Genomic DNA, 46,787 nt, shown 5'->3' on the forward strand with positions numbered 1-46,787 from the left:
GTGAACTATAAACTGGATACTCATTTCTGAAGCATATCATGAGTTAAAATCTCATTTTTTAGTTCAAATCACATGGAATTAACTATAGAATCGTTAAAAATATACAACAATTTTAAATTAGTTTAAATTTTTATTGAAGAGGTCTAGTAAATGTCTAACTTTCTTGTAGAAAACGCTCTAGAAACCATAAAAAGACTAACGGCAGGGTTTAACAATGAAGAAAAAGCTGAATTACTCAAACAACTGCCGAGTGCCTTGGGAATATCCACACCCGCAACTGAAGCTTCTAGTGGACAGCATCAGCAGCAAACCAATACCATGAGCGGCGTAAACCAGTCTGGGGGTGGTAGTAGCAGTATTAACTTTGCACCAGTTCAAGCGGGAAGAGATGCTACGTCATCCACAACCTTTACGCAACCTACCACTCAAAATAAAACTCCTGAATTGCAGGAAGCATTGAGACTTCTAGTTCAATTAAAGCAAGAGATTGACCAAAATTCCGAACTCAATCCTTTACTGAAACCTGGGGCAAAACAAGAAATCGATAAACTACAGCAGGAATTACAAAAAGATGAGCCAGATAAAAGTTTAGTTAAACATACCATTGAAATTTTAAAACAAGGGCTAGAGGGAGTTATCACTTTAGCTAAACCTGTTACCGATGTTGCTGTTCTAGTTGGTAAAGTTTGGGGAACATTAATTCTGTAAAATAACCTATGTCTGATAATCAATTCCAAGACCAAGACAGCGTTTTACAGAACGTTCAGCAATATGGCGAACATAGTGTTATCAATTTTGCTCCCACACAGATTGGCACGAATATTGAAACCCAGATTCTCTATATCTCTGCTCAAATCGTAACCCAGGGCAAACTCGAAAAGCTTTCGCCCTATAAAAGCCTGAAACGTTTCAATTTCAAGGATAGAGACTATTTCTTTGGTCGAGATCCTCTAATTGCCAGATTATTAAAAGCGGTCAATAAGAATAGTTTTAGTCTAGTCTTAGGGGCTTCAGGAAGCGGAAAATCGTCCTTGGTTCGGGCTGGTTTGATTCCTGAATTGCAAAAATCATTGTCCTCAGAAAAATTTTACGACTTTATATTCACACCCAACCTAGACCCTTTTGAATCTTTCTATCGATGTTTATTGAACGAAGAGAAAGATTATAAATTTAGTGAGTCTCAAGTTGTGTTCGTTAAAAAAGGGCTAGCGGATACGTTTTCTAAAGTCATTAGTACCTTAAAGAAAGACGGACAAAAATGGCTAATTTTTGTCGATCAATTTGAGCAACTGTTTACCCGTAGCTACGATGCCGACATACGCAGAAACTTTATTGAAAGTTTAGTCAAAGTTGCCCTCTCTGGCGATAAAACTGTCAGAATTGTCTTGGCGATGCGTTCTGACTTTTTAGAGCAGTTTAGTTTCTACCCCAGTTTAGGTGCAATCGCTAACGATAATATTCACCTCGTCACCCAAATGTACCCTGAACAACTGCAACAGGCAATTGAACAGCCAGCTGCAAAGCATGGGGTTGTGTTTCAAGAGGGGTTAGTTAAACAGATTATCAAAGATGTTGAAGGGCAAAGTGGCTATCTTCCCTTATTGCAATACACCCTAGATTTATTATGGGAATACGAATGTAAAACTTTAGGAACTGATAGTAAACCCAGAATTGAAAACCGTCGCTTAAACACCTCTAGTTACAATGCTCTAGAAGGTGTTCGAGGCGCACTGCAAAAACGAGTTAATGATATCTATTCTCGCCTGAAGCAAGACGAACAAACTGCTAGTAAGCAAATCTTTCTAAAATTAGTCAATATTGTTGAGACAGAATCAGGAAGCAAAGCCGTTAGCAGACGCGCCTATCGTAACGAGTTTGTTGGTAAGTCGGTAGAAGAGACGCTTAAGAAGTTTGTTGATGAAAATTTATTAGTCAGTGGTTATGAGTACATTAGCGAAGATCAACTAAAAGTTAGTGGAACTCAAGAGCGCCTGCAATGCGCCACAATTGAACTTTCCCATGAAATTATCCTCTCATCCTGGGATGATTTGAAACGCTGGCTTGTTGAAGAAAAAGAAGCGATTATCCTCAAAAACTGGTTAGCTGGCGAAACTATGCGTTGGCTTAAAATTCTAGCCAAAGATAAAAATAAGGCTAAAGAAGAACTCCTTAAAGGTATTCGCTTGGAGCAAATTATAGATTTAAAAGCTAAAAATGCCTTTACTAAATTAGGAGGGTTAACTAAATATGAGGTTAACTTTATCGATGCAAGCATATATCAGGAACAGAGAGAGCGTCAAGCTAAAAGGTTAACTAAAGCAATTATATTTTTGGGTCTTTTTATAACAGGAATTGCACTTTTTAGTGGGAGTCAGTGGCAAAAAGCACAAATCAATGAAATTCTTGCTCTTCAAGCTAATGCTGAAACTCTTCTGCTGTCAAACCAAGACCTTGATGCTTTAATACAAGGTTTATCCGCTGGTAAAAAGCTTAAAAAAACTTTTCTCTTAAAACAAGATACTAGAAACAATCTTGAAAATAAAATTACAAAAACTTTACTCAAAATTCTCTACTCCATCAAAGAACGTAACCGATGGCAAGCTAATGAAAGAAAAATAAAAGAGCTATATTTTAGTTCAGATGGGAAACTAATAAAAACAGTTGGACAAGGTAAATTTATCGACTTCGATAGTGGAGGGATGGGTAATATAGAACCCTTGGATGAAAATGATATAGTAAAAAATTGGGACTTATCTGGAAAATTAGTTCAAAATAATGCTGAAAATGTCAATTTTAGTTGTCATAAAAGGGTAAAAATAAAACCAGATACAACTATTAGCATTGAATCTTTAACTGGAACCATAAACGCATTACTACCAAATGGCAATCTAATAAAAGATGCTTACTTTGATTCTAACAAGAATACACTAATCACATCGGGAGAACAAAGTTTAAGTTTATGGGGTTTATCTCCGATATTTATGAATGAAAATATGAGGTTTAGAAAAATAAAAGAATTAAAAACAACAAGCGAAGTGAATGATATTTGTTTTAGTCCTAACGATGAATTGGCAGTCACCGGAGAAGGTAATGGTCAAGTTAGTTTATGGGATTTGTCTAGTAAGCAAATCAAATCATTCACCGAACTAAACTTTGTTCCTAGCTTCAAAGTTACTGTTAGCCCTAATAGAAAGTTAATTGCTGCTGCTGATACCAATGGAATAATCCGTCTATCGAACCTTTCAGGAAAGATACAAAAAGAATTTTTTACTTCTAAAGGACTTGTATTTAATATAACTTTTAACTCTGAAAGCAACCAAGCTGCTATTTCTACAAGTCAGGGTACAACTATATGGAATTTATCTGGAGAAAAATTAGCTGAATTTCCAAGAGAAAATAGTTTAGTATGCCGTGTTATTTTTAGCCCAGATAATACGAAATTTGTTACTATTGGTATCGATGGGAGTGTGGTTTTATATAAAAATAATCCTCAAAAAATTGATAAAATAAAAATACTATCTACTCGTAGTAAAGGACATGTTGATAAATGTACTACTTCATCAGTTGCTGCTTTTAGTCCCATAGATAAAATAATAGCTACTGGCTCTTCCGATTCAACTATAACTTTATGGGATTATGAAGGAAATCAGAAAAATAAATTGAAAGGAATATATAGTGTAACAGCAATAGCTTTTAGTAATAACGGAAAAAAAATAGCAGCTTCTGGTTCTTATGGCTCTACTTTAGTCTGGGATTTATCAAATAATAGTGTAGATGCAATAGCAAAATTACCTGGACAGCCGACGTTAAGAGCCAAAAAAATAATATTTAGTCCGGATAGTAATTTAATCGCTACTGTTGGAGTAAACGGAAATGCAAGTTTATGGGATTTAAATGGCAATGAAATTGCAAAACTATCTAATTTGTATACTTACACAGGAGATGGAATAGAAATTCTTAAATTTAGTCCAGACGGCAATTTAATAGCAACTATTGAAAGCATAAGCGGTCTGATCGTTCTTTGGGATATATCAGGAAATAAATTAACTGAATTAACTTATCCTACAGGCGGAGTTATTCAATCAAACTTAGAATTGGAGTTTAGCCAAGATAGTAAACAGTTATTTACCTTTGGGAAATCTGCTGACTTGTGGCAAGTCCAAGGATTTGATGAATTAATAGCGAAAGGGTGCAATTGGGTAATAGATTACCTTAATAATCCTCAGGCTAATCTTAGTAATCAAGAACGGCAAATTTGTCAGAATATCAAAAACCCTAAATGAACAAAGTATTTAGCTGTTGCGCCTTGCAAGCCGTAACACGTAGAGAAACACCTCCCGGCATTCACTCAGGCTCAATTTAAATTCGCGGTTATTGCAACGGGTGGTAATGTGGTAGCAATACTCCGGTTTAATTTCACGAGGTTGACGAGGCATCAGAGATTTATTTTCAGGATGAGTGGAAAACGCAGATATTGAAATTTTAGAGGAGCGATTAGTATTGCAGGCTCTTACATTTACAGGCAGATGCCCCCGGTGCAATGCTGAGTTTGATCGGGACTGGACGGCGCGGGTGCATTGGGATTGCGAGTGTGGTTGGATGGATGATACCGTGTGAGCGATCGCAATTTAATCATAATTTCGCTTTTTCTCAGTAATTGTATTACTAATTAAGTCCCTAAAAGGGTGTCAAGAGAAATGATACAAAACATTTCCCTCTTCATTTACTTCAAAAGCAGCATTAAGTTCCTTGGCTTTATCATCTAAATATTGTTTAGCTAACTGGGTTGATATTTCAGCATTTTTCGCCAGTTGCAATACCGTTATTCTGCCAGCATTTTGCTCAATTAATTCTAAGAACACTAACTGAAGACGCTTTTGTTCTGATTCCATAAGTAATGCTTTTTCCTTTCGGTTCTGCTGCACTAAAGACCAACTCAACCAACCTCCTAGAATGGTTGACGGAATAGTAAGAATAGTTAAAGCAGCAACATCATTTTCTTTTTCTTGAGCGGGAGTTTTGGGATTCATAATTTCTAGAATCATCACAGCAGAAAAGGGAATCCCAAATAATAGAAAACAGATTGCTAAAACTTTCTTAATTAGTTTCATATAACTTTTTCCCTTACTAGAGTTGGCTGGAGGCTGGAGGAAATTCAAAAATAATGGCTCTATTATATAAAGTATAATAAAATACCTGCTACACCAATATTTTGCACAGTGTATGAGGCGATGCCTCCGGCGGGCTGTGACGCTCCTGCGTCGCTAACGCTACGCTATCGGTGAGGCTTGTAAATCTGCCAAGCAGCGTTTGCCTCGGTTAATAAATGCGGCTTACGGGTGTGGTGGATGCACGGCGAGGTGGATAGTATTTTATGTGCGATGATCAGTTCATTGCTATCAAAATTGATATCAAATGGCTGACGACAAGACCCCACCCAGCGAAATGATTCGCGTTCCTACTGCCCTAATTCCAGTAGTCAGAGAACTATCGCGGCTGCATCGCCAAGGGCATACAATTGCCTTGCTGCAAGGCTTAGAGGAATTGATCTTTAGGTTTGATAGCAATACTGATATCGATATTGCGCCTAGCACTAAATCGGTTTTGCATCTGGAGAAGAAGCTGGAAACCAAACTAGAGGTTATTTCCAAGCATCTGGAAAAATTGGAACGGGCTATTTCATCAAATAGATACAGCAGTCAAGCTAGACCTCGAAAACAAGCGCACCCATACCAACAGCCCCAAGTTGAACTGCAAGCATTGCCGGATGAAAACCTAGCACCGCGACTAGGTTTAACACCGTCGAGCCTCGCAACTGAGCGAGAAAACAAGAGTAGTAAAGAATTTATCAGTTGGACTCGTAATCGTGACCCAAGGGGCATAGGTTGGGAATGGAATGCAAAAGATAGGCTGTATCACCCCATAAAATAAATGCTAATTCCCAAATCGGGAAAATATTACTGCAAATTATTACTGCATTTTCTACTGTATTTTATCTGGAGTTAGAGTTGATGCAGGAAATTTTGCAGCGATCGCTCTTATTTTTGGAGAGGTTTCGGAGCGCCTGGGGAAAGAGAGCCGCCTTTGTTTAATGACTCCAATTTCCGACTCTAATTTTCTTTCCTCTCGGTTAGGTCAGCAATAACTAACTGTATCTAACTGAGTAATCCACTGCGTAATTTGTCCGCGCCTCTCAGCACTTACCAGATCAATTGCGGCTTTAATCGCTGGTTTTTTATAGATGTTCCATAAATCAGAAATCATCTCAATGTCTTCACAGATTTCCAGATCACCCGCTATTGCTACCAGATTTTCTTCGGTCAACCATTCCTTCATTTCGTTTTCATACTGTGCTTTCATTTGGTTGAGTCTGTCTTTTTCTAAACCAGACAAACTACTCCAAATAACTTTCTTCACATTGTCTGGACGAAGAGACATAATTCGGGTTACATTTTCCCATTCAGGAGCGTTGCGAACACGGGAGACTAAACATTTTATGCTGTACTCAAATGCCCATTCTGAACATTCAAGTAGTTGAATAGCGTAAATTAGCTCCGAGAGAGTTAGTTCTTGGCAATTTAAAAACCAGTTTTTGATTGTGTCATTATAGAATAATAGCTTTTTTTCTTGGCTTCTAAACTTGCGCTTTTTGGCTTCAATAATTGGGAGCAGCAAAACAGGACGGACTTCAGCAGGAACTTCTTTAAATTCAATCTCGTTGCTAGAAACAATCACTGGTACTCCACTATTTTCTATTCCAGAATCCTCTGACAATATCCACTTAAAAGATTCGCCGCAGTTGGGACAATCCGCCTCATATTGAGTCACAAACTCTACTTTGGTGGAATTAAAGTATTCTTTAGTCCGAATTAGGGCTGGCATTGGTTTGAAAACATGGTGACAGTGTGGGCAGCATCTCACCCCAAGGCTATCCGGGTCGCAGGATATCGGATCAAGGCTCCATTCCCTGTTGTCACAGGGACGACCAAGCCGAAACCAGTTATCAGTCATGTCTAGGACAGTTGCATATTCCTTAAGCGGTGCAGGGCGTAATATTCTGCCAATCATTTGCAACCAGAGAGTAACACTACTGGTGGGACGAGCAATCACCGCAGCCCCGGAGTCAGGACAATCAAATCCCTCAGTCAGAATTGCACAATTGCTAATCACCTGCGTCTGACCATTACGAAATCTATCTAAAATTGATTTGCGCTCAGAGTGTGGTGTATCTCCATCAAGATGCTCACAGGTGATGCCATCTGTACAAAATACTGCTGCGATCTCTTGAGAGTGCTTCACGTTGACCGCAAAAATAATTGTCTTTTGACCAGCACAAAATTTTTTCCATTGCTTTAACACCTCAGACGGTTTGTAATCAGAAGCAACTTCTTCTAACTCTTTTCTGGTGAAGTCACGTTTTTTAGGGACTTTGTGTTTGTTATATTTAAAGCCAGCTATTAACTTATAATTTGTCAAATATCCAAGGGCTATTAATTCTTTGGTCTTAATTGAGCAAATCAGGTGGTCGAAAATATCTCGCAGTCCGTAACCATCTTCACGTCTTGGTGTAGCTGTCAATCCCAAAATAAGTGCATCTGGATAAGCATCCAACAATTTGCGGTAACTGTTAGCTGAAGAATGGTGAGCTTCGTCGATAATGACAAGCTTCGCTATTGGGTAAGTTTGGCGACGAAAAAGAGTTTGGATACTGGCTACTTGAATTAAGGAATAGGAAGGCTTGTATCCTGCTTTGATGATTCCTGGTTCCACTCTTGTGGCTGCCGTCAGTTTCTCGCTGGCCTGGAGAATTAATTCTTCCCTGTGCGCGACTACCAACACACCTTCGCCTTGGGCTATAAATTCAGATGCGATTGCAGCAAAGATAATAGTCTTGCCGCCACCCGTACTCAGTTGCAATAATACTTTTCTAATTCCACAAGACCAAGCAGTAAAAGTTTTTGAAACTAAATCTTGTTGGTAATCGCGCAGAATCAACATAATGGTTTGTATGTCGCTCCTTGTTCAAATTGCAATTTGCTTTATTTCCTGCTTTCTTTATAACCTTCCTTTTCACCTGAGTTCATAAGATTTCCTTGAATAGATCGGATGATGAAGGCGAAGATGGCGCAAACAGAAACGCTATGCGCGATCGCGCATAAGTTAATTATCGAAAAATAAGTTTTTTGCATATAGAACAAACGTACTATACAATGGTTGCATATCTCAAAAATTAAGGACTAAATATGACAAAACCTCGTAAGAAGAAACGCAAACATAAGTATGGATTTGACCCGAAACTCATGACACCAGAACAAAAAACTCTCAACCGCAAAATCATCCAACGGTACAACCTTGTTGCAGAACAAGAGGCAGTTTCAATGGGATTTATACCCGGCACGGGAACTGAATGCCTTTGGGGTGTTCTTATGGACACTAAAATTGGACGTAGTGACGAAGATAGTTTTCAATGGTTTGAGAAAATGGTCAACAAGTACGAACGCGACCCCGAAGATTTAGCCAAGTTGTACGAATCGATTCACTCACAACTGGCTATCTACGATCAATTAATGGATAGCGAATGCAAACGTTTAGGAATTTAAATGGTAGATTGCATTCCCATTTAGTCAAACTATAATTAGTTCAAAATAAATCTGTAAAGCTAATTCATCCTCTGTTAATACTTGCACTCAACTGAGGATGAATTAGATTTTTATGATGCCCTGGATTTAATTGATAGTTCTGTGCAAGCATTAGGGGATAAAACACTCCAAGCGATCGCTCGTGACTTAGTAGAGACAATCCGCCGTAATGTCACGATTGATTGGACTGTAAAAGAAAGTGTCAAAGCGAATCTGCGAAGGTTAGTCAAGCACCTGCTGCGGAAATATGGCTATCCTCCAGACAAGCAGGAGAAGGCGATGGTAACGGTATTGCAACAGGCAGAACTACTGTGTTGAGATTGGGCTGCGTGAGGTTTGATGGCGATCGCGCTTGCTACCAAATTGACTCATAATTTTACTCCCAGTTCACGCAGATATTCATTCATTTCATTCTCCGCTTCAGTACGTGCAGCCTCTAATTGACGCAGCTTAATAATTTCTGCCTCAATATCAATTTTGTCCTTTTCGGTTTTGGGAGTTAGCACATAGCGGTTGATGTTAAGGATATAGTCATTGTCTTCTATCTCTTCAAGAGACGCGACCTTAGCAAACCCTTCTTCATCTGAAAAAGCTTGATAGCTCGTGACTATACAGGTGATATCTTCTGATTGTAAATAATTTTGCTTCCCAATCTTTTGATATTTGCTACTAGCATCAATGAATAAAACTTTATTTTTACGTTTTTCTGATTTATTTGGATTAAAAATTAAGATAGCAACCGGAATGCTAGTGTTATATAATAAATTGGGTGCAAGGCTAATAACTCCTTCAATTAAATCGTATTTAAGAATTCTTTGGCGAATTAAACCTTCTTTTCCTCCACGAAATAATATCCCACTTGCTACTATTACTGCGGCTTTACCAGTGTCTTTTAATGTAGCTAATATGTGCTGAATAAAAGCAAAATCTCCACTGCTTTTTGGCGGTTCTCCATATTGAAACCGATGATAAAACTCAAAGCCATCTTTCTCATAACCCCAATTATTAAGATTAAACGGTGGGGCAGCAATCACCCTATCAAAAAGCATTAATTTGTTGTCCTGTAATAGCTGAGGATTGCGGATTGTGTCTCCTAATCGGATATCAAAATCAAAGATGCCATGCGATAGCAAATTTATTTTTGCAATGACCCAAGTTTCTAAGTTTTTTTCTTGTCCATAGAAGGATACATCTTTTATATTTAATCCCACCTGTTTTATATAATTAACAGATGCGACCAGAAATCCACCAACTCCGCAGACAGGATCACAAATTTTCATTCCCCTTTCTACTCCCAACAGATTAACCAACAATTCTGCTATCTTATTTGGGGTATAAAACTCTCCACCGCGTTTTCCAGAATTAACTGCAAATTTTTCAATAAGGAATTCACAGGCTTTTCCCAATATATCTGGTTCCGCAAGGTTGCTGTACGCAAGATTGAGATGCGAGAAATGCTCAATTAAGTGACGTAGTATCTTGTCATTCTCTCTAGAAGCAAAATAATTATGTTTATTTTCAAACTCAATACTAGTAAAAAGGCTCTCCAGATATGGGTTTTCATGTTCGATATTTTGAAATGCTATATTAAGTGCATTACCAATATTTCCCTCAAAATGCTGCAAGTAACTCCAACGAGAACGCTCAGGCACAAATACATGGAAGTATTGTTTTGGTATGCTCCCTGTTACATCTCGATTACCTTTTTTCCGTTCAATTGCTTCAAGCTCTTCCTCAAAAACATCAGAGAAATGCTTCAGAAGCAAGAGCCTAAATAGATATTTGTTATAATCACTTGCACTAAAATGACCGCGTAGAATATCGGCGGCTCTCCAAAGTTCTCTCTCCAACTCATTTAAAGTTATCATTGCTCTCCTTCTAAGATTTGAGTAAAAGTTAATTGAGTCAAGCTATTCCGTACTTCTAGTATCTCTAACGTTTTTTGGGTATAACGTTCAGCAGCTAAAAAGAGTTGGACTAATTTATTTTGTGTAATTAGATTAGGTAATGGTATTTCCAGGTCGCGCAATTGGGAAATTTTTAACAGCTGAGTTCCGATAGATTGACTGTATAAGGTGACAAGATGCTGTTCCAACCATTTTGAACGCATCAACACAGCTAAAAACACTGGATCAAGATTTTCTACTTTTGGACGTAAAATTGCTAAGTTTTGATTTGGTAAGAACCCTTGTACTTCATCTGTTACGACTGATGCCTTAAGGGGGGTTCCTCGAATTGTAATAACTACGTCACCAGTGTGCAATCTGTGCTGAGAGAGACTGGATGCGTTAATTTGAACCGTGCTTAATTCACCGCCAATATATATTTGCTCAAGATTCCGCGAGTTGATAATGCGTTCTTGTGAACCCTGATCGTCTTGATAACGGTTAAGCGTAACTCCTTGATATATTTGCACCAACTCTTTGAGATGCAAAACAGGATTAGACATAGATTTGAATTATACTGCAATATAACTATACTGCAATTGCTGAAATATGACTATGCTTCATTGACATCTTTGAGAAGGGTTGCTACCATATCTCAAGCTAGACTGCAAAACAATAAAAAAACGCCACCTGGAGTACTAGTCCAGATAGCGTCTTTTTAGAATTTTCAAAATTTTCTAGCTTGGTTAGCTATCAACGGTCTGTCTCACTGACTTTAGACCGTCAATCAACATAACGAGAAAAAAAATTATGACTCTTAGTCTAAACAATGGTAACTCAAGTAAGCATCAGTTGCAACCAGATATCCTGCCATTGCTGTCCAGGTTGCTTGCCTTAGAAGGCTTAATTGCAACTATGTATAAGGAGGTAATCCAGCTTAGTCCCCAGATCCAAAAAGAAAAGGCAGAAGCAGAGTCCCGCCAAGCAAAGGCTGAACGTGCGGAGAAAGGTTGTAACCGTCTCATTGCCATCATTCTAGAATATGCTAAGAGTCAGGGAGTTAAGTCTTATGACTTGCCCTATCTCAAGCACAAAAGTTATGACCAGCTTTGTGAATATATTCAGAAAAATTGGCCGGAACTAATTTCTCAGATATAACAGCTTCTAATTTTAACTATGGAATACCAAAGCCTCTCATGGATGATAGCTTGGTATTCTGTAGCAGTAAGCAACAGCTACCTTTTCCCGTTTTGAGCTAGATAATAAGTAATTGAGTTAAGTAATTGAGTAACTTATTATTCTAACTCAATTTACTCAAATGCTTGCTCTATAAGGATTTTGGAATTTCAGCTTTTTTCCTCTCAGTGCGATTAGCCAGATTAGTGAGTTAATGATTTACTTAATTACTTAACTTATTTTAGTGAAAAAGCAAATTAATGCATATTAGCCCAACACCCAAGCTAGCAACTGGGAAAAATCGGGTGGCTCGAATGCCTTGGGCAAGTTCCAGATTATGGTTCAGTACAATAATACTGTTGTAATGCCACTAGTTTTAAAGTTGTGGTAGAGCAGAGTATACATACTTCTAAATTCATCTATGTCTGATGCAACACCAGCTTATCGTGGCTATCGACTCCAAACCTTATACACTCTTGCTAGTATCCTTGAAGCTAATGAGAGAACAAATTTAATATTTCAACCTGAAGGTGTAGAAGATATTGCTATTTGGGATACAAATAATCATTTACTGGAAACTGTTCAAGTTAAGGCGTATAGTGCTAATTTAAGCCTCTCATTGCTTTCTCCAGACAAGATTGATTCTTTTCTCTACAGAGCGAACAGCTTGCTCGATACTTATCCTGAGATAAAAATTAAAATAGCAACTTTTGGGGACATTGGAACTGAATTGCTCCAAGCTACGCAGGAAGAAGGACGAGAAAGACAGAGAGTCGCGCAGAAAATATCTGAGTATAAGTTTTTATCCGAAGCAGATGCTCGAAGGTTGCTCAATCAATTGCAGATCATTCCAGTTGTAGAGTCAGAACTAAAAGAGAGAGTCTTTACTACTCTCCAATATTTGTGTACTGGGATAGATCCAATTCCTGCATTTGAGATGCTCAATTTCTGGTTATATCTCTGTGCAGAGAACAAATGCAAAATCACTCAGAATGACGTTATTCAACGGATCAATGATGTTGGACGATTTATTGCTGAACGAAATGCCCATCATGGTGAGTGGTTTAGATCAATTGTTCCAATCGAAAATGATGAGGTAGACGCTCAGACTAGGGAAAAATTGTCGGATGAGTTCTATCGTGGAATTTCAGCACGATATGATCATATCCTTGCGGGTGTTGATAAACCTCGTACTAGCAAACTCAATGAGATTGCCCAAAAGTTTAAGGAGAACCAGGTTGTTATTGTTCATGGGGCTTCTGGGCAAGGGAAAACAACCATTGCATATCGGTATTTGCATGATTTCTTTCCAGAACAATGGCGTTTTCAGGTGCGACTTATTGAGAACCGTCAACAAGCTATAAACATAGCCACCGCACTTTCGGGACAAGCAAAGGCAATTGGAGTACCGCTAGCTGTCTACTTAGATGTTTCACCAAGCGATATAGGTTGGGACGAGCTTGTTAAACAACTAGTATCAAACAAAAATATCCAAATTTTAGTCACAGTTCGGGAAGAAGACTTCCGTCGAGCTAGTATATCTGGCGCAGAAATTCAGTTCGCTGAGGTCGAACTACAGTTTGATCGACCAGAAGCAGAAGAAATTTACCAATTTCTGGTCGAAACAGAGACACCAGATCAGTTTCTAGATTTTGATGATGCCTGGAGTCGGTTTGGTGGTAGAGGCCCATTAATGGAATTTGTCTACCTCGTAACTCAAGGAAATTCTCTAAGGGAACGATTGCAGCAACAAATCAGACGAATTCAAGATGAAGTAAGAGCCGGACAATGTTCTGATGCTGAACTTGAATTACTTAGACTTGTTTCGGTAGCTTCAGCATTTGAAGCTCGTTTAAAGCTTAGAGAATTGGTGCGTTTTCTCCAGTTGCCTTCACCTCAGCGAACTTTAGAACTGCTAGAGGAAGAATACTTGTTGAGAACCAGTGAAAATGGAACTTTAGTAGGAGGTTTGCACCCCATTCGCTCAACAATTTTGGCTGATCTTCTCACAGATTCAACGTTTTATCCTTGGGCTGACAGTGCAAGTAGCTGTTTGTCCTTTATCTTTGAACAAGATGTAGGCAGTTTCCTACTTTATGCTTTTTCACGTCATCGGCTTGAACTAGAATATCTGTTGTCTACCCTTGATAGCTATCAACCTAGACAATGGATTGCGATCGCTGGTGTTACACGCGCCTTAATTTGGCTTGGTGTTAAAGAATATGTTGAAGCCAATGGGCAATTAATTTTAGACGCATACGCAAAGGTTAATCATGGATGGGCAATAGTACTTAATTTTGATATCGCGGATGCTAGTCCAGGTGTAGCTGATAAATGGGTATCGAATTTATCTGATTTGCTACCTGAAGATGGACTAGCACATATAGCCTCTCTCCGAAGTCGTCAAATAGATAAAAGCCAGATATTTACTCGTGTTATCGCATGGTTTTCGCACCTATATTATGAACCTATGCCTCCTCAGTTTGAGTTGGATTGGACGGGGATGGCGGAAGTTTTGTTCTGGGTCGGACGATTGCAAATACCTTTGCCCATTTCCGATTGGCTGATTCCCGTTGATCTTGATGCTGCCGTCGAGACTTTACCTCTAGAAATTCTGGCAGATGTAGCAGTGGGATTGTTCTACGGTGATGAGGCAGCTTATCGCTCTTGGCTGAATACAAATTACGCAAAGTTGCTTAGTCGATTCCGGCAGGAAACTCGAACAGTCGCATGGGAAGATGATGGGAAAAATCTTCGGGCGCACTTTGTCGTTGAACTGTTTCAACCTAATGTTTCCCTTTCTGAAGCTCAGGCTAATCAAAAAGATATCCAAAGAGAATTTTTGAATGCCTCAATGGAGCGACTGGGGTTGCTCAGACGTTTTTTCCCAGATCGTGAACGATATGGTAGTCGAGGGTACGGACATTTGATTTGGATTAATGCCGAATTGCACGATGAAACTGAGAGGAATATTCCCATATCTAATTTTCCACTCCAGTGGCTTGTTTCAGTTAACTCCATGTTTAAGGCATTGGGAGAGCAGGATTTACGACCTGACACATGGGAAGCTTATGTTCAAACTGTCGTAGAGTTGCGTCGAATAAACTTGCAAATCTTACAACAACTGAGTCGAGGATTAGAAATTTACTTTAAAAACCAACAGATGACCCTAATCCTCGGTAAGTCTGTAAAATCTGATTTATGGGAGCAAGGTAAGAGGCTTCTTCAATTCTCTCCTTGGTTGCCTCGCTGTGCCTTTGACGAGTGGGGTTTTATTACTGAGAATATTGAGCGTACTGCTGAATCAAATCAGAACAATCATTATCAAAGCCAAAATTTAGCCCTCGAAAAATATAACACTTACATCAAAGCATTTAATGAATATATTCGTACATTATCTAATTTCTTCGGGCAAGCTGAATCGGTGTTAAATTTTCATCCTTATTTCAAAAATGGTGAAAATGCTAAAGTTCAAGAAATTGCTCAGATTGCTAATATAGATTTAAGGCAACAGGCGCATCTCTCTGTGTTGAATTTAGCGGCTGCTTGGAAATCCCTCCCCAAGTTACAAGAAGAGTTTAGAAGACTCCTATCTCAGTTTTTTGATAGCGATGAGCTAAATAAGCTAGAGTGTCTGGAGCGAGAAACATTCAATTCAATATGGTATTTGTGGTATTTCTTTGCCTTTTATCCAAATCGACGGTTTCAGAATGCCAGCCAGGACTGTATGCAACAGTTCAATAACAAAGTGAGGGAAATCAGAAAAAGTATTAGGAGGGAACTCCAAGCAATTTCCTCAGACAGTGTACAAGTTAGTATCCTCTCGGAGAATGTGCAATGGGAAGAAGAGCAATCGCTCTGGCTAAAGATTGATGGAGAGAATACCTTTGAGGTTTATGGAAATGTTGAAGCTGTAGTGATTGCAATTCAACGGGCGATTAATTCAGTTCACAATAATGAGCTACGACGTTACGCTATTGATTTCACATGGTCAAACATTGTGATTGTGCCTTTAGTCAGGGGTAAATCTCTAGATGCAACAGCTTGGCGATTCTCCTCAATCCTGTTTTCAGTAGATCCAAATCGGGAGTTTAATCAGTGGAATTTTGTAACAATTGCTATTCCATCTGATGCTTTTTCTCAATTGGCGCTTTCTACCTGGAATCATCCACGATTAATAGTTGCACAAAAGCTGATGGGGCTAATTTTTCAATTGTCACTTATGGCTTCGCATATACAAGATTTTGAAAGATTCCTGGAACTAGATGAACAGGGACGTGATCTGCTTCAGCAGTACATTCAACAATGCACAATGCTACTAGGTGAAACTTTTCAGGCAGTGTTAGATGTGGAAGCTGAAATTAGCAGTTATTTTAATGAGCTATCGTCTCTGGAACAAACCAACCGAACACATTTGATTGCAGCAATGCAGGTATTCGTAGAATTACATGAACAGATTTTGCCAAGGGCTGATTGTAGTAGAGATGGAAGGATCGAAGTAGTCATGACTCTAAGGGAAATATCTGAGTGGGCAAGTCGCTTAAATGTAGTTCAACAACAGGTTTCCTCCATGTATTTGTTTTGGGTATCAGATGTGTTGGAGGAAGCACATATTATTTGTAACTGAGATTCATGAGTTTCATAGATGCGGTAAAATGGGTAGTTCATGAAGACTTGCGCTTGCCCACCTATTGAGCCAACTTGCTGCTAAGTTCCGCGCTTGTCTTATCGAAGAAGTGTCCCGATTGCAGCAGCAATTTCAATAGAGCTTCCTAATTAGCAACCAAAATTTACTACCTGGGCGTACCTTTATATAAAGCGTGAGTAGCATGACTGTGGCTAAACCAGTGCGCTGAAACATTCATGGCATTCTCGAATTCTGCTGCCGCCACCGTCCGCTTCACCAATAGTCTAGCAACCGATTCAGTCCAACCCATCCATCAATAACTCAGACATCTCCAGTTGATCGCGATTGCGGTTATCGTCGTAAATTTGGAGCGTATTTAATTTAGCGTGTCTACTGAGTTTCTGGGCTTTCCGCACATTGCCATCAGTCTTTTCAAGTACAGCAGTGATGGCACTGTGGCGGCAACGATGCGGACTCATGTGCTTTTCAACACCAGCCCGTTTAAACAAGCGTTTAACTATTTTATAAATGCCATCCCCGGTTAACCTGTTACCATAATTTTGGAAATCCACCGAGGTAAATAACGGACGCGATGAAGACATATCCCCACCACGGGCAATCAGCCAGTCAGTAATCGCAATGACCGTGACTTTTGGCAGGTTAATTATTATTCGTACTTGCTTGCCCTTACCCAAAATTGATAGCGTCCCCTTAGAACATACAAAATGTCTCAAGTCCAAGGTGCTAATCTCATTTCGCCTCAAAGCATTGCCCCACAGTAGCAGCAGCAAAGCATAGTCCCGCTTACCTGCTAAAGTCGAGCGATCGCACTGCCGGATCACGCTCAAAAATTCCTGCTCAGTTACACCGCTAGTGTCGCGGTAGGACTGCACTGGAATACTGTCAACATCCACAGCATAGTTGCACACACCCAGCTTTCGGCCAAAAGCAACTAGAGATTTAATTGCAGCCAGTCGGCGGTTAATCGTGTTAGGTGCTAGTCCAGCTTCATTGAGTATGGCTCTATATTTAGTAACTACCAGGGTAGCCTTGTGACCTGACAGGTGTAAAAACTCCAAGATAGAATCACGCCCTGGTGCAAGCCCAGTCATGCGCGTAAAAAAATCATTGATATCTTTGCGGTAAGCTTTACGGGTTCCCTCACTGTTTTTAGATTTCAGCAATTCCTCTAATACGTCGGGGTCAGAGTCAATGGAGCCAGCAAAGTATGCCTCAATCTTCGCACTGAGAGAACTTTCTAATTTTTTGACTATAACTAAGTCAACGGATTCTGTATCTTTGCTCATGACCCCACCAAGGATTGCGGTATCGAGAATGGCGGTTTCCAATACCAACAACATTATCCAGCTGCATGGGCCTAGATGATTTTTAAATTAGGTTCTACCCTTCAGTTACTTGTTTTGGACGATCGCTCTTGTTTGGGGAGAGGTTTCGTAGCGCCTGGAAGAAGAGTGCCGCATTTTTGCAGAGTGCTAAGGGGTGCTATATCGGCGTAAGCTTTGTTTCGGCAAGGAATGAGCCTATACCAAGGCACGCTTTTCCCGAAACGGGAAAGAGATCGCAGTTCTTGGCTTCTAGTAACTAAAGCAGGAAGAAGCATCTTTATCTTTGTTTAGGTTTAAGACAAGTTACAGGGGTGAATAAGGGACTATGGAGATTCACAGTTGGTGTTTGAGCAACCAGAAACACATTGCGATTGGCATCCACTACCCACCCCTGGGCTTCCACAATTTGAGTAGGGGGATTGACAGGATTGACCTTTTGTAAAAAATTATTTCCAGTGTTTGTTTGCGACTCTGCTCTTTTGTTATGAGTATTGTCAGCCCGATTTTCATCCTTTGTCTCAAGCGTTATCCAATTAATTATTATCGCATCACCAATTAAAGGTTCGGTGGGACTGGGTGGTATTCCGCCACGCCCTGTGATGATGAGTAAAGGGAAACCAGAACACCCCTGATCGAGTACGAACCACGCTGTTCTATCTATAAACTTCCAAGGATTGTCAAATTGTAATAACGGATAGACTCTAAATATATTAGGTTTATTGATTTCTCGTCTGAAGCTAGAATTGGTACGAGCTTTCGCGTCTTCTAAATTAACTTCTTGAGCAAGGATAGAGATAGGCGTCAACGTACTATTCATCAAAATCGCTAACCCGAAAAACCAGCACCAGCAACCATTGATCTTGGACATTGTATTCTTCTACCTGAAGCTCTAGTTCCTGAACAATAGTTATTCTGTACCAGTTATCAGTAAATTAGATTACTAGAAATCAAAATAACCCTGCCTAGTGGTCAGTTGAAACGCATGAGTTTTACGCAAAACCTGTCATTTATTTACAAAAATACATGAATAAAAGCAGAATTCTGTCGGCTGGTATTTTGGTTTAAAATTACACCTGATTATTAAGGTTCAGGGTGAAATAATCGCCTTCAAATTGACAGCACCCAATGCCATCGCCATCCCTGTCAAAACCATGAGGGTCATTGCCAACAACTCTAAGGAATGCGGTAGGGGATTTCTCCACAGTCAAGGTCTGGCACACCTGGGGTAATGCAGAAATGTCCGGTTAATCAAGTTCATTTAGAGGAAAGGATGTTCAGTATTCTTCAAAACTCATGAACTTGGATCAGCCGACTATACAGCAACACCAAGCGGTTTAGCCTCATTGGGCTTTTTCCCAAAAACGAAAGTGAATATGTTGTAAAACATCTAATTGAGTTTCACACCACTGATCAAAATATGATTCAGCATCTATTCTTTTATCTCCACCCACTGGACTTCGGCCCCAACTGCATTTCCCATATTGAAGTGGACTATTCTTTAGAGCAGACCTTAATATACATGCAGGTAAGTGTCCTTTTGGCGCTGTGATATCTGTAATGTCATAAGAGATTGTAAAATAAAAGCTTCCTTGAGAGGCATAATAACGAGGTTCTACACCTACCCATCCAACTGTCACGCAAAACATATTTAGGCTTTGGTTGTACAAACTTTTTTGCACGCTAAAACCAAAGTTACCATTGCTGTAATTTACCCATAGCTGATCAATTGCCTTTAGGTCTGATTCAGATATTTTCTGAATATGTTCTACATCTAGCTTATAGCAGTTTTCGAGACCTGCTAGTTTAAACAAAATGAAGAAAGTTTGATTGTCCGCTTCTGCCCAATTACCAGCCTCCAACAATTCCTGTAGCTTGGAGTAATCAACAGAAGTAACAGAAATTGAGCTATTGGTGTCAAGCATTTTTTAGCTTTGCAAGTCCATAGGTTTATTATTCCCAAGAATGGGACGACATACTCTAGCTGATCTTAGGAATAAAAGATATTACTACTGCGGGATGGCTTTGTCCGATGTCAAGTCAAAGTTACGAGAATTAGGTATTGGTAGAGATGAGCCAAGTCATGACTCGTGATAATTGCATAAATTCCCAAATTGGGAATAACGGGCATTAATTCTTTAAACTGGATATGAATTATTTCATGCTATTAGAGATTTTTGGCTCTGTGCGGTGGGTATTGGCTTATTCGTCAATTCTTGCAATTTCCCAATATTGTCAACTCTGCGGTACATTCACGCTAACCCAAAAACCACAGGAATGCAGCAGGGATTTTTCTATGATTTTAGTAATTATAGGACTTACGATCGGCTAACTGATGATGGACTAACTCAATGGCATCCAGCATTTTTATCTTTGGGTAAATCGTTGTCAGAATGCGCGGCTAAATATCGGGGTTTTTGCAAGAGGTACAAGCCTCAACCTAAACCAGATAAAAGCTATCACTGGGGAAGTAAATTGCTGCCCAAAGTTGTTAAGCATAAAAGTAAAAAGACATCGCCAGGGCAGATGCGATTACCTTGGGTGGAATGGGAAATTCAAGATTCGCCTGTCTGTGAAGTGGCTGAACAGTTTGTGGTGGCTAATTGTTATGACCCGAAGATAGCGATGCGGTTGTTTGACGACGGTGCCAGGTATTGGAATTACTGAAATGCCTATGAATTAGTAGAAAATACTTTAAATAATAAATGTTTAGAAAAGGCTGAACCTTTTATGTGTTATGGTTGACATTGAATGCGAAAGAAAATTGCATTTACAATATCTATACATTGGGCTTTTTCTATCTCCATTAAAATATCAAATGTATCGGGATAAAATATATCCTCTTCTTTTTTCTTTCCTCTTTCTTTTTCCCTTTCTTCACAAAAAAATATTTTTAAGATATACTTGATAAGATATTTTTGAGGTAAGTGACCGATTGTCGCGCGGAGGTCATAGATCGGTTGTTCGCCACGACCACTCCCGGTTATCCATTCCACACGTTCGGCAAACTCCCAAAGTTTTTCGCCAGTTTTGTCAGTAAAGGCTCTTTGGTCATTTTTATAAATGTCTAAATAAATTTGTTTTTGAACACTTAATCCAAACTTACCACCACTGCTTGCTAACCAAAGTTGGTCGATGGTATGCAAGTCACGACAAGGGAATTTTAAGATATCCCTTTTTTCTAAGCTACCTTTGGTTTCTTTTCTAGCAGCCCATAACATTATTCTAAAAGTTTCTTCGTCAGCTTCCTTAAATTTCTTGGTTGACAACAAGTCGCGTAATGTAGTGTAATCTGCGTCTACTTCTGATGCCTCAAAACCAGTAACAGGAATGTCTGATAATGATTTACTTTGTTTACTTCCTAACTTTATAGATGGTGCAGACTCTAATTGCTCTTCAATTTCATTTAACCTATCTTCAAGCTCTCTTAGCGTCTTTTCCTCTTCTTGAATCTGCTTTTCATACTTAAATTTAGTTGACGGGTCAGTTTCAATAGCCAGGGCTGTGCGTATTTGCGTCAATTTTTGACTTGTGGTATCCCACGCTTTTTGAAGTGAGTTTTTTTCTTCTGACAATCTACGCCGTTGCTCATCAGATAGCATATAAGTACTTACAAGAATAAAGTTTTATAGTTGCACCTATAACAAAGCTGTGCCGTTGGAATTGGCAGTAGCTATCGACTCATCTTTTCAATTTGGTAGATGTAAGAGCATCGTTAGCTGTTAACCATTGCTCGATTAGCTCTGCCACAACTTGGCTCATCTTCAACCCTCGCAAAGCGCAAGCTGCATGAAATCGTTTCTTGAGTCCGTCTGCAATACTAATGTGCATAGCTTTGACAGTTTTGTTTATTTTCAGGATTGTATACTTAACCGCGCTTAAACAAAAGCACAAATGTACAAAAGGTATTAGACGACTGTCACAGCATCCCTGCGGCGATTACCCATTCCCGACCTGCGAATGAAATTTTGAGCTTACTTGCATTGGGAATTTTCACAAAGGGATATGCGATTTTTGGTGCTATATCAGGAAATTTGGCTAGTCTTCATACCGAAGAATTGTTTATCAATTCCCTTAGTTGCGATCTGGGAAAAGGCGTAAGCCCCAATAAAAAAATCCTAATTATCGAGAGTAGTGGAGGCACTATTTTTACCGATTTAATAAATTGTTACTCTTCTTTATATATTGTCTAAATACTGAGGGATGGTCGAAGGTAAGAGTTTGCACTACTCAGATTTAATTGAGAAACTCTGAACACAGATTGACTAAGATAATACAGCTATCTGTAATAAATCAGTAGCAAGCTTGAAATTGGCAGACTAAAGTTAAACAAAAAATTATCAGAGGCAGTAAATGAAAATCGGCATTCCCAAAGAACAAGAGTTTTGAGTAAGTTAAAGTCCTTCGAGTGCGCGGGTATTGATAAAAAAGATCATACTCTTTTGTCCAGACACAGGCTGGTATTGGTGCTGGATTCACTGATGATAACTACATCAATTCTGGGGAGTGTGAATAAAAACTTAGCACACATAGAGCCGCTAAACGGCGCGTGTGGCGGAAGTTGCATCAATGAAAAGCTGCCTGAAAAACCAAGCAGCAACAAATAATCCTACCCCATTCTACTACCATGACCTTCATCAAAGAAATTGCCATTCAAGTCGATACGAATATTCAGACACTTTTTAACCTTAAGTTCAACCAAAACTCTGAGTTCAAAGCTGAGTATGAGCGTTTTGAAAGATTACTCAATGTTGATGACCGTTATTTAAATGGTCTCAGCGTTGGAGATATCCGACATTACCGATTTAAGAATGGTGATGCCATCGTTTATTCCTTATTGGCTGAAACATTGAACAAAGGCATGAAAAATTATCTCATTGAGGTTCAACAGTATGTAAGAAAAGACGTTTTGGAAGCTTTAATAACCAAAGACGTTTTGGAACATCCAAAGCAACTCCAAGAGGAGCAAGGACTATTTAAAAAGTGTCGGCGTATTCTCCAAGGTGGGGTTGATCGTGCTGCCAGTTTTGATTTCTACATACAGATTGCTATAGCAATTGGCATTGTATCAATTCTATTTGCATCGAAGATTGTTTCAAGTGATGTGCCAAAGATAAATAATCCGTCTGTATCTGAACACCAAGCACCGAAGTTGCCAGAGAACAAACAAAATCAGCCTTAAGTGTTTAAGGGGCATTAAATGCCCCTTATTCTTTTCCTCACGTAGTCCAATCTCCATAAACAACAATTCCCCACACCAGAGCATAAGAAATTTCAGAGAAGAGATGCGTGAATTTTGGCTCTATGTAAGGTTTATTGGCTAATCATCAGTTTTAGAATTGTTCATCAACAGCCATAAAAATTAGACATCGCTATCACCAAGAACAGCATCGTTTTTAACCCAACACTTTTCCCGAAAACGGGAATGCTGACTACCCAGAATAAAACACCACTTAACTTCTAAGCTTGCTAAACATTTATCCCTGTGGGTTGCTTTTACTGATAGCCTGAGTGATTGCCTCTAAAGAACTCCGAATTTCGTTCCTCAACGCCTTAGCCGAATCCCGAATCCCGTCAGTATTTTTCTCCATATTAGTTAGGTTAGTGTTGATTTTAGTGACATTGTTCAGCGACAATTGGATTCGTTCCACTTGAGCTTCTATCGCCGCACTGTCAATGGGTGAACTGAAGGTTTTCTGACTATTTAGTTGTTGCCGGAGTATCAAGAACTGAATAGCTATATTCATGAGATCGAGATGAGTTGCAACCCAAAATCCATATTGACATTCTCCCTGCCCAAAATCGCCAATATCTTTTCCCAAACCCCGATTACTGTGGCTCAGAAATATGGCACAATTAGCTTCGTATCTAGCCATCGCAGATTCTAAATGTCTAGAAATTTTGGTACGACCCCAGCGTTGCGATTCACGATTCCTTGCTTCCAGAATTATGGTAATATCTATGCCGACAACTGAGTTGGAAGTAAGTTTTATGAGGATGTCGCCAGGGCGATTTTCATCACCGACATAAGAGATTTCGGCTCCACAAGTTTTTGCCCATTTCTGTAATTCGGCTAAGACTAATTCTTCAAAAGTATTGCCTTTGGCAATACTTTGTTGAAGTACAGACTCCACCAACTCTTGTTCCCTAATTTGTTGAGATAATTTTTCAACCTCGTCCGCCAGTGGTTTCATCGCCTCCTCAACAACGGACTTCACTGATTTAGCTAGAACACCGCTTTCTGTCGTTACATTTTTCAAAGACTCTATAAAGACACCTTGTATCGAATCTATACGAGCAGGATCTAATAGATTCTGAATTTTATTCATCACTGCGCCAAGGCTTGATGTATCTTGTGAAATATCAATTTCCTGCTGAAATAGATTTTTTACTGACTCCAATTGTTCCGTTATGACTGCTCTAGTCAAGTTGATCTGGGACTGCATAGGGGCCAAAATCTGCCCATTTTCGATGCCAATCTTACTAGCTAGATTTTTCTCCAAGGCTTGAGGAATTACTGCAACTGCTTTTTGTAATTCCGCAAGTAAATAATCAAACTCTCGTTTGACGAACTCAACATCATCAAAATGATGAACACGCTGGAGGCAGAAGAAACCAATTTCAAAAGCGCTAATGCAAGCAGCCTTCTGTTCATTTTCGGGGATTTGTTGAAGAAAGTAAACTGCATCTAAAAGGCGAATTTCTAAGTTTTGGATAATGATAGAGTCGTCTAAAACTTCTATTTGGTGGGGAATTTTCGACATTGTAGCTCCAGAATTAATGCTTGGAATTTTGTTGCGAAATAGGGAACGTTCCCAATTGTTATATTCAGTGGTTCCGGCTGTGGTTAGAGGAGATTTTATTATCAATAAACAGCCATGCAATCGAGAATCGGTTAATCCTCAAAATTTAATGGTCTATCTTTGAAATGCTGGTGAATTTTGAAAGCCTCAAACCAAGCTGGTAGGGTATGCTCAACATCTTCTAGTTTGTTTCCTTTCGCATCTACTAAACCATGCTTGATGACTATCCTAGACAATGGCTTTTCACCATCGGCAGTAAATTTCTCGATTAAAATAGAACCAGCTTTTCTCATTGCGGCTGTGCCCTCTCCAAAAGCTTCATTAGTGCCAAGATGAGTAACCCCGACAAATCTCTCCTTAGCCTTCCTAGTATCCGAAAAGGTTGATTTGATAAAGCGCTTAATAGTATCTTCGTCTATGTCTTTTAAATGGGTAAATTCATCAAGTAAAAATTGTTCAGATTGTTTATCGTCTAAATCTTGCCCAATCCTCTCTAATCTTCGCTCGTAGGTATCTTGAAGAGCTTCAATGATTGCTGAGTCGTTGTCCGCCTTTAATTGGGGTTCTAGCAATGCCCAAACTTTGCTATTAGCCCCGTTTAAGTGTCGGTCAGCAATTCTAAAAACTGGGATGCCTAAACAGTATTTGCGAATTAAACCAATGGCTACGGAAGTATTAGTCTTGCCCGTGCCTTGCTCTCCAATAATCCATAATGGCTTGGATGCTTTAAGAACAGTCCATAACCAACCATCTTCGTGAGATTTGAGCGCATCGACCAAGCTAGTTTTTAATGCCTCATCTGTAGGTGTTTGAGTAGTTTTAGAATCCTGCTTGCTGTTTTGAACCTTATTTAACTCTTTTGTCGCTTTCGCAATGGTCAGCCGATTATCTACAATTTGTTTATCCAACTCGGATAAATTTAACTCATGACTTTTAAGTGCAACTTCACCCTGCAACCTTCCGTTAATTTCATCTAAGGCTAATTCATTGGGTGATTTCATAGCGTCTATCGTCTCTCCCGCGTTACGTGCGATCGCGTTTTTGGTGACTGAGTTCTGTTGCTCCTTTGAAAATTTAGTTAAATCCAAATGGTTCTCAACTATCAAATCGTTCTCAAGTGCCTTAATTTTCAGCAATGAAAACTGACTATGAATAGCTGATTCTTGGCTATCTGTAAGTGTTTTAGAGGCACCATAAGCAGTTAAGAGGGCGATTGTACCAGCTAAACCATATAGAGGTGCGTTAGGGGATTCAGCAGGTAATGTGCGTAATGTTTTTACGTTCTCATCGAAGCTAAAGTTTCTCCTTTCCTGCTCTATCATCCAAGAAATACCACGCTTAATTTGCTCACCTTTGCAAGGTTGGTTATTTGTTGAGAAACAGAACAATGTTTCGCTGTACTTAGTGGCATCATTCCAGAGTGGCAACGTTAAACTCAGTCCCCCAATCAATAAAATACCAATGCCAACTGTGGCAATCTTACGCTCTGTTTTGAATCGCTCGTTAAAAGCTTCTATCTCTTGCATAGAATTATAAGTAGGAATCCTAAAAAAATAATCACTGGGAAGTAAGCATTAAGCAGGAGTAGCACGTATTGGATGAATGAGAGTATTTGAACATCTAAACCAGCCCGTTTCCCCCAATAACCAAGCTGCTTAAGGTTTTGAGCAGTGTTTAGAATGTCCGTAAATAAGTTATTTATGGCAAATACCCCAAGGATAACTCCACCTAAAATTGTTAAAAAATTCCTCTCTCTATACATTTGTTTTTCTTCTTAAAGGAATTGTTATGACCCAGATTGCGATTAATCCCAAGACAAATATCACTGGCATTAATATCCCTTCTTGGATTGTGAAATTATTCGTATTTTGCGCTGATTTAATTTCTGAGTAAGTCTGTTGGATCTGAATCTCGGTTGACTTAACTTCTTGAACTATCTTCTGTGTAGAGTTCCACCCAATTACTCCACCGATTGCGAGTTTACCCAGTGCTACCAATGGTTTAGCATGACTCAATGACCAACGTTCGCTAGATAACTCGAAGTGAAAACTCTCACCGCAATCAATCAGCCCTGGCAGTAGTGCCAGTATCATAGACATTGCAAGGATAATACTGATTGATATTTGCAACGAGAATAACAGCCAAGCTAATGACGCTGATCCAACTTGGCAGGATAAAAATAGCAAGCCACTATCTATACGTTTCCTAGTCTCAATATCAGCATACAGTTTGGATTCAATATGCTGTAAATACCGCGCTGTATCTTGGTTAACCCCCACACTGTTATCGTGATCCAATAGGTTATCTAGTTCATCATTATTGGGTGGTAACATGAGAATACTAAACTTGATTGTGAGGAATATCTGAGCAGTTTACTGTTACTCAAATATTTGTTTTTGATTTAGAATCCTAACGCTGATTTAATGGCTGTGAACTTCTCAGCTAACACCCCGCGCACTGTGTTAGGTTGATAGTTTTTCTGAGTTATCAAATCAAATCGGGCATCATCACCACGGTTTAAAGCTTCGTTAACTACCTTAGTTTTGTACGCCTCATCAGCCGATAGTTGCTTAATTCCTGGCCTGTTTGTTTGGTCAATTAAATTAGCTTGATTGTCAACCCCAACAAGATAAGCATCTATATACCCTTTAATCTGGGTGTAGTTCATTTGGTAGTTATGACGCTGATTTTCAGTGTTCCGAGCATTTACGAATTCAGCTGCAAGCTCACTTCGTTTGTGACCATATTGAGCATTTGCAAGCGTGGCGTTCATCACTGCCTTGTCAATCTCGATCGCACTCTTCCCAGCATTTATCAGTACCTCGGAGATGGCTTTATTCTGAGCAGTCGTACCATTAATTATTTGGTGATAAGCTTCAGCAAGCTTAGGGGCGAACTCTGCTGAAAGCCTACCTTGTCGCGCTAATTCCCCAATCTTCTGAGCGCTGCTAACGTCGCCCATCATTGCGTTTGTAAAATCATCCAGACTTACACCAAATTTAGTCTTGAGAACTTGGCTAATTCTCCTTGCTTTGGGTGTGACATGATTTTTCAGTTTCAGTTGAGAATTATCTTTCACCATTTTGGTAATTCCTTGGGTATTTCCAAATATCGATTAGGATCAGCAAAATCTCTATGTTCCATCTGCCTAACCCTGCCTTGTGAAAATCTCCAGTCATCGTAGGCTTGCAGGGTAAATAGTAGGCTTGCAATGGTTAAGATGATTATTCCTACTCTCTTAGGGTTAAAGCTGATTGTGTAACATTTACCCTGTCTTACTGGGTAATGCGAATCTTGATAAGATATTGGCTTTTGAACTTTTGATATTTTGGCGGATACCTCCTATATCCGCTTTGACATTAGTTGAGAAGTTTTCTACTTTCTGATTTAACCTAGCCGCCCTATCTGCTATGTGCGAACGCACAACATCAGCATTGGTATCTAAGGTGCTCTCCGCCTCATTAAATCGATGATCTACATAGCCTTTAATGGCAGTCGTTACGCTGGTTAAAAAACTTGCATAATCATTGAAAACATCATCGAGATTATCGGCAACTAGCAAACACTCTTGTTCACTCAGTTCAAAACCCAGTGCTAGGGATTGAGTAGATACTAATGCTTGTTTGTCAGCATTGGTTACAGCTAGGGAATGACTAACTTCGGTGAGTTCTAGAGGTGCAATCACGTTTACTTCGTCCTCGTCATCGTCCTCTATTTCCTTATCCTCTAGTTCTTCCTCTGTAAAGGTTTCAGACTCTTGAAGCTTGGTTAGTTCTTGGACGGGAGGTTCATTTACTATCGGAGTGATCGCACTTACTGTTTGACTTAACTTATAGTTATTGGTGACAGACTTAATTACTTCTGCGCGAACATCACTATTCCACTCAGTCTGATGATTTGGGTATAGCTCTAAAATTTTAGACTCGATAACTGTTGCTGAAACTTCCAAACTATTATTTTTTAGAGTACGGCGGATAGAGTCTACTTTATTCTTCAGGTCTTTACTCATGGCTATTTATTCCTTGTGATTGCAGCGAAAAAGACAACTTTGGAAGCTTCAGCTAATGTGTATGCGTTTTGTCTGCCAAAATGCAATTCAGCTTTGTAGAAGAAATTGGCTAGCATCCGATCACCTACTTTTGGCTTTATCCTTCTGAGGATGACCAATAATTCTTCTCCGCTAAATTCATCTGTCGAGTCATGATTATCTTGAAATTCCTCAACTATCTTGATTGCTTTTTTTGTTAAAACAGTTCGCGGATATTGGGTTTTCAGCACTGCATAGCTTTGCACAGATTTAAGATTAAGTACTAATCCGGAGCGTTCTAACTCGCTCCTAACTTGCTTCCATCTTCTATTGTTCAAAGTCCCTGAAATCGTCTCAAAAGCATTTCTGTAATAATCTGGTTGACTTGATTCCTTCATAAGCAACGAAAACGTGATTTGCAATTCAACCCAAAATTACTGTACACTATCCGTAGACATAGGGCAACTGTTCGTAGACAAATAAAATATGATGATGTTGAGGAAATATATGGATCTATTAATTTTCGTGCAAGTGAAGCGAGTAGTTGAAATGGTTCGGGAGTTCCCAGGATTGGGCGACCGCATCAGAAAAGCGCGAGAGGGCGATGGTCGGTCATTGCTCCAAATATGCCGTGAATCAGGAGTCTCCAGGACTTACTGGTATCAACTGGAGAATGAGCAGATTTATGCAAGCGTAAGCGAGGAAGTAATCCGAAAAATCGAAGCCGCTCTTGGTATTGACTTGGGGGTAAATTTTGAATGAACTATCAGCTATGAACTATATATGCAAATTTTTTATGAATCCTAAGTTGCAAAATAGCGACAACGACAACGAAAAATCAATACTTCCAGCCCTGCGATCGCGCTTGGGCGCTTCATTTTCGGTGTCACCTATAGCAATTTTTGCGAATGTTAACTGTTCTGCGACACCTGCGACCTTTGCTGTGCTTGCATTACAGGCTGTGAAATATATCTGCAAGGCTATTTTTCAATTAAAAATCTTGGAATTCTAACAGTTTTAGTTTTGAAGTTACAAAACAAAATTAAACCCGGTCGTGCTGTCGTTACCAGCCACCGGGAGTACATCTACAAGGGTAAAATGCACAAAAATCATTCAACTGCTAGTCTAACATCTGAAAACATATCATTGTCACCCCCAAATGATATACCAGAAAAAAATTCACAATCCGACCATCATCAAACAACCAACCAGCAAGCAAAAAATTGGAAGTTAATTTTTACACCTCCATTAGCACAAGCAATGAGGGAGCTAAAAATTCGCCATCCCGGAGAAGCGACAATCTTCATAAATCAGTTAGCGTTTTGGATGCAGACCAGCTGCGGTCAGACCACCAGAGATGGGCGTAAGTGGATTTATAACTCGTATGAAAATTGGACAAAAACACAGTTCACATCGCTTAGTGTGTCGCAATTTGGCAAAATGATTCGGGATTTGGAGACACTAAAAATAATCGAAAAGGGTAACTACGCAAGTCTGAGAAGCTACCTTATAAGCAAAATCCCAGGTACTTGGCATCCCGATCAAACGCAATCATGGATAACGCTCAACTTAGAACGCCTAATCGAGCTAACGGGATATAATCCATTTGATGAAACCTGGAAACCCTTATCCAGTGCCGAAATTCCAAATGAAACGACGGGTGATTCTAATCAGAATAAGGCGGAGTTCCGATCGCAATTACCTACTATATATAAAGAAGACTCTATTTCTACTCAAAAAGAAAAATTTGAGAAAAAGAGAGTTGAGGATATAAACCAAGAAAACCAAGAGATTGACCAGTGGCTTGATTTTGACCCCTGGAGCGATGAATCACCCATAGACACGCACTACGTTGAAAATCTTGAACAAAAGCCACTCAATGACCACATAGATACCTCTGAGGGCGAATGTTCCGCCGCGCCGGACTTTGAAAATTTAGTTACTGAGCCTAAATATGACTCCGTGCCAGGAGTGGGTTTTAAAAAGAAATCTGATTCACCACCCCATGTTAAAGACCAAACGCAGCAAGTTTGGGAAATTGCCCCCAAGCGCCCTTACCCAGTGTTCTTGAATTGGTGGGCAGATAAGAAGTATAAACCCCAAGGTGGTAAATGGGAGAGTGCTGCTGTGTCAAATGCTTACTCTGAGTTTTACAAAGATTGCGATCGCACAACTGTAGCGATATTCCCTGAATTTTTGGAATATATGCAGCAGGTCGCGCAGAACTGCAATCAGCAGGTAGCTAGTGGTATCAAAGCAATTCTGCCCAGTTGCTTCGTAAGTATGCCAGAAGCTAATCTTGAAAATGTAAAACAGGTGATGGTTAATATCCAGGAGCTAGTCGATAAAGGAGTGCAGGTCGCATTACCAAGTAATTCTGTAACTCCATCTTGCACCCAGAGCATGAGTTTTGATGCAGCTGCGAATGCGGGGATTATTCAGCCATTGCAAGAGTTTATCGCTATTGCTGGCACTGAACCTGAACCGGAAATAAGTGCCCAAGAGGAACTATTAAGAGTATTGAAAATTAAACAAACTACCTGGGTAAATGCTCCGGCGCTGCGCGATCGCATTAAACGATGGGTTGAAAAAACTCAAGGCGTTGTGATGGGTCAGAATGGGCCACAGTTGCAGTTAGAGGAGTGAGTAAACTTTCCCGTAACGGGAATATTTGACGAACTTCAATGCTGGCGAAATGGCTTGCATCCAGGTTTGCTACAGTTACCTCTCATCACCCACGGATCGTGATTTCTACAGCTTCGGGACTGACCCCGAACGTTGTGGCGAGAGCTTTCTTTGCTTCGGCGATTGTCAGCATTGTCGTAGGCTTACTAATAGCAGACTGCTCCGAGTGCAAAGGTGCTTTACTTTGTTGTGGAATTGGCTGAAACTCCATTCCATCGATACTAATACCCAATTTCTCTAGGGATGTGTAGCGCACAGGGTTGCGCCAACCACCCCACACCTCGTGAACGTTGATTAGCACAAACTCGCTAATGGCGATCAACCATCGGTTGCGATTATCGTCGCCCTCTTCCTGTGACTTAGATACTGCTGAAATCTTCCCCAACAAGAAGCCAGAGCCATGCGGTTCTGTTGCACCCGAAAACTCATGGTCTGGGTTGCGCCGATTCTGGGTGCAAACCAGCCAAGTGCATAGCTTCGCGCGGGCAGGGTTCAGAATCCACGACTGCGAACCGCCCTCTTTGATGATGCGTTCCGGGCTACGGGCAGTGAACACGACGATTGCATCTTCTGTGTCATTCATTGAGGTTTTTTTTGAATATTAAAGTAATCAAGCTAATCATATACTTTTGGCAACATATTGCCAATACGTTGCTAAAAGTATAGACTAAGTAAATCGTGCGACTTGCTATGTGTTCTAGTAAGTTGGGGGAAGTCTACCCTTGGCTTGAAAGGAGAAAACCTTATACAGCAAGCATTGATTCTGCGTATAGAAGCCGTGTAATTAGCAGTGGAAGAGATTACAAGCTAGGAAGATATTGATGGGAGTTAAACAAAAAACATCAATAAAAATTTTTTAAATGTATGTTCAGAAATACTTTTATATACTTTTTCTTAGTTTATTGATATGTTCGGGTTCTAGCTATTTTTGAGCATTTCGCGTATTCCCCTTATTTCGTAAGGGTTTAGGCTTATTTCTCACTCAGAAATGTTTAAGAACACGTAGGAAGGATGTTGAAGACAGGTCATCAACTCTTTAGCGTAAGTTTCGGAATGGATGCTCATTTCACTCCGAAAACACAAATCGGCGTTGTGAACTCTGGTGCAAGTCAAATTGATCGCATCAAGCTTTGCTGTAGTCACTGTTAGTTATTGGAACTGTGGTTCTCATAAGCAATATTCTCATAAGTAAAAAAATGGTTACTGCTACTCTCTCTAATCAAGTGCGATGGCTAGGGCAGTAAAGAGAGCAGAGCTAGAGAGAGGACGGTCACACAACTGGTTGACATTGCAAGAGGGCATCAGCAAACACTAAAAATCAGTCAGCAAAACTTTGACCGCATCTTGAAGTACTTACTCCGATAAGGTTGTAATTGAAACACGTCAGCTACCAACTAACGATCTAAACTTTACAAATTGTTATCTTTTTTTCACGGGGACGAGGGCAAATATATCAATTTTGTGAGACAGATCGGATGCACAAAATCGTAAATTTTGACAACCGTTGTTTCCTTTAATAGCAACGAATAATCAACTTATTGAGATATCGATAAGTTGAATTTAATCAATTGGTTGAGGTTAAATTAATACTTTTACCGGAAATGATGCTGCGATGTTTTTGATTTTTACATCGGCAAACTACCCAAAATTGAATTATTATCTTTAGGTAGTACAAAAAAACTATGGAACAACAAAAAACATATCCGTTAGAAGAAACCCCTAGTTCAATTAGGAGGAGGCGATTGCATTGGGGAGAAGCAAAAATGCAGCTTTCCTCATTGATAACGCCCTCTGGCCACGATCTGCTTCGAGACAAAGCAAGACAACTGCAACTCTCCAAAAGTGACTTAATTGAATATTTGTCACGTTGCCTGGATGACCCAGCAGTTGAGCAAGCTATCACGAGGCAGATAAAAGCTTAATCTCTTTTACGCAAAAAAAAGACGGAGGATGTAAAGCCCCATAGAGGTTCAACAACTACCCGCCCAAAAAATCAAAATAGTATTACTATTTTGAACAAAAAACTTAATTAGCTTTATCTTACCCTTGGTTCCCGGCATAGAGATAGAGCTACTGTTGAAAAATTTACCTTCTGTCTCCAGGAACGCGGGTTTTTTAGAAACTAAATATAGCGCTCGGCATCCTCCTCTGGCAAGCATCACAGTCAATAGGAGAAAAAATGAAAATAATAGAAATACTCCAAGAAATCGGCTCTCCCATAGCTTTCTATCCTGATTTAGTACCAATAGTAGGTTCCCATGAGGCGGCGATCTTTATATGTCAGCTTACCTATTGGACGGGCAAGCAACATAACAGAGATGGCTGGATTTATAAAACACAAGAAGAATGGTTTTTCGAGACTCTCCTAACAGAAAAGCAACAACAAACCGCTAGAACCTTGCTGGTCGAGCGTGGTTACATCGAGGAGCGTCTTAGAGGCATCCCAGCCAGGTTGGAGTATCGGCTAGTAGAGAAAGCCTTAAACGCCATTTGGGAGACTTGGATGATTGCATCCCGAATCAAAAAGCAGTTCCAAACCCTAATCGGAATGTATGGTGTGCTTTTAAGCCGGGGTCTTCAAAATGAAGAAATCCAACGCCAAGTGGAGAAGTTTAGAGAGACTGTACGGAGTTGCCACATTGTAACAAATGAGTTTTTTAAGAAGTGCCGAGAGCTAGAAATTTCCCCTTTGAACATGATCGACTCTTTGCGCCAAAACCTATCTAAGCTGGCTGGAACCCTTGGTAAATTCAGTTTCTCCCAACAGGAGAAACAGGCATCTCCCAACCAGAGATACAAGGATAGCCCATACGGAGAAACAAGCATCCCTGAACCGGAGATACTTGCATCCCCCAATGGGAGATCCGCACCCCCCTCAAGCCCATTCACAGCAGGCGCTCCAGCCCCCTCAAAGAGTACTGCAAAGACTACTTCAGATATTTCTCATGTGAGTACTCATTCCGGCGCGGAAAACACACACATTGAAACCCAACCTTTAAATTTTTCCCAAGAAGAAAAAAATAAAGAGGTTGACCAGGGATTGGTAAAAAAAGTAGAGGTAGAAGTATTACAAGATACTCAGCAAGAACCCAAGGAGACGCTCGTTCGCGTAGCGTGTCGTACACAAGACTTGCTAGCGCTAGGCTATCAAAATTTGAATTCTCAAGGCCAGGATTGTATTTTCATGGAGAGTTATATTCCGGGCGGCGGCGGCGAAAATAAGAAAATTGAAAAAACGCCAGATTGGGTGCAGGAGTATGAAGACAAAGTGCGCTCAGGGAACACTCTGCCGCGCTCAGAACTACTGAAACTGGCAGAATATAGGTTGGGGGACTTGGCGAGTGTTTACCGGGACTCTGGGCGGGTTCTGGATGCAAGCCCGAATGACATTAAGCCGGAGTTTTTACAGTTTTTGCAGTGGTATGCGTTCAATCGACACCCTGATATTAGTTATGTCCGGGCTACCGTCATCAAGAGAGAACGCAGTCCTGAAGAGTGGGGTGTATTCCTGAGTTGGATAGAGACATTCCAGCAGGTGCAAGACGATCCGAGTGTGTTGGAAACCATGCTTGCGGCGAAGGTTAGTAGTGGGGGGAGAAATGGGAACAAGCAGGATTTAGCACTTAATAATCGGCTGGTTTTACAGAATCTATTTAAAACAGAAGGATGATCATGATCGAACAAAGCCTTTTTCTTGAACGCTTTGAAGAAATTGCGGTGCATTTTGGCTATAAAGTAACCGCACCTGTTGCCAAAATCTACTATGAGCATTTGAGTGAAAACCTGACAACTGAAGAGTTCATCCAGGCCGCACAAAGGTCAATGGTTGAGTTCCCTGTACGCCGACAACTACCATCGCCCAAAGAAATCGTGGAATTAATCTTGGGTACTCGTGAATCCAAAGCCCTCCAAGAATGGCAGATGATTCTCCAAGCCGCATCCCGCAATGACTCTGAATCTTTAGTTTACTTGAGTAATCGTGGTCATATTGCCCTATCTGCGATCGGTGGCTTAAATGTTGTGGCTTACCACGAAGGTAGTTTGCAGTGGATTCAGAAAGATTTCATCCAGGTTTATTGTCAGTGTTCTGATAGGGATGTAAAAGTACTCAAGCAAGCACCTGCATCAAATCCCCGTCCCAAGCCGGTTGCTGATGAGGATTTGATTACAACCGAGCAATGGCGGGAACTAAAGAGGAAGATGAAGAACCAAGGTTGAATGCCACGAATAAAACGTGAAACTATTGTTATGACTGGGTGTAGGAGTTTAGGGGTGTGAGGAAAGAGCGTTGTTTTTCTCGTATGTAGCTATGATTTTAATTCTTTTCCTACGCCCCTACATCCTCACACCCTTACATTCAAAAGTTAGCCAGATTAGGGATTTGCGCTTTGCTGCCCGGAGGAGATTATTGGGATGATTCTCTGTTTGAAGAATCTGGCTGAATTAACGTCAACTCTAGGGGAGTAAAAAACGGCAGGAGCGCGTGTGAGTAGCATTGGAATAAAGTTGGTTAGGGTTGCTTGGGGTTGGATTATTTCCAGCAATCATCACAACCTTTTTCTTCATACTCGAATTACTATAAAAATTATTATATGCATCACTATGCTCCCCTGCCATGCTTAAGCTTTCACTAATATCAGCTGCTATTATCTGCACGCAATTACATGGTGCTGTATTTGCCCAAAGTAACCCACGTTCTGGTTTTCAGGTAATTAAGGTGCAAGAATTTATCTCTTCTAACCGTATTAGAGTTACTATCCCAAAAGCTGTGGCTGTACAATTATTTAGCAATTTAGAAGAACAAGAAGGAAGAAAGTCTGAGGAGATTTCAATTGCCTATCCTACACAAAACACATCTACAATCGTACATACCACAGTAGGTTTGGCTGATGATTCAGTCAGTGGGATACGAAATCGCATCGAATTGAGACGCAACAAAAATAAATGGGAAGTTGTCTGGGTAGGTCGGCAATACAAGTGTCAACCAAATCGAGGACATCAAGATTGGTCTGGCAGTCTTTGCTCATGATCGGGTTAAATGAGCAGTGATTCCGAAAGTTACGCACAAGGAATTAAGGGCAAGGTTATCTATACGGGGAGATATAGCATAACGATGAAAAAGACCTCTGAACTTCCCTTAACCTTCAGAGATATAATTCCCCACATTCACATTGGGCAATGCTATTACAACGCCTTCCTTGTGGCTGACGTTTATCCTCTAATTGAATATGTGGAAGGTCGGGTATTTAACGGCGAGGAGTGGATACAACACGCATGCAATCGGCTCAATAGTGAAGAGTTTGATTTAACATATCAAATCCATCTGCCCCATCTTCTTTACTGCGATCGCCGCATTGAATTAGCCGGAAAGCTCGAAGATTTAGAACCGACATTCCGCAGGTTGCTCAAGAAAGTAGATAATATTTCTGACAAGCAGAACCAAGAAACTGTAGTATGAACATGCAAAGCTTTGAAAATTCATATAAAAATTTATTGTTTGCTCAGTTTTATGACTTCATTATTGAGCGGTTAGGTAGAGCGAGTATAGATTCGCAAGCTGTGGAGTTTTGTGCGAAAAATTTTGGAGATCCAATTTTAGAGATAGGTTGTGGAACTGGGCTTAAACTCCTTCCTCTCGCAGAGATGGGCTATTCAACCGTAGGTCTAGATAATTCTCCTCAAATGTTGAGTATTCTTCTGCAAAAACTTGAAAAGTCTGAACGAGGATTAAAGGAACGCGTTCAAACTATAGTTGGTGAGATGACTCAACCGCCAATAGAGCATAAGAATTTTCGCTTGATTTTCTTTACTGGTAGTCAATTTTTGCACCTTAGTACTGACGAACAGCGACTTACTTGTTTGAAAAGTATTTATGGGTTACTAGCTGATAATGGCGTTGTCTACATAGCTAATTCAAAACTGGAAGACAAACCCGAATATGATTGGGTAGAGCAACCAGTACAACCCGATGATGAGTGGGTATTACAAGCTCAACGCAAATGGAATAATGGTGCGTATCAAGAAGATTTAAAAATTATTTCCAAATTGCAGACACAGCAAGAGTATTTGTTTTGCTGGCGTCTATATCCTGTTGAAGATACACATATGACAAATTTGATATATCAAGCTGGTTTGCAATGTATTTCTCCCCCATCGGATCTGCCAACTAGATTAGCTTCTAATGTTTATCTGTGTAAGAAAAGTGCTTAAAGGGTGTAGACAAATTTCAGGAATAAGGAACTTTCAAATAAAAAATATCCCATCCCTTTTAGGGTAGGCAGCAGGGGGAAGAAAAGTCGTTTTGATTCCAAAAATTGGATAATTTCTTTTTTGGATTTCCCTAATCAGAATATATTTGCTTTAATCCATCTCTCAGGGACTGCAAGTTATACACCCACATTGATTAAATCAACATCAGCAAGCCATATTGTTCTGCTTTGGGCAAACCCAACTTCAGCTAAAATTGGGGAGCGCCACTCTACCCCATAAAGCCAATTACCTTTGAGACTGAAAATTCCTTGAATAATACGGTGTGTCGGCTGTTCGCCGAAATCAACCTGAACTAGGCATCAACTATATCCCCCAATTTAAAAGCCGGAGTCGAAACAGTATCGTTTTCTAGTACATTCGTTGGATGAAATTTTTGCTCAGGTAAGTAGAGAGTTTCACTCTGGCAAACAATTAGAAGTGAATGGCTATTCATTATTTGTAATATTTCAACTAGTGAACATATAACTGGCAATGTACATAACATTCCTAGTGGGCAGATATGTTGTTCCCACAATCGCATAGTAGGGGAGCCAATTGGCTTAACTTTGATGTTTCAGCAAAATGTCCAGCTAAATTAATTGCCTGTTCTTGGCAGTGCGAATTTTCCCAAGCTTGGGAATATCACTAGATATGAAACTGTAAGGTGGGTTCTTAGTATCAGTTATCTCAAGGTAATCCCTGTTTCCGAATCAAAAAAAACTGCAAATTTTTACTGCATTTTTATACTGTATTTTATCTTAAGCTAGAGTAGATGCAGTAAATTTTGCAGTACCATTAGCAGTAAAATGACCGTTATTTGTTTTGCGAATCTTAAGGGCGGTGTGGGAAAATCTAGCACTGCCGCGCATTTTATTTACTGGTTGGTGGCTATCAAAAAGAAGAAAGTAATAGTTGTCGATGCCGATGGTCAGGGCAGTACATCAACATGGTTAGAATCCTTGGAGTTAGATATTCCCGTCCACCGGATTATCGACCCTGACACGCTGGCCGAAGAAATTCCTCAACTTGAAAATCGATCAGATTTTCTGATAGTGGACAATGCTGGCAATCTAGGTGATGCCACCAGATGCACACTGCTTACTGCAAAAATTGCAGTAATTCCGATTACCCCTAGCGGACTGGATTTGATGTCAGCAGCATCTGCGGTAAAGATGGTGCGGCAAATTCAAAATGCTAGGCAGGGGTTGCCCAAGGCTGGGATTTTCGTCAACAGAGCAATTAAAAATACTAAATTGCTTCGGGAAGCCCAAGAAGTCATCACTCAACTGGGTATCACTGGATTTAAACAAGTAATTTATCAGCGCCAAGCGATCGCTGATTGCTTCCTCCAAAAAACCACTGTTTGGGGAATGAAGGGGTCACAAGAAGCTCAAGAGGATTACCATAAATTATTTTTGGAAATTCTGAGGTTAGCTAAATGAATAAAAAATCTCGGAATTCTCTAACAGATTTGCTATCGGAAATTAATTTGCAGCAGATGGAACCAGAGCCTACTGCAAAACTAAAACCAGAACGGCAGGTAAAACAACCCCAGAAGTCTTCTCAAAAATCAACCCCTAATTTACTAGACAAAATTAAGGAGCAGCAGCCAGCAAAGACAACCCGGATTACGGTTGACCTAGATGAAGAAAGCTATGAGCAGTTAGAACAGCTTACCGAATATACAGGGCTGACGAAAGCCAAGCTACTCAGGGCTTTGATTAAAGAAACAGCAAATCTACTGCAAAAAAGCAGTAGATAATGCAGTATTAATTACAGTATTTTTCTCCAATGTGGAATTTTTGCAGTAAAAAATTACTGCTGATTTAGAACCAAAAACTTATAAACAGCTTGCAGCTTGCATTTATCATGACAAACAATAAACCAGAACTCCCACAACCCAGGCTTGAACCTGCTAGTATTACTTTTGACCAATACATCGAATTTACCCCAGAGAAGTTGGAACTGAGCGATGGATACCTTGGCTATGGTGGACAAGACCAAGTTGGTTTTCAATTGGCTGTCTTAACGAATATGGGGTTATTAGCCGCAATCCGTCGCACTGGTATGTCATTGTGGGTAGAAGCTCTAGAACGTGATGTACGGGAAAAGTTAGCAACTGTTAACGCCGAACCAGAAGTAGCAGAAGCGATGTTAAATCGGCTTAACAGGGCAATATCCGATTTAGCAGCGATCGCTGATTATTTAAAGGAGTAGTATTTTAGTGGCGCGTGGTCAGAAAAAAACCGAGCCGAAAAACGGCAACGGAGCGAAATTAAGTTTTGAGCAAACCCTGTGGGCTGCTGCGGATAAATTGCGGGGTCATTTGGATGCAGCCGAGTATAAGCACGTCGTCCTGGGGCTGATTTTTCTGAAATATATTTCCGATGCCTTCAGTGAACTTTACAACATATACTCAGAGCAACCCCACGTTGATCCAGAAGACCGCGACGAGTACACGGCTGAAAATGTGTTCTGGGTTCCCAAAGAGGCACGATGGTCATTTCTGCAAGCTAACGCTAAACAACCTACGATCGGTAAATTCTTAGATGACGCGATGGATGCGATTGAGAAAGAAAATCCATCCCTTAAAGGCGTATTACCCAAAGATTACAACAAACCAGCCCTGGATAAACAACTGCTGGGAGAAATCATTGACCTAATTGCCAAGATTGGTTTAGGAGATGCAGAAAGCCGTTCAAAAGATATTTTGGGTGGAGTTTACGAATACTTTTTGGGGCAGTTTGCTAGTGCAGAAGGTAAAAGAGGTGGACAATTTTATACACCGCGTTGTGTGGTGCAGCTATTAGTTGAAATGATTGAACCCTACAAAGGGCGGATTTATGACCCTTGTTGTGGTTCCGGTGGAATGTTTGTGCAGTCAGAAAAATTCGTGGAAGCGCACGGCGGGAAGGTTGGCGATATTTCTATTTATGGGCAAGAGTCAAATCCCACAACTTGGAAGCTGTGCAAGATGAATTTGGCACTGCGCGGGATTGAAGGGAATATGGGCGATCGCAATGCTGATACTTTCCACAACGATTTGCACAAAGATTTGAAAGCTGATTTTATCCTAGCGAATCCCCCTTTTAATATGAGCGATTGGGGCGGAGATCGGTTGCGAGAAGACACCCGTTGGAAGTATGGCACTCCACCCATGAGCAATGCTAACTATGCTTGGGTAATGCACAAGATACATCACCTTGCGCCAAATGGTATCGCTGGTTTTGTGTTGGCGAATGGTTCCATGAGTTCTAACCAGTCGGGAGAGGGTGATATTCGCCAATCAATTATTGATGCGGATTTAGTGGATTGTATGGTGGCGTTGCCGGGACAATTATTTTACAACACCCAAATTCCCGCTTGTTTGTGGTTTTTGGCACGGAATAAGAAAAATGGCTTGTTCCGCGATCGCACTGGGGAAACATTATTTATCGATGCGCGGAAGATGGGGGTTTTACTTGACCGAGTACACCGGGAATTGACGGTTGAAGACATAAAGCGCATTGCCCAAATTTACCATGCTTGGCGGGGTGGGAAGGAAGCGGGTAACTATGAGGATATCCCTGGTTTTTGTAAAAGTGCCAAGTTAGAAGAGATTGTCTCACATGGCTATGTTCTCACACCAGGGCGATATGTGGGGGCAGAGGAACTTGAGGATGATGATGAGGCGTTTGAGGAGAAGATGTTGCATTTGACGAAGAAGTTAGAGCAGCAGTTTGAGGAGTCGGCAAGGTTGGAGCAGGTGATTAGGGAAAGTTTGCGGGGGTTGGGGTATGGTGGTTGAGTCCCTTTTTAGTTCTTTAATTGCTTCTTGGGAAGTGACTACTCTGGGTGAAGCTTGTATAAGAAGTGGCGGAAATATCCAAACTGGCCCCTTTGGGAGTCAATTACACGCCTCTGATTATGTACCTTTTGGTATTCCATCCATAATGCCCCAAAACATTGGTGATAACCGTGTTTTCACAGAAGGAATTGCACGTATTACCCCAGAGGATGCTGCTAGACTCAGCCGTTACTTAGTACAAACAGGAGATATTGTTTATAGCAGGCGTGGTGATGTTGAACGTCGAGCTTTAATTCGTGCAGAAGAAGATGGTTGGCTTTGCGGTACTGGTTGTCTTCGGGTTAGATTTGGAAACAGTGAAGTTGACCCTTTCTATGCGTCTTACTATTTAGGTCATCCTAGCGTTCGTGGGTGGATAGTTCGCCATGCTGTTGGTGCTACCATGCCGAACTTAAACACATCAATTTTATCAGCACTCCCTTTTGTAATTCCTCCCCTCCCCGAACAGAAAGCGATCGCCCACATCCTCGGCACACTCGATGATAAAATCGAACTGAACCGGGAGATGAACCAGACGCTGGAAGCAATGGCACGGGCAATCTTCAAATCCTGGTTTGTGGACTTTGATCCAGTTCGCGCCAAGATGGAAGGACGACAACCCGCAGGGATGGATGCTGCAACTGCTGAACTGTTCCCTGATGAGTTTGAGGAGTCGGCATTGGGGATAATTCCGAAGGGGTGGAAACAAGTAAGTTTAGGTGACGTTTTAAAGATTTACGATTCAAAGCGCATTCCTTTGTCCAGTCGTGAACGCGCACAAAGACAGGGTAATTATCCTTACTATGGCGCAGCATCAGTCATGGATTATGTAGATGATTATCTATTTGAGGGTGTTTATGTACTAATGGGAGAGGATGGTTCAGTAATTGATGACGATGATCATCCAATCCTCCAGTATGTTTGGGGAAAGTTTTGGGTAAATAACCACGCTCATGTATTACAAGGAGCTAATGATATTAGTAGTGAACATCTCATGCTTTTCTTGAAACAAACTAATATTCGCCCTTATGTTACTGGAGCAGTTCAACCTAAGTTAAATCAAGGAAATCTATTTCGCATACCGTTTCTATTACCTTCTAGTCAAATTAGCGTTGTGTTTGGATCTGAATTGTCTCGTTTTTACGCACTCTTTCGCTCTAACTGTGAACAATCCCGCAGCCTCGCATCTATCCGCGACACCCTACTACCCAAACTCCTATCAGGCGAAATCCGCGTCAAAGAAGCTGAGAAAATAGCAGCAAAGGCAATGTAAACTCAAAATTGCATCCAAAATAAACCCAATTATTAGTGGACATCAACCAACAGAAAGAACAATTTAGCAACGCCTATCTCCAAGCCATTACCAGTGTTGCAGGTTATTCTCTCTACAAACCAGCCGTAGACGACGACAGCGTAGACTGGGGAATAGCAGCCACAGGTATTATGGGACGCATCCGTGCGCCTCGCTTGGAATTACAGCTAAAATCAACATCAAGGGATGTCCTCAACGATAACGCTATCCGCTACCCTCTCAAACTGAAAAACTACAATGATTTACGAATGGTTGACTTTGCCGTTCCTAGAATCTTAATTGTAGTTTTACTTCCCGACAACTTAGGCGACTGGGTGCAACAATCAGAACAAGAACTTTGTATGAGGTATTGCGGCTATTGGTTCTCCCTGCGAGGAATGCCCGAAACACAAAACACATCGACTGTAACTGTCACCATGTCAATAAATAATCAATTTACAGTTCCTGCTCTCCAGTCAATTATGCAAGGTATCGGTCAAGGAGTACAACCATGAAAGTTACAGTGCAAGATGCGGAAATTATCAAAAATATAGAACCACAACAACTGAGAGAGTATTTGCAATCTCACGGTTGGCAAGAAGACCGACCCTTTCTTGATAATGCCACAATCTGGCACAAGCAAGCAGCAGAAAAAGGAGAATTTGAAATATTGCTACCCAGTACAAAAGATTTAGGAGATTATCTTCCTAGAGTTCGTGAAGTTATCGAAACACTAGCAACTTCCGAAAATATTTCTAATATCGAAATTTTAAGCAAATTTGTTAATGACTATCCTAATTTAAAAATTCAAGGCTTTATCACGCAACTTGCAACTCCCAACGAAGATAAATTAAGTGGAGATGTTACCATTGTTTGTCCAGTATTTGATAAATTACGCAAAATCACAGCCGAATTTATCGACCATGATTATATTTTGGCAATAAAAGCTTATCAAGAACGCTTACCTGTAAGATGTACAGGTGATTTGGTTAAAGAAAATAATATTTTTATTTTGAAAAATCCGCGAAAATTTCAAATCGAGAATATTTGAAAATTACAATAACTCTTATTGACTTTGTATCATCAACCAATTGGTGGAAAAACATTATTGGTTTAATGTGCTTTTGAGGTCGCCCTTCCGGGTGTACATTGATAAAAAATATACTTATAATGAGGAATACACGGGATTCAATTTAAAATATACCGATGGCAAAACTCACCGAAGGCGATGTGGAAGCCGCTACTCTCGAATGGTTTGAACAATTAAACTACTCCACTCTCCATGCCTCGGAAATTGCCCCCGACGAACCTAACGCCGAACGCCAAGACTACGCTGATGTAGTTCTTCTTCCCCGTTTGCGTTCCGCCCTAGAAATAATTAACTCCCAAATTCCCAGCGATGCTATTGAAGAAGCCATTCGCAAAATTACCCGTAGCGAAACCCTTAATGTATTTGAAAATAACCGTCGCTTCCATAAATTCCTCACAAATGGCGTAAATGTTGAGTACCAGACACCAGAAAGGGTTGTTTATGACCAAGTTAAATTAATTGATTTTACTAACCCGGATAATAACGACTGGCTAGTAGTTAATCAATTTACCGTTATCGAAAATAAAAAAGACCGCCGTCCTGATGTCGTAGTATTTATCAACGGCTTACCTTTGGGTGTAATTGAACTGAAAAATCCAGGCGATGAAAACGCTACAATTAAAGGTGCATTTAAGCAACTCCAAACTTATAAACAGGATATTCCTAGTTTATTTCCCTTCAACGAGATTCTTGTAGTCTCAGACGGCACAGAAGCCAGAGTGGGAACCCTCACCGGCGATTGGGAATGGTTCATGCCTTGGCGCACTATCGAAGGTGATGAAATTGCCCCTAAAAAGACCGCAGAATTAGAAGTATTAATTAAAGGTATTTTTGAAAAACACCGCTTCCTCGACTTACTAAAACACTTCATTGTTTTTGAAGTTGACGGTAGCGACATTATTAAAAAAATGGCTGGCTACCACCAATTCCATGCTGTGAATAAAGCCATTAAACGGACTGTCACAGCCACATCACCATCAGGCGATAAAAAAGTGGGCGTGGTGTGGCACACTCAAGGCAGTGGTAAGAGTTTAACAATGGCATTCTACGCTGGAAAAATTATTCAGCATCCAGAAATGGCAAACCCAACTCTGGTTGTTCTCACAGATCGCAACGATTTAGATGAGCAATTATTTACTACTTTTGCTGACTGTTCTGACTTGCTGCGACAAAACCCAGTCCAAGCCGAAGGCCGAGAACATTTAACAGAACTTTTGCAAGTGCCATCTGGTGGCGTTGTCTTTACCACTATTCAAAAATTCGCACCAGAACCAAAACAAAAATACCCGAAATTATCTGACCGTCGCAATATTGTTTTCATCGCGGATGAAGCCCACCGCAGCCAATATGGACTGGAAGCGCGTGTTGTCCAAAACAGGAATGAAAGCGACACTTATATTGCTTACGGCTTTGCTAAACATTTAAGAGATGCTTTACCAAATGCCTCATTTATTGGCTTTACTGGCACTCCTATAGAATCAACTGATATCAACACACCAAAGATATTTGGTGAATATATCGATATTTATGATATTCAAAGAGCCGTTGAGGATGAAGCCACCGTCCGCATTTACTATGAAGGACGCATGGCGAAACTGGAATTAACAGAATCAGAACGCCCCAAAATTGACCCCGAATTTGAAGATGTCACAGAATCGGAGGAACAGTCAACTAAAGAAAAATTAAAAACTAAATGGGCAACTTTGAAGGCTTTGGTAGGTGCAGAAAAACGCATTGCTTTAGTCGCTCAAGATATTGTAGAACACTTTGAACGTCGCCAAGAAATCATTGATGGGAAAGCAATGATTGTCTGTATGAGTCGTCAAATTTGTGTAGATTTATATAATGCCATTATTCAACTCCGCCCCGATTGGCATGATCCTGACGATAACAAAGGCGTTCTCAAAGTTGTTATGACCGGTTCAGCCGCCGATGGCCCCCAATGGCAACAACATATTCGCACCAAGTCAAGACGCAAAGAATTAGCTAAACGGTTTAAAAAAGAACACGACTCTATGAAATTGGCGATTGTGCGGGATATGTGGCTAACAGGATTTGATGCCCCATGTCTGCACAGTATATATATAGATAAACCGATGCGTGGTCATGGTTTAATGCAAGCCATAGCCAGAGTTAACCGCGTATTTAAAGACAAGCCCGGTGGTTTAGTTGTGGATTACTTGGGCATTGCTGACCAACTCAAAGCAGCCTTGAGAGAATATACTGCTCTTGATAAAGGTCAAACTGGCATTCCTCAAGAAGAAGCCATCGCTGTAATGTTGGCGAAGTATGAAACCGTGACAGCACTGTTAGATGGTTTCGATTATCAGTTGTTCTTTACAGGTACAGCAACAGTGCGTGTCTCCATCATCCCCGCTGCGATGGATCATATTCTGGGATTAGAAGATGGACAGCAGCAGTTTATTAAAGCTGTGAACGAATTAGCCAAAGCTTTTGCATTGTGCAGTTCCAGTGATGAAGCGATCGCAATTCGGGATGAAGTTGGTTTATTCCAAGCTATTCGCGCCGCATTTGTTAAACACACCACAGCCGGGGGTAACAGTCCAGAAGATTTAGATAGTGCGATTCGGCAGATTGTTTCTAACGCTGTTGCAACAGATCAGATGGTGGATATTTTCGCAGCTGCTGGGCTGCAAAATCCTGATATTTCCATCCTTTCGGATGAATTTTTAGCAGACGTGCGCCTACTCCCCCAGAGACATTTGGCTTTGGAATTGCTACGGAAATTAATTAATGACGAGATTAAAACCCGTTCGCGCCGTAACTTGATACAATCCCGTTCCTTTGCTCAAATGCTAGAGCAGACAATTCAACGCTACCAGAACCGTGCTATTGAAACCGCCCAGGTAATGCAAGAATTAATTGAACTCGCAAGAGAAATTCGGGAAGCCTATAAACGCGGTGAGGATTTGGGATTAACTGAGGATGAATTAGCTTTTTATGATGCCTTAGATTTAAATGATACTTCTGTGCAGGCATTAGGGGATAAAATCCTCCAAGCGATCGCTCGTGACTTAGTAGAGACAATCCGCCGTAATGTCACGATTGACTGGACTGTAAAAGAGAGTGTCAAAGCGAATCTGCGGAGATTAGTCAAGCGCCTGCTGCGGAAATATGGCTATCC

At 40.5% G+C, this 46,787-nt stretch carries 49 protein-coding genes; 28 read left to right on the forward strand and 21 right to left on the reverse strand.

What is annotated here, in order from left to right; genetic code table 11:
* The first annotated feature begins 150 nt into the window (after positions 1–150).
* On the forward strand, positions 151–708 hold the full coding sequence (locus tag RRG12_RS28775) for a hypothetical protein (protein WP_420761532.1): 558 nt from the start codon (positions 151–153) through the stop codon (positions 706–708).
* 8 nt (positions 709–716) lie between these two features.
* A complete protein-coding gene (locus tag RRG12_RS28780; RefSeq protein ID WP_420761533.1) occupies positions 717–4,283 on the forward strand; it encodes an NACHT and WD repeat domain-containing protein in 3,567 nt (1,188 codons plus the stop codon).
* Between the two features lie 9 nt (positions 4,284–4,292).
* Here the strand turns inward: RRG12_RS28780 and RRG12_RS28785 are convergent, their stop codons facing one another.
* Complete coding sequence (locus RRG12_RS28785) at positions 4,293–4,436, reverse strand: hypothetical protein (RefSeq protein ID WP_420761534.1); 144 nt, start codon at positions 4,434–4,436, stop codon at positions 4,293–4,295.
* Between the two features lie 22 nt (positions 4,437–4,458).
* Here RRG12_RS28785 and RRG12_RS28790 point away from each other — a divergent pair, with 22 nt between their 5' ends.
* Entirely contained in the window at positions 4,459–4,617 is a 159-nt protein-coding gene (locus RRG12_RS28790) for a hypothetical protein (RefSeq protein WP_420761535.1), read from the forward strand.
* 71 nt (positions 4,618–4,688) lie between these two features.
* Here the strand turns inward: RRG12_RS28790 and RRG12_RS28795 are convergent, their stop codons facing one another.
* Positions 4,689–5,111 carry a hypothetical protein gene (locus tag RRG12_RS28795; RefSeq protein ID WP_420761536.1) on the reverse strand — a complete coding sequence of 141 codons (423 nt, stop codon included), beginning with the start codon at positions 5,109–5,111 and terminating at the stop codon, positions 4,689–4,691.
* Positions 5,112–5,415: 304 nt separating this feature from the next.
* Here RRG12_RS28795 and RRG12_RS28800 point away from each other — a divergent pair, with 304 nt between their 5' ends.
* Positions 5,416–5,931 (forward strand): hypothetical protein, encoded by a 516-nt coding sequence (locus tag RRG12_RS28800; protein WP_420761537.1) that lies wholly within the window; start codon positions 5,416–5,418, stop codon positions 5,929–5,931.
* A gap of 204 nt (positions 5,932–6,135) precedes the next feature.
* Here RRG12_RS28800 and RRG12_RS28805 read toward each other — a convergent pair whose 3' ends face one another.
* Entirely contained in the window at positions 6,136–7,998 is a 1,863-nt protein-coding gene (locus RRG12_RS28805; protein WP_420761538.1) for a DEAD/DEAH box helicase, read from the reverse strand.
* Between the two features lie 245 nt (positions 7,999–8,243).
* On the opposite strand from RRG12_RS28805, the gene RRG12_RS28810 reads away from it, so the two are divergent.
* Together RRG12_RS28810 and RRG12_RS28815 are read left to right on the forward strand one after the other, a co-directional pair.
* A complete protein-coding gene (locus RRG12_RS28810) occupies positions 8,244–8,600 on the forward strand; it encodes a hypothetical protein (protein ID WP_420761539.1) in 357 nt (118 codons plus the stop codon).
* A gap of 81 nt (positions 8,601–8,681) precedes the next feature.
* Complete coding sequence (locus RRG12_RS28815; protein ID WP_420761540.1) at positions 8,682–8,957, forward strand: type I restriction enzyme endonuclease domain-containing protein; 276 nt, start codon at positions 8,682–8,684, stop codon at positions 8,955–8,957.
* A 50-nt stretch (positions 8,958–9,007) separates the two neighbouring features.
* Here RRG12_RS28815 and RRG12_RS28820 read toward each other — a convergent pair whose 3' ends face one another.
* Both RRG12_RS28820 and RRG12_RS28825 read right to left on the reverse strand, forming a co-directional pair.
* Positions 9,008–10,507: an N-6 DNA methylase gene (locus tag RRG12_RS28820; protein WP_420761541.1), complete on the reverse strand. Its 1,500-nt coding sequence runs from the start codon at positions 10,505–10,507 to the stop codon at positions 9,008–9,010.
* Positions 10,504–11,088 carry a restriction endonuclease subunit S gene (locus RRG12_RS28825; RefSeq protein WP_420761542.1) on the reverse strand — a complete coding sequence of 195 codons (585 nt, stop codon included), beginning with the start codon at positions 11,086–11,088 and terminating at the stop codon, positions 10,504–10,506. The genes RRG12_RS28820 and RRG12_RS28825 overlap by 4 nt, the downstream gene beginning before the upstream one ends.
* Before the next feature lie 247 nt (positions 11,089–11,335).
* Here RRG12_RS28825 and RRG12_RS28830 point away from each other — a divergent pair, with 247 nt between their 5' ends.
* Together RRG12_RS28830 and RRG12_RS28835 are read left to right on the forward strand one after the other, a co-directional pair.
* Positions 11,336–11,683 carry a hypothetical protein gene (locus tag RRG12_RS28830; protein ID WP_420761543.1) on the forward strand — a complete coding sequence of 116 codons (348 nt, stop codon included), beginning with the start codon at positions 11,336–11,338 and terminating at the stop codon, positions 11,681–11,683.
* Positions 11,684–12,122: 439 nt separating this feature from the next.
* Positions 12,123–16,328: a hypothetical protein gene (locus tag RRG12_RS28835; RefSeq protein ID WP_420761544.1), complete on the forward strand. Its 4,206-nt coding sequence runs from the start codon at positions 12,123–12,125 to the stop codon at positions 16,326–16,328.
* Positions 16,329–16,494: 166 nt separating this feature from the next.
* On the opposite strand, the gene RRG12_RS28840 is transcribed toward RRG12_RS28835, so the two are convergent.
* From RRG12_RS28840 to RRG12_RS28850, 3 genes are all read right to left on the reverse strand, one after another.
* Positions 16,495–16,638: a hypothetical protein gene (locus RRG12_RS28840; RefSeq protein WP_420761545.1), complete on the reverse strand. Its 144-nt coding sequence runs from the start codon at positions 16,636–16,638 to the stop codon at positions 16,495–16,497.
* Positions 16,625–17,689, reverse strand: coding sequence for a tyrosine-type recombinase/integrase (locus tag RRG12_RS28845; RefSeq protein WP_420761546.1), 1,065 nt, complete (start codon positions 17,687–17,689; stop codon positions 16,625–16,627). Before RRG12_RS28845 ends, RRG12_RS28840 begins: the two co-directional genes overlap by 14 nt.
* Before the next feature lie 262 nt (positions 17,690–17,951).
* Complete coding sequence (locus RRG12_RS28850) at positions 17,952–18,542, reverse strand: hypothetical protein (RefSeq protein WP_420761547.1); 591 nt, start codon at positions 18,540–18,542, stop codon at positions 17,952–17,954.
* A 211-nt stretch (positions 18,543–18,753) separates the two neighbouring features.
* Between RRG12_RS28850 and RRG12_RS28855 the strand changes: the two genes are divergently transcribed.
* The gene (locus tag RRG12_RS28855) at positions 18,754–18,903 is read left to right on the forward strand and encodes a hypothetical protein (protein WP_420761578.1); all 150 of its coding nucleotides are present in this window, start codon (positions 18,754–18,756) and stop codon (positions 18,901–18,903) included.
* Positions 18,904–19,014: 111 nt separating this feature from the next.
* Here the strand turns inward: RRG12_RS28855 and RRG12_RS28860 are convergent, their stop codons facing one another.
* Positions 19,015–19,596 carry a GUN4 domain-containing protein gene (locus RRG12_RS28860; RefSeq protein WP_420761548.1) on the reverse strand — a complete coding sequence of 194 codons (582 nt, stop codon included), beginning with the start codon at positions 19,594–19,596 and terminating at the stop codon, positions 19,015–19,017.
* Positions 19,597–19,903: 307 nt separating this feature from the next.
* Between RRG12_RS28860 and RRG12_RS28865 the strand changes: the two genes are divergently transcribed.
* Positions 19,904–20,338, forward strand: coding sequence for a hypothetical protein (locus RRG12_RS28865; RefSeq protein WP_420761549.1), 435 nt, complete (start codon positions 19,904–19,906; stop codon positions 20,336–20,338).
* 68 nt (positions 20,339–20,406) lie between these two features.
* Here the strand turns inward: RRG12_RS28865 and RRG12_RS28870 are convergent, their stop codons facing one another.
* Positions 20,407–21,273: a GUN4 domain-containing protein gene (locus RRG12_RS28870; RefSeq protein WP_420761550.1), complete on the reverse strand. Its 867-nt coding sequence runs from the start codon at positions 21,271–21,273 to the stop codon at positions 20,407–20,409.
* A gap of 79 nt (positions 21,274–21,352) precedes the next feature.
* Positions 21,353–21,502, reverse strand: coding sequence for a plasmid partition protein ParG (locus tag RRG12_RS28875; RefSeq protein WP_420761551.1), 150 nt, complete (start codon positions 21,500–21,502; stop codon positions 21,353–21,355).
* A 796-nt stretch (positions 21,503–22,298) separates the two neighbouring features.
* Here RRG12_RS28875 and RRG12_RS28880 point away from each other — a divergent pair.
* A complete protein-coding gene (locus RRG12_RS28880; RefSeq protein WP_420761552.1) occupies positions 22,299–22,853 on the forward strand; it encodes a hypothetical protein in 555 nt (184 codons plus the stop codon).
* Positions 22,854–23,148: 295 nt separating this feature from the next.
* On the opposite strand, the gene RRG12_RS28885 is transcribed toward RRG12_RS28880, so the two are convergent.
* The 6 genes from RRG12_RS28885 to RRG12_RS28910 all read right to left on the reverse strand — a co-directional run bounded on the left by RRG12_RS28885 (position 23,149) and on the right by RRG12_RS28910 (position 28,899).
* Positions 23,149–24,435: a hypothetical protein gene (locus tag RRG12_RS28885; protein WP_420761553.1), complete on the reverse strand. Its 1,287-nt coding sequence runs from the start codon at positions 24,433–24,435 to the stop codon at positions 23,149–23,151.
* A 131-nt stretch (positions 24,436–24,566) separates the two neighbouring features.
* Positions 24,567–26,000, reverse strand: coding sequence for an ATP-binding protein (locus RRG12_RS28890; RefSeq protein ID WP_420761554.1), 1,434 nt, complete (start codon positions 25,998–26,000; stop codon positions 24,567–24,569).
* Positions 26,001–26,228: 228 nt separating this feature from the next.
* Complete coding sequence (locus RRG12_RS28895) at positions 26,229–26,807, reverse strand: hypothetical protein (RefSeq protein ID WP_420761555.1); 579 nt, start codon at positions 26,805–26,807, stop codon at positions 26,229–26,231.
* Positions 26,808–26,875: 68 nt separating this feature from the next.
* On the reverse strand, positions 26,876–27,556 hold the full coding sequence (locus RRG12_RS28900; RefSeq protein ID WP_420761556.1) for a hypothetical protein: 681 nt from the start codon (positions 27,554–27,556) through the stop codon (positions 26,876–26,878).
* A gap of 183 nt (positions 27,557–27,739) precedes the next feature.
* Positions 27,740–28,483 (reverse strand): hypothetical protein, encoded by a 744-nt coding sequence (locus tag RRG12_RS28905; protein WP_420761557.1) that lies wholly within the window; start codon positions 28,481–28,483, stop codon positions 27,740–27,742.
* Between the two features lie 2 nt (positions 28,484–28,485).
* Positions 28,486–28,899: a hypothetical protein gene (locus RRG12_RS28910; protein WP_420761558.1), complete on the reverse strand. Its 414-nt coding sequence runs from the start codon at positions 28,897–28,899 to the stop codon at positions 28,486–28,488.
* Between the two features lie 109 nt (positions 28,900–29,008).
* Between RRG12_RS28910 and RRG12_RS28915 the strand changes: the two genes are divergently transcribed.
* Genes RRG12_RS28915 through RRG12_RS28925 form a run of 3 tightly spaced genes read left to right on the forward strand, consistent with a single transcriptional unit; the run spans position 29,009 to position 31,147 of the window.
* A complete protein-coding gene (locus RRG12_RS28915; protein ID WP_292788834.1) occupies positions 29,009–29,263 on the forward strand; it encodes a helix-turn-helix domain-containing protein in 255 nt (84 codons plus the stop codon).
* Positions 29,264–29,297: 34 nt separating this feature from the next.
* Positions 29,298–29,513, forward strand: a complete 216-nt coding sequence (locus tag RRG12_RS28920; RefSeq protein ID WP_420761559.1) for a hypothetical protein — start codon at positions 29,298–29,300, stop codon at positions 29,511–29,513.
* A gap of 11 nt (positions 29,514–29,524) precedes the next feature.
* On the forward strand, positions 29,525–31,147 hold the full coding sequence (locus RRG12_RS28925; RefSeq protein ID WP_420761560.1) for a hypothetical protein: 1,623 nt from the start codon (positions 29,525–29,527) through the stop codon (positions 31,145–31,147).
* Between the two features lie 85 nt (positions 31,148–31,232).
* Here RRG12_RS28925 and RRG12_RS28930 read toward each other — a convergent pair whose 3' ends face one another.
* Positions 31,233–31,742, reverse strand: coding sequence for a hypothetical protein (locus RRG12_RS28930; protein WP_420761561.1), 510 nt, complete (start codon positions 31,740–31,742; stop codon positions 31,233–31,235).
* A 422-nt stretch (positions 31,743–32,164) separates the two neighbouring features.
* Entirely contained in the window at positions 32,165–32,329 is a 165-nt protein-coding gene (locus tag RRG12_RS28935) for a hypothetical protein (protein ID WP_420761562.1), read from the reverse strand.
* 539 nt (positions 32,330–32,868) lie between these two features.
* Between RRG12_RS28935 and RRG12_RS28940 the strand changes: the two genes are divergently transcribed.
* The 6 genes from RRG12_RS28940 to RRG12_RS28965 all read left to right on the forward strand — a co-directional run bounded on the left by RRG12_RS28940 (position 32,869) and on the right by RRG12_RS28965 (position 37,396).
* On the forward strand, positions 32,869–33,108 hold the full coding sequence (locus tag RRG12_RS28940) for a hypothetical protein (RefSeq protein WP_420761563.1): 240 nt from the start codon (positions 32,869–32,871) through the stop codon (positions 33,106–33,108).
* Between the two features lie 257 nt (positions 33,109–33,365).
* On the forward strand, positions 33,366–34,856 hold the full coding sequence (locus tag RRG12_RS28945; protein ID WP_420761564.1) for a hypothetical protein: 1,491 nt from the start codon (positions 33,366–33,368) through the stop codon (positions 34,854–34,856).
* Between the two features lie 2 nt (positions 34,857–34,858).
* Positions 34,859–35,404, forward strand: a complete 546-nt coding sequence (locus tag RRG12_RS28950; protein ID WP_420761565.1) for a hypothetical protein — start codon at positions 34,859–34,861, stop codon at positions 35,402–35,404.
* Positions 35,405–35,801: 397 nt separating this feature from the next.
* The gene (locus RRG12_RS28955; protein ID WP_420761566.1) at positions 35,802–36,215 is read left to right on the forward strand and encodes a hypothetical protein; all 414 of its coding nucleotides are present in this window, start codon (positions 35,802–35,804) and stop codon (positions 36,213–36,215) included.
* An 84-nt stretch (positions 36,216–36,299) separates the two neighbouring features.
* Positions 36,300–36,644: a hypothetical protein gene (locus RRG12_RS28960; protein ID WP_420761567.1), complete on the forward strand. Its 345-nt coding sequence runs from the start codon at positions 36,300–36,302 to the stop codon at positions 36,642–36,644.
* Positions 36,641–37,396: a class I SAM-dependent methyltransferase gene (locus tag RRG12_RS28965; RefSeq protein WP_420761568.1), complete on the forward strand. Its 756-nt coding sequence runs from the start codon at positions 36,641–36,643 to the stop codon at positions 37,394–37,396. The genes RRG12_RS28960 and RRG12_RS28965 overlap by 4 nt, the downstream gene beginning before the upstream one ends.
* A gap of 176 nt (positions 37,397–37,572) precedes the next feature.
* On the opposite strand, the gene RRG12_RS28970 is transcribed toward RRG12_RS28965, so the two are convergent.
* Both RRG12_RS28970 and RRG12_RS28975 read right to left on the reverse strand, forming a co-directional pair.
* The gene (locus tag RRG12_RS28970; RefSeq protein ID WP_420761579.1) at positions 37,573–37,713 is read right to left on the reverse strand and encodes a DUF1392 family protein; all 141 of its coding nucleotides are present in this window, start codon (positions 37,711–37,713) and stop codon (positions 37,573–37,575) included.
* Positions 37,714–37,748: 35 nt separating this feature from the next.
* Positions 37,749–37,976 carry a DUF1392 family protein gene (locus tag RRG12_RS28975; protein ID WP_420761569.1) on the reverse strand — a complete coding sequence of 76 codons (228 nt, stop codon included), beginning with the start codon at positions 37,974–37,976 and terminating at the stop codon, positions 37,749–37,751.
* 265 nt (positions 37,977–38,241) lie between these two features.
* Between RRG12_RS28975 and RRG12_RS28980 the strand changes: the two genes are divergently transcribed.
* The 8 genes from RRG12_RS28980 to RRG12_RS29015 all read left to right on the forward strand — a co-directional run.
* Positions 38,242–38,877 carry an AAA family ATPase gene (locus tag RRG12_RS28980; protein ID WP_420761570.1) on the forward strand — a complete coding sequence of 212 codons (636 nt, stop codon included), beginning with the start codon at positions 38,242–38,244 and terminating at the stop codon, positions 38,875–38,877.
* The gene (locus RRG12_RS28985) at positions 38,874–39,197 is read left to right on the forward strand and encodes a ribbon-helix-helix protein, CopG family (RefSeq protein ID WP_420761571.1); all 324 of its coding nucleotides are present in this window, start codon (positions 38,874–38,876) and stop codon (positions 39,195–39,197) included. Before RRG12_RS28980 ends, RRG12_RS28985 begins: the two co-directional genes overlap by 4 nt.
* Positions 39,198–39,304: 107 nt before the next feature.
* Positions 39,305–39,652, forward strand: coding sequence for a hypothetical protein (locus RRG12_RS28990; protein ID WP_420761572.1), 348 nt, complete (start codon positions 39,305–39,307; stop codon positions 39,650–39,652).
* Positions 39,653–39,659: 7 nt separating this feature from the next.
* Positions 39,660–41,222: a type I restriction-modification system subunit M gene (locus tag RRG12_RS28995; RefSeq protein ID WP_420761573.1), complete on the forward strand. Its 1,563-nt coding sequence runs from the start codon at positions 39,660–39,662 to the stop codon at positions 41,220–41,222.
* On the forward strand, positions 41,212–42,534 hold the full coding sequence (locus tag RRG12_RS29000) for a restriction endonuclease subunit S (protein WP_420761574.1): 1,323 nt from the start codon (positions 41,212–41,214) through the stop codon (positions 42,532–42,534). The genes RRG12_RS28995 and RRG12_RS29000 overlap by 11 nt, the downstream gene beginning before the upstream one ends.
* 35 nt (positions 42,535–42,569) lie before the next feature.
* On the forward strand, positions 42,570–43,067 hold the full coding sequence (locus tag RRG12_RS29005) for a DUF4365 domain-containing protein (RefSeq protein WP_420761575.1): 498 nt from the start codon (positions 42,570–42,572) through the stop codon (positions 43,065–43,067).
* Complete coding sequence (locus RRG12_RS29010) at positions 43,064–43,603, forward strand: hypothetical protein (RefSeq protein ID WP_420761576.1); 540 nt, start codon at positions 43,064–43,066, stop codon at positions 43,601–43,603. Before RRG12_RS29005 ends, RRG12_RS29010 begins: the two co-directional genes overlap by 4 nt.
* A gap of 155 nt (positions 43,604–43,758) precedes the next feature.
* Positions 43,759–46,787, forward strand: a 3,029-nt coding sequence (locus tag RRG12_RS29015) for a type I restriction endonuclease subunit R (protein ID WP_420761577.1), incomplete at its 3' end; no start/stop codon positions are given.

This window comes from Nostoc sp. CALU 546, from assembly GCF_048836525.1.

Excerpts from the sequence above, each read along its gene's own strand:
- RRG12_RS28775 (WP_420761532.1), top strand. The coding sequence starts at position 151 with ATGTCTAACTTTCTTGTAGAAAACGCTCTAGAAACCATAAAAAGACTA.
- RRG12_RS28780 (WP_420761533.1), top strand. The coding sequence starts at position 717 with ATGTCTGATAATCAATTCCAAGACCAAGACAGCGTTTTACAGAACGTT.
- RRG12_RS28785 (WP_420761534.1), bottom strand. The coding sequence starts at position 4,436 with ATGCCTCGTCAACCTCGTGAAATTAAACCGGAGTATTGCTACCACATT.
- RRG12_RS28795 (WP_420761536.1), bottom strand. The coding sequence starts at position 5,111 with ATGAAACTAATTAAGAAAGTTTTAGCAATCTGTTTTCTATTATTTGGG.
- RRG12_RS28800 (WP_420761537.1), top strand. The coding sequence starts at position 5,416 with ATGGCTGACGACAAGACCCCACCCAGCGAAATGATTCGCGTTCCTACT.
- RRG12_RS28805 (WP_420761538.1), bottom strand. The coding sequence starts at position 7,998 with ATGTTGATTCTGCGCGATTACCAACAAGATTTAGTTTCAAAAACTTTT.
- RRG12_RS28810 (WP_420761539.1), top strand. The coding sequence starts at position 8,244 with ATGACAAAACCTCGTAAGAAGAAACGCAAACATAAGTATGGATTTGAC.
- RRG12_RS28820 (WP_420761541.1), bottom strand. The coding sequence starts at position 10,507 with ATGATAACTTTAAATGAGTTGGAGAGAGAACTTTGGAGAGCCGCCGAT.
- RRG12_RS28825 (WP_420761542.1), bottom strand. The coding sequence starts at position 11,088 with ATGTCTAATCCTGTTTTGCATCTCAAAGAGTTGGTGCAAATATATCAA.
- RRG12_RS28830 (WP_420761543.1), top strand. The coding sequence starts at position 11,336 with ATGACTCTTAGTCTAAACAATGGTAACTCAAGTAAGCATCAGTTGCAA.
- RRG12_RS28835 (WP_420761544.1), top strand. The coding sequence starts at position 12,123 with ATGTCTGATGCAACACCAGCTTATCGTGGCTATCGACTCCAAACCTTA.
- RRG12_RS28840 (WP_420761545.1), bottom strand. The coding sequence starts at position 16,638 with ATGGGTTGGACTGAATCGGTTGCTAGACTATTGGTGAAGCGGACGGTG.
- RRG12_RS28845 (WP_420761546.1), bottom strand. The coding sequence starts at position 17,689 with ATGTTGTTGGTATTGGAAACCGCCATTCTCGATACCGCAATCCTTGGT.
- RRG12_RS28850 (WP_420761547.1), bottom strand. The coding sequence starts at position 18,542 with ATGTCCAAGATCAATGGTTGCTGGTGCTGGTTTTTCGGGTTAGCGATT.
- RRG12_RS28860 (WP_420761548.1), bottom strand. The coding sequence starts at position 19,596 with ATGCTTGACACCAATAGCTCAATTTCTGTTACTTCTGTTGATTACTCC.
- RRG12_RS28870 (WP_420761550.1), bottom strand. The coding sequence starts at position 21,273 with ATGCTATCTGATGAGCAACGGCGTAGATTGTCAGAAGAAAAAAACTCA.
- RRG12_RS28875 (WP_420761551.1), bottom strand. The coding sequence starts at position 21,502 with ATGCACATTAGTATTGCAGACGGACTCAAGAAACGATTTCATGCAGCT.
- RRG12_RS28880 (WP_420761552.1), top strand. The coding sequence starts at position 22,299 with ATGACCTTCATCAAAGAAATTGCCATTCAAGTCGATACGAATATTCAG.
- RRG12_RS28885 (WP_420761553.1), bottom strand. The coding sequence starts at position 24,435 with ATGTCGAAAATTCCCCACCAAATAGAAGTTTTAGACGACTCTATCATT.
- RRG12_RS28890 (WP_420761554.1), bottom strand. The coding sequence starts at position 26,000 with ATGCAAGAGATAGAAGCTTTTAACGAGCGATTCAAAACAGAGCGTAAG.
- RRG12_RS28895 (WP_420761555.1), bottom strand. The coding sequence starts at position 26,807 with ATGTTACCACCCAATAATGATGAACTAGATAACCTATTGGATCACGAT.
- RRG12_RS28900 (WP_420761556.1), bottom strand. The coding sequence starts at position 27,556 with ATGGTGAAAGATAATTCTCAACTGAAACTGAAAAATCATGTCACACCC.
- RRG12_RS28905 (WP_420761557.1), bottom strand. The coding sequence starts at position 28,483 with ATGAGTAAAGACCTGAAGAATAAAGTAGACTCTATCCGCCGTACTCTA.
- RRG12_RS28910 (WP_420761558.1), bottom strand. The coding sequence starts at position 28,899 with ATGAAGGAATCAAGTCAACCAGATTATTACAGAAATGCTTTTGAGACG.
- RRG12_RS28915 (WP_292788834.1), top strand. The coding sequence starts at position 29,009 with ATGGATCTATTAATTTTCGTGCAAGTGAAGCGAGTAGTTGAAATGGTT.
- RRG12_RS28920 (WP_420761559.1), top strand. The coding sequence starts at position 29,298 with ATGAATCCTAAGTTGCAAAATAGCGACAACGACAACGAAAAATCAATA.
- RRG12_RS28940 (WP_420761563.1), top strand. The coding sequence starts at position 32,869 with ATGGAACAACAAAAAACATATCCGTTAGAAGAAACCCCTAGTTCAATT.
- RRG12_RS28945 (WP_420761564.1), top strand. The coding sequence starts at position 33,366 with ATGAAAATAATAGAAATACTCCAAGAAATCGGCTCTCCCATAGCTTTC.
- RRG12_RS28950 (WP_420761565.1), top strand. The coding sequence starts at position 34,859 with ATGATCGAACAAAGCCTTTTTCTTGAACGCTTTGAAGAAATTGCGGTG.
- RRG12_RS28955 (WP_420761566.1), top strand. The coding sequence starts at position 35,802 with ATGCTTAAGCTTTCACTAATATCAGCTGCTATTATCTGCACGCAATTA.
- RRG12_RS28960 (WP_420761567.1), top strand. The coding sequence starts at position 36,300 with ATGAAAAAGACCTCTGAACTTCCCTTAACCTTCAGAGATATAATTCCC.
- RRG12_RS28965 (WP_420761568.1), top strand. The coding sequence starts at position 36,641 with ATGAACATGCAAAGCTTTGAAAATTCATATAAAAATTTATTGTTTGCT.
- RRG12_RS28975 (WP_420761569.1), bottom strand. The coding sequence starts at position 37,976 with ATGCGATTGTGGGAACAACATATCTGCCCACTAGGAATGTTATGTACA.
- RRG12_RS28980 (WP_420761570.1), top strand. The coding sequence starts at position 38,242 with ATGACCGTTATTTGTTTTGCGAATCTTAAGGGCGGTGTGGGAAAATCT.
- RRG12_RS28985 (WP_420761571.1), top strand. The coding sequence starts at position 38,874 with ATGAATAAAAAATCTCGGAATTCTCTAACAGATTTGCTATCGGAAATT.
- RRG12_RS28990 (WP_420761572.1), top strand. The coding sequence starts at position 39,305 with ATGACAAACAATAAACCAGAACTCCCACAACCCAGGCTTGAACCTGCT.
- RRG12_RS29000 (WP_420761574.1), top strand. The coding sequence starts at position 41,212 with ATGGTGGTTGAGTCCCTTTTTAGTTCTTTAATTGCTTCTTGGGAAGTG.
- RRG12_RS29010 (WP_420761576.1), top strand. The coding sequence starts at position 43,064 with ATGAAAGTTACAGTGCAAGATGCGGAAATTATCAAAAATATAGAACCA.